This window comes from Mesorhizobium sp. B2-9-1 (genome assembly GCF_006439455.1).
In the GTDB taxonomy this organism is placed as follows: Bacteria; Pseudomonadota; Alphaproteobacteria; order Rhizobiales; family Rhizobiaceae; genus Mesorhizobium.
This window is the reverse complement of the sequence record NZ_VFTP01000020.1, coordinates 1-55,592: the sequence shown is the minus strand read 5'-3', so window position 1 is coordinate 55,592 and position 55,592 is coordinate 1. Positions and strand designations below refer to the sequence as shown.

General features: G+C 63.1%; 55 protein-coding genes, 2 tRNA genes and 1 pseudogene (1 of these 58 running past the window's edge). 15 read left to right on the top strand and 43 right to left on the bottom strand.

The window, feature by feature from the left end; all coding sequences use genetic code 11:
* The 11 genes from icmH to tssA all read right to left on the bottom strand — a co-directional run.
* On the bottom strand, positions 1-76 hold the 5' portion of the coding sequence (gene icmH, locus FJW05_RS24265) for a type IVB secretion system protein IcmH/DotU (protein WP_140636317.1). It extends 1,250 nt beyond the left edge of the window; only the first 76 of its 1,326 coding nucleotides appear in the window; the start codon lies at positions 74-76; its stop codon lies beyond the left edge, outside the window.
* Between the two features lie 4 nt (positions 77-80).
* Entirely contained in the window at positions 81-1,415 is a 1,335-nt protein-coding gene (gene tssK / locus FJW05_RS24260; protein WP_140636315.1) for a type VI secretion system baseplate subunit TssK, read from the bottom strand.
* A 36-nt stretch (positions 1,416-1,451) separates the two neighbouring features.
* On the bottom strand, positions 1,452-1,904 hold the full coding sequence (gene tssJ / locus FJW05_RS24255) for a type VI secretion system lipoprotein TssJ (protein WP_140636313.1): 453 nt from the start codon (positions 1,902-1,904) through the stop codon (positions 1,452-1,454).
* 4 nt (positions 1,905-1,908) lie between these two features.
* Positions 1,909-3,351: a type VI secretion system-associated FHA domain protein TagH gene (tagH, locus tag FJW05_RS24250; protein ID WP_140636311.1), complete on the bottom strand. Its 1,443-nt coding sequence runs from the start codon at positions 3,349-3,351 to the stop codon at positions 1,909-1,911.
* Entirely contained in the window at positions 3,351-4,415 is a 1,065-nt protein-coding gene (gene tssG / locus FJW05_RS24245; RefSeq protein ID WP_140636309.1) for a type VI secretion system baseplate subunit TssG, read from the bottom strand. The genes tagH and tssG overlap by 1 nt, the downstream gene beginning before the upstream one ends.
* Positions 4,379-6,253, bottom strand: a complete 1,875-nt coding sequence (tssF, locus tag FJW05_RS24240; protein WP_140636307.1) for a type VI secretion system baseplate subunit TssF — start codon at positions 6,251-6,253, stop codon at positions 4,379-4,381. Before tssF ends, tssG begins: the two co-directional genes overlap by 37 nt.
* Position 6,254: 1 nt before the next feature.
* Positions 6,255-7,007, bottom strand: a complete 753-nt coding sequence (gene tssE, locus FJW05_RS24235) for a type VI secretion system baseplate subunit TssE (RefSeq protein ID WP_140636305.1) — start codon at positions 7,005-7,007, stop codon at positions 6,255-6,257.
* A complete protein-coding gene (locus FJW05_RS24230; RefSeq protein WP_164772067.1) occupies positions 6,994-7,443 on the bottom strand; it encodes an Hcp family type VI secretion system effector in 450 nt (149 codons plus the stop codon). Before FJW05_RS24230 ends, tssE begins: the two co-directional genes overlap by 14 nt.
* 72 nt (positions 7,444-7,515) lie before the next feature.
* The gene (gene tssC, locus FJW05_RS24225; RefSeq protein ID WP_140636303.1) at positions 7,516-9,021 is read right to left on the bottom strand and encodes a type VI secretion system contractile sheath large subunit; all 1,506 of its coding nucleotides are present in this window, start codon (positions 9,019-9,021) and stop codon (positions 7,516-7,518) included.
* Between the two features lie 3 nt (positions 9,022-9,024).
* Positions 9,025-9,561: a type VI secretion system contractile sheath small subunit gene (tssB, locus tag FJW05_RS24220; protein ID WP_140542130.1), complete on the bottom strand. Its 537-nt coding sequence runs from the start codon at positions 9,559-9,561 to the stop codon at positions 9,025-9,027.
* A gap of 6 nt (positions 9,562-9,567) precedes the next feature.
* A complete protein-coding gene (gene tssA, locus FJW05_RS24215; protein WP_140542129.1) occupies positions 9,568-10,743 on the bottom strand; it encodes a type VI secretion system protein TssA in 1,176 nt (391 codons plus the stop codon).
* 335 nt (positions 10,744-11,078) lie between these two features.
* Here tssA and tssH point away from each other — a divergent pair, with 335 nt between their 5' ends.
* The gene (gene tssH / locus FJW05_RS24210) at positions 11,079-13,901 is read left to right on the top strand and encodes a type VI secretion system ATPase TssH (protein ID WP_140636301.1); all 2,823 of its coding nucleotides are present in this window, start codon (positions 11,079-11,081) and stop codon (positions 13,899-13,901) included.
* 82 nt (positions 13,902-13,983) lie between these two features.
* Here tssH and FJW05_RS24205 read toward each other — a convergent pair whose 3' ends face one another.
* The 6 genes and pseudogenes from FJW05_RS24205 to FJW05_RS24180 form a co-directional block, all read right to left on the bottom strand.
* Positions 13,984-14,721, bottom strand: a complete 738-nt coding sequence (locus tag FJW05_RS24205) for a ribonuclease activity regulator RraA (RefSeq protein ID WP_140636299.1) — start codon at positions 14,719-14,721, stop codon at positions 13,984-13,986.
* A gap of 24 nt (positions 14,722-14,745) precedes the next feature.
* A pseudogene (locus FJW05_RS24200) lies at positions 14,746-15,910 on the bottom strand (mandelate racemase/muconate lactonizing enzyme family protein).
* 29 nt (positions 15,911-15,939) lie between these two features.
* Positions 15,940-17,037, bottom strand: a complete 1,098-nt coding sequence (locus FJW05_RS24195; RefSeq protein ID WP_140636297.1) for an ABC transporter ATP-binding protein — start codon at positions 17,035-17,037, stop codon at positions 15,940-15,942.
* A 12-nt stretch (positions 17,038-17,049) separates the two neighbouring features.
* Positions 17,050-17,940, bottom strand: coding sequence for a carbohydrate ABC transporter permease (locus tag FJW05_RS24190; protein ID WP_140636295.1), 891 nt, complete (start codon positions 17,938-17,940; stop codon positions 17,050-17,052).
* On the bottom strand, positions 17,937-18,896 hold the full coding sequence (locus tag FJW05_RS24185) for a sugar ABC transporter permease (protein WP_140636293.1): 960 nt from the start codon (positions 18,894-18,896) through the stop codon (positions 17,937-17,939). Before FJW05_RS24185 ends, FJW05_RS24190 begins: the two co-directional genes overlap by 4 nt.
* A 77-nt stretch (positions 18,897-18,973) precedes the next feature.
* Positions 18,974-20,455, bottom strand: a complete 1,482-nt coding sequence (locus tag FJW05_RS24180; protein ID WP_140636292.1) for a sugar ABC transporter substrate-binding protein — start codon at positions 20,453-20,455, stop codon at positions 18,974-18,976.
* Positions 20,456-20,675: 220 nt separating this feature from the next.
* Here FJW05_RS24180 and FJW05_RS24175 point away from each other — a divergent pair, with 220 nt between their 5' ends.
* The 5 genes from FJW05_RS24175 to FJW05_RS24155 all read left to right on the top strand — a co-directional run bounded on the left by FJW05_RS24175 (position 20,676) and on the right by FJW05_RS24155 (position 25,654).
* Positions 20,676-21,386: a GntR family transcriptional regulator gene (locus FJW05_RS24175; protein WP_140636360.1), complete on the top strand. Its 711-nt coding sequence runs from the start codon at positions 20,676-20,678 to the stop codon at positions 21,384-21,386.
* A gap of 46 nt (positions 21,387-21,432) precedes the next feature.
* Positions 21,433-22,599, top strand: coding sequence for a mandelate racemase/muconate lactonizing enzyme family protein (locus tag FJW05_RS24170; protein WP_140636290.1), 1,167 nt, complete (start codon positions 21,433-21,435; stop codon positions 22,597-22,599).
* Positions 22,600-22,657: 58 nt separating this feature from the next.
* Positions 22,658-24,016 (top strand): mandelate racemase/muconate lactonizing enzyme family protein, encoded by a 1,359-nt coding sequence (locus FJW05_RS24165; RefSeq protein ID WP_140636288.1) that lies wholly within the window; start codon positions 22,658-22,660, stop codon positions 24,014-24,016.
* A gap of 102 nt (positions 24,017-24,118) precedes the next feature.
* On the top strand, positions 24,119-24,445 hold the full coding sequence (locus FJW05_RS24160) for an NIPSNAP family protein (RefSeq protein WP_095486584.1): 327 nt from the start codon (positions 24,119-24,121) through the stop codon (positions 24,443-24,445).
* Between the two features lie 9 nt (positions 24,446-24,454).
* Complete coding sequence (locus tag FJW05_RS24155; protein ID WP_140636286.1) at positions 24,455-25,654, top strand: mandelate racemase/muconate lactonizing enzyme family protein; 1,200 nt, start codon at positions 24,455-24,457, stop codon at positions 25,652-25,654.
* Between the two features lie 44 nt (positions 25,655-25,698).
* Here the strand turns inward: FJW05_RS24155 and FJW05_RS24150 are convergent.
* From FJW05_RS24150 to FJW05_RS24105, 10 genes are all read right to left on the bottom strand, one after another.
* Positions 25,699-25,774: transfer RNA gene (locus FJW05_RS24150), tRNA-Phe, on the bottom strand.
* 165 nt (positions 25,775-25,939) lie between these two features.
* Entirely contained in the window at positions 25,940-26,161 is a 222-nt protein-coding gene (yacG, locus tag FJW05_RS24145) for a DNA gyrase inhibitor YacG (RefSeq protein ID WP_140636284.1), read from the bottom strand.
* 13 nt (positions 26,162-26,174) lie between these two features.
* A complete protein-coding gene (locus FJW05_RS24140; protein ID WP_140636282.1) occupies positions 26,175-26,801 on the bottom strand; it encodes a Maf-like protein in 627 nt (208 codons plus the stop codon).
* Positions 26,802-26,929: 128 nt separating this feature from the next.
* The gene (gene infA, locus FJW05_RS24135) at positions 26,930-27,148 is read right to left on the bottom strand and encodes a translation initiation factor IF-1 (RefSeq protein ID WP_006200926.1); all 219 of its coding nucleotides are present in this window, start codon (positions 27,146-27,148) and stop codon (positions 26,930-26,932) included.
* A gap of 198 nt (positions 27,149-27,346) precedes the next feature.
* On the bottom strand, positions 27,347-27,796 hold the full coding sequence (locus tag FJW05_RS24130; protein ID WP_281405786.1) for a low molecular weight phosphatase family protein: 450 nt from the start codon (positions 27,794-27,796) through the stop codon (positions 27,347-27,349).
* A gap of 100 nt (positions 27,797-27,896) precedes the next feature.
* Entirely contained in the window at positions 27,897-28,382 is a 486-nt protein-coding gene (locus tag FJW05_RS24125) for a UPF0262 family protein (protein WP_095765706.1), read from the bottom strand.
* 2 nt (positions 28,383-28,384) lie between these two features.
* Entirely contained in the window at positions 28,385-29,677 is a 1,293-nt protein-coding gene (gene hisD, locus FJW05_RS24120; protein WP_140636281.1) for a histidinol dehydrogenase, read from the bottom strand.
* Positions 29,678-29,683: 6 nt separating this feature from the next.
* Positions 29,684-30,118 (bottom strand): DUF2948 family protein, encoded by a 435-nt coding sequence (locus FJW05_RS24115; protein WP_140542114.1) that lies wholly within the window; start codon positions 30,116-30,118, stop codon positions 29,684-29,686.
* Positions 30,119-30,209: 91 nt separating this feature from the next.
* The gene (gene murA, locus FJW05_RS24110) at positions 30,210-31,502 is read right to left on the bottom strand and encodes a UDP-N-acetylglucosamine 1-carboxyvinyltransferase (RefSeq protein ID WP_140636279.1); all 1,293 of its coding nucleotides are present in this window, start codon (positions 31,500-31,502) and stop codon (positions 30,210-30,212) included.
* Between the two features lie 140 nt (positions 31,503-31,642).
* On the bottom strand, positions 31,643-31,939 hold the full coding sequence (locus FJW05_RS24105; protein ID WP_140636277.1) for a hypothetical protein: 297 nt from the start codon (positions 31,937-31,939) through the stop codon (positions 31,643-31,645).
* A 224-nt stretch (positions 31,940-32,163) separates the two neighbouring features.
* Here FJW05_RS24105 and FJW05_RS24100 point away from each other — a divergent pair.
* Positions 32,164-32,238 (top strand) — tRNA-Thr (locus FJW05_RS24100).
* Between the two features lie 180 nt (positions 32,239-32,418).
* Entirely contained in the window at positions 32,419-33,576 is a 1,158-nt protein-coding gene (locus FJW05_RS24095) for an SH3 domain-containing protein (RefSeq protein ID WP_140636275.1), read from the top strand.
* A gap of 223 nt (positions 33,577-33,799) precedes the next feature.
* Here FJW05_RS24095 and FJW05_RS24090 read toward each other — a convergent pair whose 3' ends face one another.
* On the bottom strand, positions 33,800-34,546 hold the full coding sequence (locus FJW05_RS24090; RefSeq protein WP_246673621.1) for a GGDEF domain-containing protein: 747 nt from the start codon (positions 34,544-34,546) through the stop codon (positions 33,800-33,802).
* Between the two features lie 252 nt (positions 34,547-34,798).
* Positions 34,799-35,503: a thermonuclease family protein gene (locus FJW05_RS24085; RefSeq protein ID WP_246673620.1), complete on the bottom strand. Its 705-nt coding sequence runs from the start codon at positions 35,501-35,503 to the stop codon at positions 34,799-34,801.
* 206 nt (positions 35,504-35,709) lie between these two features.
* Here FJW05_RS24085 and FJW05_RS24080 point away from each other — a divergent pair, with 206 nt between their 5' ends.
* Positions 35,710-36,246 carry a hypothetical protein gene (locus FJW05_RS24080; protein WP_140636271.1) on the top strand — a complete coding sequence of 179 codons (537 nt, stop codon included), beginning with the start codon at positions 35,710-35,712 and terminating at the stop codon, positions 36,244-36,246.
* 29 nt (positions 36,247-36,275) lie between these two features.
* Here the strand turns inward: FJW05_RS24080 and FJW05_RS24075 are convergent, their stop codons facing one another.
* The 10 genes from FJW05_RS24075 to FJW05_RS24030 form a co-directional block, all read right to left on the bottom strand.
* Entirely contained in the window at positions 36,276-36,833 is a 558-nt protein-coding gene (locus tag FJW05_RS24075; RefSeq protein ID WP_140636269.1) for a hypothetical protein, read from the bottom strand.
* Complete coding sequence (locus FJW05_RS24070) at positions 36,830-37,405, bottom strand: L,D-transpeptidase (protein ID WP_140636267.1); 576 nt, start codon at positions 37,403-37,405, stop codon at positions 36,830-36,832. The genes FJW05_RS24075 and FJW05_RS24070 overlap by 4 nt, the downstream gene beginning before the upstream one ends.
* Positions 37,392-38,555, bottom strand: coding sequence for an AAA family ATPase (locus tag FJW05_RS24065; RefSeq protein ID WP_140636265.1), 1,164 nt, complete (start codon positions 38,553-38,555; stop codon positions 37,392-37,394). The genes FJW05_RS24070 and FJW05_RS24065 overlap by 14 nt, the downstream gene beginning before the upstream one ends.
* Complete coding sequence (locus FJW05_RS24060) at positions 38,552-39,187, bottom strand: TadE/TadG family type IV pilus assembly protein (RefSeq protein WP_140636263.1); 636 nt, start codon at positions 39,185-39,187, stop codon at positions 38,552-38,554. Before FJW05_RS24060 ends, FJW05_RS24065 begins: the two co-directional genes overlap by 4 nt.
* Positions 39,181-39,678 carry a TadE/TadG family type IV pilus assembly protein gene (locus tag FJW05_RS24055; RefSeq protein WP_140636261.1) on the bottom strand — a complete coding sequence of 166 codons (498 nt, stop codon included), beginning with the start codon at positions 39,676-39,678 and terminating at the stop codon, positions 39,181-39,183. Before FJW05_RS24055 ends, FJW05_RS24060 begins: the two co-directional genes overlap by 7 nt.
* 4 nt (positions 39,679-39,682) lie before the next feature.
* Positions 39,683-41,149 carry a pilus assembly protein TadG-related protein gene (locus tag FJW05_RS24050; protein WP_140636259.1) on the bottom strand — a complete coding sequence of 489 codons (1,467 nt, stop codon included), beginning with the start codon at positions 41,147-41,149 and terminating at the stop codon, positions 39,683-39,685.
* A 70-nt stretch (positions 41,150-41,219) separates the two neighbouring features.
* On the bottom strand, positions 41,220-41,504 hold the full coding sequence (locus tag FJW05_RS24045; RefSeq protein ID WP_181165056.1) for a hypothetical protein: 285 nt from the start codon (positions 41,502-41,504) through the stop codon (positions 41,220-41,222).
* Complete coding sequence (locus FJW05_RS24040) at positions 41,491-42,936, bottom strand: type II and III secretion system protein family protein (RefSeq protein ID WP_140636257.1); 1,446 nt, start codon at positions 42,934-42,936, stop codon at positions 41,491-41,493. The genes FJW05_RS24045 and FJW05_RS24040 overlap by 14 nt, the downstream gene beginning before the upstream one ends.
* 54 nt (positions 42,937-42,990) lie before the next feature.
* Positions 42,991-44,010, bottom strand: coding sequence for a Flp pilus assembly protein CpaB (cpaB, locus tag FJW05_RS24035; RefSeq protein ID WP_246673626.1), 1,020 nt, complete (start codon positions 44,008-44,010; stop codon positions 42,991-42,993).
* Positions 44,011-44,127: 117 nt separating this feature from the next.
* Complete coding sequence (locus FJW05_RS24030) at positions 44,128-44,355, bottom strand: Flp family type IVb pilin (RefSeq protein ID WP_140636253.1); 228 nt, start codon at positions 44,353-44,355, stop codon at positions 44,128-44,130.
* 496 nt (positions 44,356-44,851) lie between these two features.
* Between FJW05_RS24030 and FJW05_RS24025 the strand changes: the two genes are divergently transcribed.
* From FJW05_RS24025 to FJW05_RS24000, 6 genes are all read left to right on the top strand, one after another.
* Entirely contained in the window at positions 44,852-46,237 is a 1,386-nt protein-coding gene (locus tag FJW05_RS24025) for a CpaF family protein (RefSeq protein ID WP_140636355.1), read from the top strand.
* Entirely contained in the window at positions 46,237-47,208 is a 972-nt protein-coding gene (locus FJW05_RS24020) for a type II secretion system F family protein (protein ID WP_140636251.1), read from the top strand. Before FJW05_RS24025 ends, FJW05_RS24020 begins: the two co-directional genes overlap by 1 nt.
* Before the next feature lie 375 nt (positions 47,209-47,583).
* Positions 47,584-48,174 (top strand): type II secretion system F family protein, encoded by a 591-nt coding sequence (locus FJW05_RS27840; RefSeq protein ID WP_246673618.1) that lies wholly within the window; start codon positions 47,584-47,586, stop codon positions 48,172-48,174.
* A gap of 50 nt (positions 48,175-48,224) precedes the next feature.
* A complete protein-coding gene (locus FJW05_RS24010; protein WP_181165055.1) occupies positions 48,225-48,773 on the top strand; it encodes a tetratricopeptide repeat protein in 549 nt (182 codons plus the stop codon).
* Entirely contained in the window at positions 48,770-49,315 is a 546-nt protein-coding gene (locus tag FJW05_RS24005; protein ID WP_140636247.1) for a prepilin peptidase, read from the top strand. The genes FJW05_RS24010 and FJW05_RS24005 overlap by 4 nt, the downstream gene beginning before the upstream one ends.
* 300 nt (positions 49,316-49,615) lie before the next feature.
* Positions 49,616-50,287 (top strand): isoprenylcysteine carboxylmethyltransferase family protein, encoded by a 672-nt coding sequence (locus FJW05_RS24000; RefSeq protein ID WP_140636246.1) that lies wholly within the window; start codon positions 49,616-49,618, stop codon positions 50,285-50,287.
* 13 nt (positions 50,288-50,300) lie between these two features.
* Here the strand turns inward: FJW05_RS24000 and FJW05_RS23995 are convergent, their stop codons facing one another.
* From FJW05_RS23995 to FJW05_RS23980, 4 genes are all read right to left on the bottom strand, one after another.
* The gene (locus FJW05_RS23995) at positions 50,301-51,575 is read right to left on the bottom strand and encodes a penicillin-binding protein activator (RefSeq protein WP_140636244.1); all 1,275 of its coding nucleotides are present in this window, start codon (positions 51,573-51,575) and stop codon (positions 50,301-50,303) included.
* A gap of 102 nt (positions 51,576-51,677) precedes the next feature.
* The gene (locus tag FJW05_RS23990) at positions 51,678-52,289 is read right to left on the bottom strand and encodes a lytic transglycosylase domain-containing protein (protein WP_348639833.1); all 612 of its coding nucleotides are present in this window, start codon (positions 52,287-52,289) and stop codon (positions 51,678-51,680) included.
* Positions 52,290-52,543: 254 nt separating this feature from the next.
* Positions 52,544-52,912, bottom strand: a complete 369-nt coding sequence (locus FJW05_RS23985) for a hypothetical protein (protein ID WP_140636240.1) — start codon at positions 52,910-52,912, stop codon at positions 52,544-52,546.
* A 110-nt stretch (positions 52,913-53,022) separates the two neighbouring features.
* Positions 53,023-55,592 (bottom strand): Ig-like domain-containing protein (locus FJW05_RS23980; protein ID WP_140636238.1); only part of this gene is annotated, 2,570 nt, incomplete at its 5' end.

Below are 55,592 nucleotides of genomic sequence, written 5' to 3'. Positions count from 1 at the left end.
GGGGCGCGGCACCGGTCAGGCGGATGCGTGTACGCTCGCGATCCTCCGACAGTCCGAAAGGATCATCCCGGCTCATGGCCTCACCTGTTCACCGAATAGCAGTCGACCTGCGGCTCGCTCGGCAGGACACCGGAAACGCCGATGACGAAGCCGGGGGCGTCGAGCAGCGAGGCCCAATGCTCGCTCTTCTGATCCAACTCCAGGCACAGCCTGTCGCCGTCATACGGGATCTCGCGCGGCTGCGAATGCAGCGGCTTCAGCGGAATGCCCGGCAGGCGCGACTTCCACAGCCCTTCGAACTGGTCGGCGGATCCGACCGTCGCCTGGTTGACGAAGATCTTGCGCAGCGCGTCTTCCGAAAGCTCGGAGCCGACGCGGATGACGATGCGGCTGGCGACCAGCAGTTTCGGGTTGTCGATGCGCACCTTCCACACATTGGTCGCGTGCCGCATGACCGGCAGCGCGCGCGACTTCGGCTCGATGTAGCGCAGACTGAGGATGAGCGAACGCAAGGCGTCGGCCAGCGCCATATAGGCGGGACCCGGCGCCATGTGGTCGTAGGCCGGCAGCTCTCCGAGCCGCCGTGAGCTCGAGCCGTAGGTGGCCATCTCGCCGGCGAGGCCGGCAAGCTCAAGATAGAGCTCGGCCGGATGGAAGACATCCTGCGTCAGCATATGCGCAAGGCGCGGCCGCGCGGCGTTGGCGAGATGCAGCATCAAAAGGTCCTCGACGCTGCGGCCGGCGCCGCCCATCACCATCTTGCCATGCGCCTCGGCAATCTGGTCGAGGCCGGTGACGACCTCCTGCAGCAATTGCCGATACCAATGAACGGCGCCGGTGATCAGCGTCGGCGGCAAGAAGGCCTGGTCGAGCGAGACGCCGCCATCGGCGCGCATGCCCTTGATGTCGGCCACCGGCAGCGCCGTGTAGCCGCCGACCGATTTGCCGGGCGCCAGCAGCACCGCTTGCGGCCGGGCGATCTCGATCTCCTCCGGATCGGCGCCGCCCTGCACGGCATCGCGCACCGCAACGATCTTGCCGTGGTAGCGCGCGCCCGTCGACGCGGCATGCGCCGGGTCGAAGCCGACGCCGCCGGGCGGCTCCAGTGGCAACGCCACCAGCACCGGCCCGGCGCCGGTGTCGGCGGTGACCGGCAGCGGCTTCGGCGCGTCCATCAGCTCCGGGATGGAGAAGGGCGTACCGTCCGGGAAGATGCCCCGGGCGGACACGATCGACACCTGGCCGGCATCGAGCAGCGACTGGTCGAGCGTCAGCTGCTGGAACCCGAACGTATGGAGCTGGCCGGCCTGCAAGGCGCCGCGCACCATCCCCTCGAAGAACCGGTCCTGCTGCTGGAAGTGCTGGGTCCTCAAAAAGAGACCCTCGGACCACAGCACCCTGTTTGCGTCGCTCATGCCACTGCTCTCTGCACTGCCGTGCCTGTCTTTCCGTCAGGCGGAAATGCCGCCCTTGCCGAGGCTGACGTTGATGGTGAATTTCGACCCAGGCGATACCGACTTGGTCGTGCGCCAGTTGCGTCCGCCGGGTTCGCGGATCAGCGCGACGAAGCCGAGCGCCGTCGCGTTCGGTTCGACCGTGATGGTCTTGGCCGCCGTCTTACCCGGAGCGACCGAGATCGCGTCCGATCCGATGAGGTCGGCGCCCAGCGCCGAGCCGGCATCGCCCTGCAGCGCGAAATAATCGGCCGAGTTGAACTTGCCTGTGCTGGCAAGCCGCATCACCAGCACGGTCACCGGCCTGTCGCCGCCGCCAGGTCCCGGATTCATGCCGGCGCCACCGGTCACGTTGAGCGAGATGACGGATGGTTTCGGCGGGCCGCTCTGGCAAGCCGCAAGCAGCCCCGTCGCGCCGATGGCGACGATGAATTCACGTCTGTCGATCATGTCCCTACTCCTCTTCATATGCATCCCTGAAATCTGCGCCGATCTCGCCCAGGAAGCTCGATTCCGCGCTCTGGGCGATGTCGCGATGGCGTTTCTGGTAAAGCTCCCACAGCTTGGCATTGCGCCCGCCGGCAAGCAGATTGCCGATCGCGGAATTGGACTTGAGCTCTTCCTCGATCGTGGCCGGATCGAAGCGGTCGATCATGCGCCGCAGCGCCGCCTGCACGCCGCGCCAGGCGCGCACGTGGTGCTGCGCGAGGTCCTTCACCGCGTCGCCGATCGCCGCCTCGCCGGAGAGAAAGCCGGGGCTGCGTTCCGCGATGATGGTGACGATGACATCCTCGACCGTCGGCAGGAATTTGAGCGGGTTGACCTCGGAGGCGCCGACCATGGTCTGGGCGACACGCGCGCTGCCCTTTTCCTCGGCGCGCTTGCGCAGGAGCTGCATCAGGCCGTCGAGCATCAGCCTGTATTCGCGCCCGAACTTCTCCATTTCGGCGATCGCGTCGCGTCCGGGAAAGTCGGCCTCCTCGACGCCGATGCCGCGCAGGAACGCGGCGCGCAACGCCATGTCGCTGGGCGCCGGTTGCGTCGGACGCGACGGTTTGGAAGCGGGACGCGGCGGCGCAGCGGGTTCGGCCCGCACCGGCGTCTCCCATGGGCGGGCGGCCTGCGGCTTCTCGGCGGCCTTTTCGACGCGGCCAGCTGGATCGGCACTGTTGCCGGAAGCGGGCATCGCGGCTGGCCCGAAGCTGAAATCGTCGAAGCCGGACGGTTTCGCCGCGGGTTCGGGCATATCGCTGCGCAACGGCATGTTGCCGAAGCCGAACGGATCCGACCTGCCGACGGCAGGCTCGTCGTTCGAGGCCGGCGTCGCCACCGGATCGAGGCTGAACGGGTCGTCGAAGGCGGGCGAGCTGCGCTGATTGGAAGCGCGATCGTAAGCCCCCGGCACAGGCTGCTCGAACGGATCGGGCAATCCGGCCGGGCGCGGCCGCTGCGGCTTTTCCTCGACCTTGGCCGAGAAGAAGCCGTCGCCGCCGATGCTGGCTGGCGTCCGCGATTGTGGCGACGGCCATGCCGGCGCGGCATTGGCGATCGGCGCCTGGCCGATCGAGGTGTGGCCGGCGCTGGGTTGAACCTCGACATGGAGCACATAGTCGCCCATGCGCAGCCGCATGCCGCTTTGCAGGCGCGTCGACCTGCCGGTGCCGAGCGGGCTGTCGGAATCGTCGATGAACAATCCGCTGCTCGACGTGTCGGTGACGTAATAGCCGTCGCGGCCGCCGCTGATCTTGCAATGCGCGCGCGAGACGAACATGTCCGGATCGTCGATCTGCCAACCGGCATCGGCGCTGCGGCCGATCACCAGTTCGCCCTCGTCCAGCCGGGCCTGCCTGACCGCCTGCGAGCGCGGGCCTTGTTCCAGGGTCAGCAGCAGGCTCATCAGGCTGCCTCCGCCATGTCCGGCCGCCAGCCGACGATGGTGCGCAGCCTGAGATCGTCGGCGTCGCCCTTTTCGGCAGGGCGCGAAAGCCAGGAGGTCCGGCCGAGCTGGATGGTTCCCATTTTCGGCGAAGGCACGGCGTCGCGCGCGAGCACGATGCGCAGATCGACGTCAAGCGCTTCGCCGATCATGTCGCGCACTGCCTTCTTCAACAGGCCAAGGCGCCGTTCTCCGGGCAGGAACGATTTGAAGTCGTCGAGGCTCAGCGGGCCGACGCGCAATTCGATCCGGCTCTGTCGGCTGAAGACGCGCGGGCCGATCGTTGCGCCGCCGCCGAGCGCCGCATAGGCCTTGCCGACGCGGCTCTGCAGCGCCGCCGGAATGGTGATCCAGGCGGCGACGAATTCCTTTATCTCAACCGGCACCTTGAAGGCGGTGGCCAGAAAAAGCGTCAGCCGCTCCGCGCCGTCGACCTGGTTGGCCAGCGACCCGGCCTGGCGCAGCCGCACCGTATCGAGCTCGGGATCCTGCGTGCCGGGAAGGCCGATGCCGGCCATGGCTTCGAGCATGGCGCGCACGCGCCCGCCGACCGAACGTTCGATCTGCACCGCCGGATGCGCATCGGCCCAGGCGCGGTAGTAGAGCGCGATCATGCGATGCTGCAGGATGTTGACAAAATCGACGAAGGTCGTGTCGCTGGTCTGCTCGGCGTCGGCGCCGGTGAACCAGCGCTGCGACAGCCGGTCGAGCACCCAGCGCGTCAGATGCAGCGGCATCGGCCCTTCCGGCCCGAGCAGGCCAAGATTGGCGACGGTCACCCGCGCCGGCACCTTTTCGCTAGCATCCTGGAATTTGATCACGTCCCTGGCCGAGAAGCTCAGCCGCACATGCTGGCCGAGCCTTGCCGGCTCGCGGTCGGCGGTTCCGGAATGACCGAACAGTCCGCGCCGCTGCTCCAGACGGCGCAGCAGCTCGAAGAAGTCGAAGCTCTCCGACAGCGCGTCGGCTTCGGCTGGGGCCGGCTGCGCTAGATCAGGTAGCGATTGCCGGGCGTCATCGGCCATGGCACATCCTCCTGCTTCTGCAGCAGCCGCGTACGCGTCCGCACGAAACCGTTTATCCCGGCGTGGCGGGCAAACAGCCGCGCAAGCAGGGCTGAAAGCAGCAGCGTGCTTTGCCCCGCCAGCACCGACTGGTCGACATGCAGCGTGACTTCGGTGCCGCGACCGAAACACATCGGTCCGTCGATCTTGAGCCGCTCGATCACCGGGCGCGAGTCGATGCGGGTGATCGAATGCACGTTGCGGGCAAGGCTAGGATCGCCGCGATCAGCATAGAGGTCGAGCAAGGCATGCAGCGGATCGACGCCGCGGCCTTCCTTGGCGAGGCTGAGGAAATTGAGCGAGAGCTGCGCCACCAGCCGCCAGGCGAGATTGTCGGCGCGGGATTCGCCTTCGGCACCGGCCGGCAGCGCCGCCGGGATCGCCGGCTGCGGCGGCCGCAGCGCGCCGAGCAGCCGCACTGCTTCCACCGGGTCGGCGGTCTCCAGCGTCAGCGACGGCGTATCGTCCAGGATCGGCAGGTCGCGGTTGGTACAGAGCGCCATCACGTCGAGTCGCTTGAGCGCCCGGTTGGGCACGCTTCCCGTCGGGCGCGAGACCGCGATAAAGACGTCGTCGCCCGTGTAGGAGGTGCGGGTCAGGCCGTCGCGCCGCTCATCCTCAGTGGGCCGCCGCGGGCGCCGCTCGGTCGAATAGACCCAGCCGCTGCCGCGGTTCTGCCCCAGGCTGAACAATTCAGGAATGATTGCCTCGCTGCCTTCCGCGTCGGCATCTTCCACGCGGGTGACCCGGAATATCTCGAAGTCGCGCGCCCGCGTGCGGTCGGCGTGCAGCACCTGGCGCGTCCGGCGCGGATCGATCTCGATGACGTTGCACTCGCGTTCGAACAGATTGATGATCGGCGTTGCGAACAGCTCGAAATCGGCCACCGCCACATCGGCGAGCTCCGGCACCGGACGTCGGAACAGGAAGATGATCTCCATTCCCCCGTCGCATTTGCGCACCACCGGCTGCAGGCCGGCGACGCGCACATAGTGGAAGCGCTCGGGGATCATGAAATATTCGCGCAGCAGCCGGTATCCCTCGAAGGTCGGCCGCGTGCGCGGCATCAGCGCTTCATCGTCGTGGATCCCGACCATTTCTGGCTCGTGCAGCGCGGTGAGCGGATTGGTCTTGCCTTCCGCCCGCGCGCCGACGGCCGAACAGGCGCCGAAGATCGCGTCGAAGATGAGCGGCGCCTTGGCGCGCCCGGCGAAATAGAGATCGAGGCGGTCGAGCGACAATTCACCGAGCTTGCCCTTTCCGGTCCGGGTAAGCGCGATGCGGAACGCCGCTTCGCCGCGCACGCCGCCGACCGGCGCGATGCCGGCGGCGGCCAGCGCGCTGCGGTCTTGGAAATAGCTGACCGAATTGATCGCGATCGGCCACAACGTGACCTCTTGCGCGGTGGTGAAGGTCGAGCGCGTCGAGAGCCCAGGATGCAGGCCGGAAACCAGCCGCGTGCCGCGCGCCACGGCATGGCCGGCGATCATCGACTGCACCTGCTGTCCAGGTTTCAGCACGGCCATCGCCGTCGCCGGCGCCGGCGTCACAAGGTCGGGATAGAGCACGTCGAGCACGGCGCGCGTGAAGCGCGAACGCTCCGCGTCGACCTTGAGCCGCGTGCGTGCCGCCAGGAAGGCCACGCCGTCGAGCAGCCGTTCGACATAGGGGTCCGGGCAGGGGACGGTGTCGAGGGAAAGATTGCGGGCCACCGCCGGATGCATGTCGGCGAATTCCGCGGCCAGCGCGCGGATATGGGTCAGTTCCTCTTCGTAATACTCCACGAAGACCCGATCCATCTCAGGTCTCCCGGAATTCGGTTCGCGCCAGGCCGTTGTCGAGATTGATCGTGGTGCGCAGCCGCATGCGTTCCGGCGTCGGCGTCATGATCAGCACCGCGTCGATCTCGATCTTGAGACCGACGGTCTTGTCGCCGAGCGTGACATTCACGGTCGTCGCGCTTTCCCTGAGACGCGGCTCGAAGGTGGCCAGCACCGCGCGGATCTCGCGCGCTAAAGTATCGCGGTCGAAATCCCGCGACGAACGGCCCGAAAAGGACGGCACGCCGTAATTGACGACGCTGCGGCGCACTTCCGGAAAGTCGGCGAGCGGCGGCAATTCGTCCAAAGGCTGTTCATGCTCGGCATCGGAAAGCATCGGGACGGACTCGAAACGCTCGGTGTTGAACAGGGCCTCGATGTCGCGCCGGACCGCTTCCCTGAGCACGCGCGCCGACACCACTACGCCGCGGCTTTCGATCTCGGTGCGGTGCTCGGTCTGGAAGACCAGCCTGTGCAGTCGCCGCTTCTGCTCGGATGTCAACTCGGCATCGGCATCAATGGCGCGCGCGCTGCCGGCAAGAAGAGCCTCGACGCGCTCGGCGCCGAGTTCTTCGTCCAGCAGGCGGCGCAGCCCGTCGATTTCCGACGTCAGCCCGGGCAGATCGTTGACGAGGCGGTCCCAGAGGGAGGGCTGGACCGCCTCGCGTTTTGCCCGCGAGCTGCCCGCGAGCTGCGCTTTCGAGCCAGGCCGCTTGGCCTCACTTGCCGACATAGACGTCCATTTCGATCTCGTCGTCCTTGTCGTAGACGAATTTGATCTTCTTGTAGGCGAAGCTGACTTCTTCCTCGATCAGGTCCGCCTCGTCGCGGGCCTGCCGCATGTCGTATTCCATGATCGAGGCGTCGGTGAGCGTGACCACCAGATAGTCGCTGGTCTCGCCGTCGATGGTGCGGCGCGCCGAAAACACCACCTCGTCGAGCGCCTTGTTCTCGAACAGCGCCTTTTTCAGGTAGGGCGACGACTTGTCGTAATGCTTGAAGAATTTGATCATTCCCATCGACACGCGGCCGCGCCGCGACAGCGAATTGGGGTCGTAAGGCGCGATCATCTTGTAGTCGACGCCATGAATCTCGATTTCGTCTTCATGGCCGTCGCGCTTGCTAGGGCCCTTGATGTCCGGGACTTTCAGGAAGCCGTCGATCTTCATCGAAGGCGCATCGGTTCTTTCTGGCATTGTCTTTCTCCACCGCTACGAAACAAGATGACTTTGCTTGCGATTTCAGCCCTTCACTGACGGCAATTCCGACACCAGCCGGAGCGAGGCATTGATGCCTTCCAGCTGGTAGTGCGGACGCAGGTAGAAACGGGCATTGTAGTAACCGGGCCGGCCCTCGACGCTGTCGACCTGGACCTCGGCCGCAGCGAGCGGGCGCTTGGCGCGCGCCTTGTCGTCGGCGAAGGCTGGATTGGCCAGCACGTACCGGTTGATCCATTCGGTCAACCAGATCTGCATGTCGGTGCGTTCCTTGAACGAGCCGATCTTGTCGCGCGCGATCGCCTTCAGGTAATGCGCGAAGCGCGACACCGGGAAGAGGTAGGGCAGGTTGGCGCTCAGCCGTTCGTTCGACTGGGCGTCGGGGTCGACCAGGCGCCCGGCGCGCGTCTCGTCGTCCTGCAGCGAATGAGCGCCGATGAAGGCCGCCAGGTCGGTATTCTTGCGGTGCAGGATCGGCATCAGGCCGAGCTTGGCCAGTTCCGCCTCGCGCCGGTCGTCGATGGCGACCTCGGTCGGGCATTTCATTGCGATCGAGCCGTCGTCTGTCGGGAAGGCGTGCACCGGCAGGTTGAGCACCGTGCCGCCGTTCTCGACGCCGCGGATCTGCGTGCCCCAGCCATAGAGCTTGTGGCTGCGGTTGATGTTGACGCCCATCGGAAAGGCGGCATTCATCCAGACATATTTGTTGTGGTCGCCGCCCACCTCTTCCTCGAAGGTGAAGCCTTTCACCGGAACGGTTTCGGAGCCGTAGGGCAGGCGTGCCAGCACGCGCGGCATGGTGAGCCCGATATAGCGGGCGTCCTCGCTCTCGCGCAGCGACTGCCATGAGGCATAGGCCGGGTTGTTCACGATCATCTGCAGGTCTTGCGGGTTCGGCAGTTCCTGCCAGCTGTCCATGCGGAACAGCCGCGGCGAGGCGGCGGCGATGAACGGCGTGTGCGCGGACGCGCACACGCCGGAGATGTTGCGCAGCAGGCCGACGTCGCGCGGGTGGTTCGAGAACTCGTAGGCGCCGATGATGCAGCCGATCGGCTCGCCGCCCAGCATCGAATACTCGTCCGTGTAGACTTTCTTGAAGATCGGGCTCTGGTCCCACATCTGGCCTTCATAATCCTCGAGCGTGTCGGCCAGCTGCTCCTTGGAGATGTTCATCACCCGGATCTTCAGCTTGGTATCGGTCTCGGTGTTGTTGATCAGGTACCAGAGACCGCGCCACGTGCCTTCCATCTCGCGCACTTCCGGCGCATGCAGGATCTCGTTGACCTGCGTCGTCAGCATCTTGTCGATGCCGGCGATCAGCGACTTGATCGACTTGATCGCATTGGAAGAGATGGTTGTGGTCTCGGAGCGCGACTGTGCGGCCAAAGCCAGGTTGCGCACCAGTTGCTGCAGCTTCTCGCTGTCGTCCTTCTTGACCTTGAAGTCCTTTTCCAGAAGTCCGCTGAATTCGCCAAGATCTATGGCTTCCGCCTCGGCGGTGGCGGCTGCGGTCTTTTGCTGTTCGGCCATGACTTACTCCTCGCCCTTGCCGTCATCCATCGCCTGGCTGGCGATCTTGCTCAGCAGCGGCTCGTTGTTCAAAAGCTGCGCGATGCGCTTCTCCGCGTCGACCCGGCCGTCCATGAAGCCGAGCAGCTCCTCGAGCTGACGGCGCATCTTCAGGATCTCGGCCAGTTGCGGGACTTGCTCGGCGATCTTGTCCGGCGCGAAATCCCCCATCTTGGAGAAGGTGAGATCGACCATGAGTTCTTCATCCCGCTCCTGGCCCTCGGCCTGCGGCAGGGTGTTCTTCACCCGCGCCTTCACGCGCGGCCCCATCGCCTCCATGAATTTCGGGAAGCGATTGGCGTCGGTTTCGACGAAGTTGCGGTCAAGCACCGACTTCGACGCTTCCTTGGTCTGCGAAGCGCCCGCAAGGTCGGCCATCACGGCCATGACGAACGGCAGTTCGATCGTCGTCGGGCTGCCGTACGTTTCGACGTCGTAGGCGATCTGCACGCGCGGCGCGCGGTTTCTTTCGATGACCTTCGCTTTGCTCTCTGCTGGCATGCTTTTCTACCTTTCATCCTTCTGGGCCGGCTTCTTGGGATCGGGAACGCCGGCAAGCAGCCGGAACTCCTTCAGCCCCGACGGGGCGAGATCTTCCATCAGTTCCACGAAATCCATGTGCACCATCCGGCGCACGCGCCGCGCCAGATGCGGAATGGGGCTGGATGGTTCGGTGCGGTCGTAGAAGGCGACCACGAGGTCGAGGCATTTGACGACCTCGTCACGCGAGTTGATCCGGTCCGGCAGACCGGCGCCCGCGTCCACAGGGCTTGCCACACTTGCCATCGTCTCGGCTCCATGACCGTTGCGGGCGGGCATTGCTGGTTCCGCCGCCGCCTGCGGAGCGGCCTTCGCGGCGCCATTCGCCGTGGCGCCGGCACCGGAATTCCGCTCCAGCGTCGTCAGCAAACGCTGCAGGAACTTCTTCAATTCCGGGACCGTGGCGCCATGGCCGTCGATGCGGGCATTGAGCGCGGCGTCCACCGCGTCGAGGGCGGCGATCGCGGCCCGCGCGTCGGCGAGCAGCGACGTCATCACATCCGCTGCTTGATCGATTTGCGCCGCGCATCCGGTCCGCACGCGGTTCAACAGCTGATTGTGGGCGCTCGTCAGCGCCGCCTTTTCGGCGGTCCCAAGGCCGGAGGCTGCTTCCTGGAGCATGACGCGTTCGTCGAGCGCAGCCTGTTCGAGGTCCCGGCCGCTGATCGGTCCGATCGCGCGCGGGGAGAAGAAGGCCATCTGCCTGAGGTTCGCCAGCAAGCCTTCCTGGCCGTTCTGCAGATCGAGCAGCGCGTTGATGCGCCGCAAGGCAGCATCGCGCGGCGGCGCGTTCGCCCGTAATGCCGGATGCATCGTGTCCCAATGCTGGTCGAACGTCTTGGCGATCAACGTCAGGCCCTGGGCGAGGCCGGCCAGCCCTTCCTCGTTGGCCAAGGCCCGCGTGACGATAACCAGCAGGCGCAGGTCCCGGCCGCGGGCGCGCAACTCTTCGGCCCTTTCGAGCACCGCCGCCCAGTCGACCGGACTGGATTGCGAAGTGGGCTTGCTGTTGCCGTCATGGACAACTTTGAGCTGAGGCTCGGCCAGGCGCTCCAGCTCATGAAAGGCCGGGTCGTTGCGCAAGTCCTCTCCCGACGGATTCTCACCGTTCAGAGGATTCAGCCAGAGTGCGAGATCAATCACACCAACCCCCAGCCAGCGGCCCTGAGACCCCTATGTGACGTAACGTTATCACCGGCCTCATGCGACGACAATTGAGCAACTGCGCAAAAACTAACGGAAGCTAAACGCCACCGTTTTTTCTTCGGCCAAACCCATTGCGCGATTGCCGGACCCGGTATGTGAAATGGCTCGCATAGCCTGAAGAGCAATCGTGTTTGTTGGCCACGAGTTTGCAAGGCTTGTGTAACCGGGCGGTGCCGCCCGGATGGATTCAAAAAACCTTATCCGGCATGCGGCTTTGTCAAGCAGCCGCTTATATGGCAGGGTACGGTCGGCAGGTTGCGGGAGCAGGTTCGATGGAACAGCGCCGGTCATCGCAGAGCTTCAAGCGTAAGGAACTGGTCGCCAAGCTGAACGCCACCGGGGTGCGCGCCTTCAAGGCCGCGGCCGACACGGCCAAGCTGCGCGGCAATCCTTATGTCGAGCTTGTCCATTTCATCCAGCAACTGGTGCTGTCGGAGCGCTCGGATGTACAGATGATCGTCGCCGACGCCGGACTCGATGCCAGCCGGCTGACGGCCGACATGACCCGTGCCATCGACAAGCTGCCCTACGGCGCCACCTCGGTGGAGGAATTTTCCGACCACATCTTCCACGCCATCCAGGAAGGATGGAATCTTGCGACGCTGGAGTTCGGCGTCGAGGAAGTGCGCAGCGCCCATATCCTGCTTGCCTGCCTGAAGACGCCGGTGCTGGAGGGCCTGGTCTCCAAGATCAGCGCCGAATTCGACAAGATCGACGCCGATGGGGTCATCTCCCGCTTCGCCGATGTCACCGAAGGCTCGCTCGAGGCCGGCTCACCGCCCGCCGAGCGCGCTGCCGAGACACCGATGAAGCGCGGTCCGGGCGGAGATTCGGCGCTGGCGAAATACGCCACCGACCTCACCCAGCGCGCCCGCGACGGCAAGATCGACCCTGTCGTCGGCCGCGACCCGGAAATCAGGCAGATCGTCGATATCCTGATGCGCCGTCGGCAAAACAACCCGATCCTGACTGGCGAGGCCGGCGTCGGCAAGACCGCGGTCGTCGAGGGTTTTGCGCTGCGCATCGCCCAGGGCGACGTGCCGCCGACACTGCAGAATGTCAGCGTGCGCATGCTCGATGTCGGGCTGATGCAGGCCGGCGCCAGCGTCAAGGGCGAATTCGAGAAGCGGCTGAAGGCGGTCATCGACGAGGTCCAGGCCTCAGAGGTGCCGATCATCCTGTTCATCGACGAGGCGCATACGCTGATCGGCGCTGGCGGCGCGGCCGGGACCGGCGATGCCGCCAATCTCTTGAAACCGGCATTGGCGCGCGGCGAGCTTCGCACCATCGCGGCCACGACCTGGGCTGAGTACAAGCAGCATATCGAGAAGGACCCGGCGCTCACCCGCCGTTTCCAGGTGGTCAAGATCGACGAGCCGTCGGAAGCGGTGGCCGTGCTGATGCTGCGCGGCGTCGCCGGCGTGCTGGAGCAGCACCACAAGGTGCAGATCCTGGACGAGGCGATCGAGGCGGCGGTCTCGCTGTCGCACCGCTACATCCCGGCTAGGCAATTGCCGGACAAGGCGGTCAGCCTGCTCGATACCGCCTGCGCGCGCGTCGCGGTTTCGCAGCATGCGACGCCGGCCGAGGTCGAGGACATCCTGCGCCGCCGCCAGGCGCTGGAGGTCGAGAGCGGCATCATCGGCCGCGAGGCCGCGATCGGCATCGACGTCGCCGACCGGCAGGCCCGTGTCGACGCCGGGCTGGCGGAAACCGCGACCGCTTTGGCCGCTGCCCAGGCGCGCTGGGACCGGGAAAAGGCCTTGGTGGCCGAGATACTCGACCTGCGCGCAAAATTGCGCGGCGAGGGCGTGCCGCTCGATGCGGCGCCGGACGAAGGGGCCGCTGCGGAGGCAGAGAGCGCGGAGGGCGCGGCGAAGGCGCCAGAGCAAAGGGCTCCCGAGAGCAAGATTGGCGACGGCAAGGCTGCCGAGACCAAGAAGGCCGAGGCCACGAACGCCAAGGCTGCGAAGGCCGAAGCAGTGTCCGCCGAGCCGGCGGACGAAGCCGCTGCCAACCTGGCGCGGCTGCGCGAACTGATGGCCGAGCTTGCCGCGGCGCAGGGGGAGACACCGCTCATCCTGCCCTCGGTCGACCGCAATGCGGTCGCCGCCGTGGTACAGGACTGGACCGGCATCCCGACCGGACGCATGCTGTCCAGCCAGACAGAAAAGGCGCTCAGGCTCGCCGCGACCCTGTCCGAGCGCGTGGTCGGTCAGGATCACGCCATGGAGATGATCGCCAGGCGTGTGCAGACCAGCCGCGCCGGGCTCGGCGCGCCGGAAAAACCGGTCGGCGTGTTCCTGCTTTGCGGCCCCTCCGGCGTCGGCAAGACCGAGACCGCGCTGGCGCTTGCCGAGACGCTCTATGGCGGCGAACAGAACCTGATCTCGATCAACATGTCGGAGTTCCAGGAAGCGCATACGGTCTCGACGCTCAAGGGCGCGCCGCCCGGCTATGTCGGCTACGGCAAGGGCGGCATCCTGACCGAGGCGGTGCGCAGGAAACCCTATTCGGTGATCCTGCTCGACGAGGTCGAGAAGGCGCATCCCGACGTGCACGAGATATTCTTCCAGGTCTTCGACAAGGGCATGATGGACGACAGCGAAGGCCGCCGCATCGACTTCAAGAACACGCTGATCCTGCTCACCTCGAATGTCGGATCCGACGTCATCATGGATCGCACGAAGAACGGCACGGTGCGCACCGGCATCGACGATCTCGACACCGCGCTGCGCGCCCCGCTGCTGAAGGTCTTCCCGGCCGCCTTCCTCGGCCGCGTCGTCACGATACCCTATTACCCGTTGTCGGATTCCATGATCGAGGCGATCGCCCGGCATCAGTTCGGCAAGATCGCCAAGCGCCTCAAGGACACCAATGACGCCGAGCTGGTGATCGGCGATGGCGTCATGGACCTGGTCAAGGCGCGCTGCACGGAGATCGAGTCCGGCGGCCGCATGATCGACGCCATCCTCACCAACACGCTGCTGCCGGAACTCAGCCGCGGCGTGCTCAACCGCTCGCTCGAGGGCAAGAAGATGGCGAAAGTCATCGTCGGCGCGTCGGCGGAAGGATTTACCTACTCGTTCGAATAGGCCTTCATGGCGAGGGAAGCCGCCGTTGCGTGACCGGATGGTCGATGCCTCGCGCCGCCGGGCTGGGAGCCTGCTTGCCAACTTAAAGGCGTCTTGTTCTGCGCCACTCCTCATACTCTGCGCGGGCATCGTCGTGCAGCGGATAGTAGCGTTGCAAGGGAGCGCCCTGCATCAGCTTCTCCCGTGAAAACTCTTCCCAATCGTGATGCTTCTGGGCCTCTTCGATGACCTTGGCGGCCATTGCGACGGGAACCACGACCGCGCCGTCATCGTCGGCGACGATGATGTCGCCGGGGATCACCGTGACGCCGCCGCAGGCAATCGGAACATTGACCGCGTTGGGATAGATGCTGGTCTGCACGTGATAGTTTGGCGTCCAGCCGCGCAGCCATAGCGGCAGATCGAGCTTTTCGACATTGGGCCGATCGCGCATGCATCCATCGATGACGATGCCCGCGCCGCCTCTGCCCTTGAAATAGGTGGACATCATATCGCCGAAGACGCCCGAGCTCATGTCGCCGCGGGCGTCGACCACGACCACGTCGCCTTCCTGCGCATGGTAGAGCACATGCCGGTGCAGTTGCGTCTCGGGATCGGTATATTCTCCCTCGTCGAACAGGTCCGGCCGTTGCGGCAGGAATTGCAGCGTCAGCGCCGGCCCGACGATCGACTTGCCATGGTTCTGTGCCACCGGGCCGACCATGTGCGGACTGCGGAAGCCCATATGGCCGAGCGTGCCGGCAACCGTCGCGGCGCCGATCTCTTTCAGCGCGTCGATCAGGTCCTTGGGCGGACGCGTGATGTCGGGAATATGCGTCATTGTCGAACTCCGGATGAGTTGGAACTACCAGTTGGTGACGGAACCGTCGCGGCGTCTGAGATGCGGCGCTTCCCAGAAGCGGAAACTCTGCGCCTTGATCGCCTCCTCGTTGACCTCGACGCCGAGCCCCCGGCAATTCGCCGACCGGATAATCGGTCCCGTCGAGCCGTGGTTGCACTGGGAAGAAGTCGGAATTGTCGAAGCCCAGCTTCCTTTCGGGCGCCCTGGTCTCGAGCCAGGCGAAGTTGGGCACGGCGGCGGCCAGATGCACGGTCGCGGCGGTGCACACCGGACCGAGCGGGTTGTGCGGCATCAGGTCCACATAATGCGCCTCGCTCCAGCCCGCGACCTTCATCGCCTCGGTGAGCCCGCCGACATTGCAGACATCGAGCCGGTTGAACTGATGAATGCCGCGCTCGATATAGGGCAGGAACTGCCACTTGCTGGCAAATTCCTCGCCGATGGCAAAGGGGATGTCGGTCATCCTGCGCAGGGACTCGTAGGCCTCCGGCGTCTCGTCGCGTATCGGCTCCTCGAGGAAATCGAGCACGCCGCGGCCGAGTTTGTTGCAGAAGCTCGCGGCCTCCGCCACCGACAGCCGATGATGATAGTCGATGCCGAGCACCACGTCCTCGCCCAGCGCCTCGCGCGCCTTGTTCAGCATGCTCGCCGTGGCGCCTATCGACTCGCGCGGCTCGAAGATGTCCTTGCTGTTTTGGCCGGAGGGAAAGAAGCGGATCGCCTGCCATCCCTGCGCGCGCAACTCATGGGCGCGTTCGATGGCAGCATCGCCCGCGGCTTCGTCTCCGGTCGAGGCGAAGGTGGGGATGCGTTCCCGCTGCTTGCCGCCGAGCAGTTCGTAGACCGGCACTCCCAGCGCCTTGCCCTTGATATCATGAAGGGCGATGTCGATGGCGGAAATCGCCGCCTGCAGAACCCGCCCACCCTCGAAATACTGGCTGCGATAAAGCTCCTGCCAGATCCGGCCGATCTGCATGGCGTCGCGGCCGACGAGGAACTCGCGATAATGCTCGACGGCGCCGGCCACGGCCTTCTCGCGGCCGCTCAGTCCGCTCTCGCCCCAGCCGAAGATGCCCTGGTCGGTCTCGACCTTGACAAGCATCTGGTTGCGCGTTCCCACCCACACTGGGTAGGGCTTGATCGCGGTGATCTTAAGTTTCGTCGTCATTCGCGCCACGTCCACACGCATCCACCGCGTCAATCGGCCCTGAGGGCCATTTCGGTTTCGCTGTCGAACAGATGCATCCGCTCCTGGTCGAACTCGAGCCAGATCCGCTCGTCGGGCGCGACGGCAATGCTCGGCGGCACGCTGACATTGACGATGGCGCCGGACAGGAACGCCTGAACGAAAGTCACGTCTCCGGTCGGTTCCACCGTATAGGTCTTGGCCGGAATGCTGCCCGGCACCGCACTCTTGTGCAGCTTGATCGTCGAATGTCGCGCGCCGAGCACGACTTTCCGGGTCGTTGCTGTCGCGACCTTCCGCGCATTGGGCGGCGACAGCTCAAGGCTCCAGCCCTCCGCGCTGGTCAACACCGTGCCGCCGTTCGCCGTCGATGCCTCGAGCGGAATAAGGCTCATCGCCGGGCTGCCCACGAAGCTCGCGACGAACATGTTCACGGGATGGGCGAAAACCTGCGCCGGCGAATCATATTGCTGCAGATAGCCGCCGTTCATCACCGCCATCCTGTCCGCCATAGTCACGGCCTCGAGCTGGTCGTGCGTCACATAGATGATCGTCGCCTTCAGGTCCTGATGGAACCGCTTTATCTCGGACCGCATCTGAACGCGCAGTTTTGCGTCGAGATTGGAGAGAGGTTCGTCCATCAGGAACACCGCGGGATCTCGAACGAGGGCACGGCCCAAGGCCACGCGCTGCTGCTGACCACCCGAAAGTTCGCGCGGCTTGCGATCGAGCAACTGCGTCATATCGAGCACGCGCGCCGCTTCCCTGACCTTCTTGTCGATCTCGTCCTTGGGCAGCCTGCGCATCTGCAGCGGGAAGGCCAGGTTCTTGTAGACCGATTTCTGCGGGTAGAGCGCATAGTTCTGGAACACCATCGCGATGTCCCGGTCCTTGGGATCTAGGTGGTTGACCACGCGGTCCCCGATGACGATGTCGCCCGATGTTACCGAGGTCAGACCCGCGACGAGATTGAGCGTGGTTGTCTTGCCGCAGCCCGAAGGGCCGACGAGAGCGACGAACTCGCCGTCGTTGACCGTCAGCGAGACGTCGTTGACAGCTTTGAAGCCGCCATAGGTCTTGACGAGATCTTTGAGGACCACGTGGGCCATCGGCAGCGACTCCTAGTGCTTGACCGCGCCTTCCGTCAGGGCGCGTACGAAGTATCGTTGCAGGACAAGAAACAGCACGACGACGGGCACGCTCATCATGAAGCTTGCCGCCATCAGGCCCGGGAAGTCCGTCGTATTTTCCGAGAAGAAGCGCTGGATGCCGACCGGCAGGGTCAACTGTTCGTTCTTGGAGAGAAAGGTGTAGGCGTAGATGTACTCGTTCCAGGCGCCGATGAAGGAATAGATCGCGGTGGCGATGATCCCCGGCGTCGAGAGCGGCATCACGATCAGGATGAAGGCCTGGAACCGTGTAGCGCCGTCGATGCGCGCCGCCTGCTCGAGCTGCACCGGGATGTTGTCGTAAAAGCCCTTGAGCAACCAGATCGCCAGCGGCAGGCCGAAAGTCAGATAGGTGAGGATGAGCGAACCATGCGTGTTCACCAGCCCGAGCGCACGCATCAGGATGAACAGCGGCACGAGAAAGATCACCGCCGGGAACATGTTTCGGAGCAGCACCGCGAAGAACAGGAAGTTCCGGCCGGGGAAGGTGAAGCGCGAAAACGCGTAGGCCGCGGGAACTGCCACGATCACCGAAAGGATGGTCGTGGCAGTGGAAACGTACAGGCTGTTCCAGAAGAAGCGCAGGAAATCCTGGCCGACGCTGTTCTGCGGATCGAGCAGCTTCTGGTAGCTGGCAAGGGTAGGCTGGTCCGGCCACCATTGCGGCGGAAATTGCATCGCGGCGAAGCCGGACTTGATCGAGGTCAGCAGCATCCAGATCATCGGCAAGGCGGTGTAAAGCAGCATGAACACCAGGAATATGCGCCCGCCCCACCGCCATCCGTCGATCCGCATCCGGCGACGGGTCTGGCCTCGAGGGGCCGTCTCGGCAATCGTGCTCATGCGCTGCCATCCTTCCGCTCGTTGCCGCTCAGCGCACGGACATAGAAATAGCCGAGTGTCATCAGGATAAAGAACAGCAGCACCGAATAGGCCGACGCCACGCCCCAGCGCTGCCGGCCGAAGGCAAGCTCATAAATGTGGGTGATCCAGATATGCGACGCGTTGGACGGCCCGCCTCCGGTCATGATCCATGGGATGATGAAGGAGTTGAAGTTGGCTACCGCGAGCAGCAGGATCGTCACCGTCGAGACGTTTCTCAAATGCGGGAAGGTGACGTGCCAAAAGCGCTGCCATGCATTGGCCCCGTCGACCGTCGCGGCGCGCAGCAACTGGTCGGGAACCGTCTGCAGGCCGGCCATCATCATGATCATGGCAAACGGAAACTCGCGCCAGATATTGACGACGATCAGGGAGGGCAGCACCGTGCTGACGTTGTCGATGAAATTCGGCGGCCCTCCGGCCAATCCGAGGCCAACCAGAACCGCGCCGATGACCCCGAAATCCGAATGGTAGATCCACTTCCAGATATAGGAAGCGGCGACCGCGCTGATGACCCAGGGAATGATCAGGATGGCGCGCAGGATACCGCGGCCGACAAAGTCACGGTGGAGCGCCAGCGCGGCGCAAAAGCCAAGGACGAAGGAAAGGAAAGTGGAGGCCGCTGTCCAGATAAGCGTATTCCAGGTGACCTTCCAGAACACCTCGCTTGTGAGGATGGCCGTGTAGTTGTTGACGCCGACGAAGATCTTGTCGCGGAGCTGCAGGCCGGGCGGGGTGTTAAAGAAGGACAGCTCGATTGTGTAGTAGATCGGATAGGCGATGACGATGAGCATCACGGCGATCGCGGGAAGCACATACGCGTAGTCGGCGCGATGCTCCCAGACACTGCGGAGCAAGCCGGACCCGGCGGGTTGCAATCTGCGGCGAGCCTCGGCCTTGCCGGTCGCGATCGTCACTGTAGCGCGCCCTTGTTCTTGGGGAAGTATCGGCTGCGCTCGCGGCGCAGCCGATCGGATCGTCGGTCAGGCCCGCATTAGAGCCCGCCTCCCATCAGGTCTTTCACCTTCTTGGCCGCGTCGTCCGCCGCCTGGTCGACGGTCATCGCTCCGGTCAGGGCATTCTGCAGCATGTCCGGGACGATGATGTTCATGATTTCGGGCGACTGCGGCAGCGCCGGGAACGGGATGCCGTATGGCAGCATCGAGGTCGTGACGTCGAGGAACTTGATGTTGTCCAGACGTTCCTTCATCCATTTTGTCTTGAAGCCGTTGAGGTTGCCTGGGTTTGATCCGGCATAGGCCATCTTCAGCGACCATTCCGGGCTCGTCCACATGCAGATGATGGCCTTTGCGGCCGGCTCGTCCACCTTGCCCCCCTCGACATATTCGGGCTTCAGGATGTGGATGTTCGAGCCGCCGAACACGACGGCGCGCTTGCCGTCGGGGCCGGTCGGAATCAGGCCGTAGCGCATGTTGTCGATGACGGTCTGTGCCTTGTCCTTGTCGGTGCCCGTCGCCTTCTTCTGCAGGTCGAGCATGACGTTGTAGTCGGACGGATGCGAGATCATCATGCCGAGCTGGCCAGCGAGAAACAGGGGCTGGTTGTCGGCCTGCTGGTTGGTGAGCGCCGAGACCGGAACCGATTTGTCGCGAACATACATGTCGTAGGAGGCTTGCAGCGCCGCCTTGCTCTGCGGGCTGTCGAGCTCGATCTGCTTGTAGGTGGGGTTGGCGGTGGCCTCGTCGAAGACGCCGCCGCCATAGGCCCACAACTGCGGCATGAAGCGGTAAGGCGTGTTGCCGGCATTCTTGCGCGCCACCAGGCCGTAGCCGGCAATGCCGAGCTTGTCGTGGATCTGCTTGGAATATTTGACGACATCGTCCCAGGTTGCCGGGGGCTTGTTCGGATCGAGGCCCGCGCGCTTGAAGATGTCGGCGTTCCAGATGAACGCCATCGTCTCGTTGTTGGTCGGAATGCCGTAGGTCACGCCGTCCCAGGTGACGGCCTTCATGGCGCCGGGCCAGAAGTCCTCGGTCGAATACCCCACATCCTCAGGCTTGAGCGGCTGCAGATAGCCCTTCGAGGCGAACTCGGTGCCGCCCAGGATTTGCAGGCGGACCGCCATTGGCGCTGCGTTGCCGAGCAGCGCCGTGCGGAACTTGTCGAGAAGGTCGTTGTAGGTGAGGGCTTGTTCCTCGAGCTGGATGTTCGGATAGGTCTTGCGGAAGGTTGCGAAGAAATCCTTGTAGTATTGGCGCAAAAGGTCCGGGTCGCCCTCGAACACGCCCTGATACCAGAAGGTCAGTCGTCCCTTGTAGTCGAGCGGGGTGACCTTGGCGCAATCGCCCGCAGTGTCAAAATCCTGCGTGCCCGCAATGGAGCGCACATATTCCGGCGACCACTTGCTCAGGTTGACCGGCGGCGCGCCCAGCGCCGGCGCGGCCATCAACGATGCCATTAACGCAGTGGAGACAGTGCCGCGCAGGACGGCACCGCCGAGCGTAATCCTCGTCATAGGTATCCTCCAGGTTTCTCTCCCGTGCCGCTCTGCGTCGAGGCAAGCGGTCGTTGCTCGTTCGATCGCGGGATATTTGCCGGTTCTAATGTATCCCTTCGACGACTTTGTACGTTTTCAGATCACAGATTATCTGTCAACGCGAAGAATCGTACATTGTTTTATCGAAACAGAGCGTGATATAGGGCGCAGGGTGTATTCACTTGGGGGGAGATGGGCCTTGGCCGAGACAAGCGATTTCAAAGCGGTGCCACCTGCGGGAATTGACCCCATCGGGGCTTCCAGCGAGGGCGCCTCGCTTTATGAACTGATTAGGGATGACATCATCGAGGGACGGCTAGCCGCCAACGAACGGCTTGTGGTCGCCGATCTCGCCCGGCGTCACGGCACCTCGACCAACCCGGTGCGCGAGGCCCTGCAATTGTTGCGCGGAGAGGGCTTTGTCATCTTCAGCCCCAATCGCGGGGCGCGCGTGCGACCCATAGATCAGGACTTTGTCCGGGATATCTACGAGATCGGCGTCCTGATCGAACCCGCCCTGACGCGATGGTTCGTGAACATGGCCACCGACGAGGATATCGCCGAGCTCGAACGTCTCCAGGACCTGATCGAGGAGAACAATTTTGCCGACACGTTCAGGCACAGCGAACTCGATACCGCCTTCCACACCGTGATGTACCAGCGGCATTATAACCGCCATGCGGCCGAGCTCTGGTGGAAGCACCGCGAGGTGCTGAGGGCGGTCAGCCGGCGGTTCAATTTCACGCTTGCCAGACGCGCCGCGATCATCCGCGAGCACCGCGAACTCATCGCGCATGTAAAGGCCGGAGAAGCCGACAAGGCAGCCGAGCTCATCTCCCGCCATGTCGAGGGTTCCGGCCGACATGTGCTCGAACACATGCGCGCGCGCATTGCGGCTCGAGCCGGATAGCCGATCGGCAACATCATCCTGGCCACTTCAAAAAAGGGTAGTTGAGATGAAAATCACCAGCATTCGGCCATGGCTGATCAAGTCCGACGCGTCCTATTGGGGCGAGTATCTGTTCGTCGAAGTGACGACCGACGAGGGGGTGAGCGGCTGGGGGGAGATCACCACGACGACAAAGCTCGCCAACCGCGCTCTCTGCACGATCCTGCGCCAGATCGGGATAGCCGTGGCAGGCGAGGATCCGTCGCGCATCGAGCATCTGTGGCACAAGATTTTCCGCAGCTTCACCTATATGGGCAGCCGCGGCGCCGCCGTCGAATGCGTCAGCGCCATCGACATCGCCCTTTGGGACATCCGCGGCAAAGTCCTCGGCAAGCCGATCTACGAGCTGCTGGGCGGACCGGTACGCGATGAAGTCGCGCTTTACACTCATCCCAACCAGGCCAAATTCACCAGCAAGGAAACCGTGATCCGCGAAATTCGCGACATTGTCGAGTCCGGGCACACCGGGCTCAAGTTCGACCCTTTTCCCCATCAAGGCCCCAGTTTCGATGGTCTGGCCCGCGAAAGCCGTGACGGCTACCTCGATGGCGGCATGACCCGCAAGGACGAGCGCGAGGCCGCCGAACTGACGGCCCTGATCCGCGAAACGGCGGGCCCCGATGTCGACATCCTGATCGATGCGCATGGGCGCTTCGATGTTCCAACCGCCATTCGCCTCTGCCGCAGCCTCGAAGAAGCGGGCCAGATCGATTGGTTCGAGGAGCCCTGTCCGCCCGAGAGCCTCAATGCTCTCAAACAGGTGCGCGACAAGGTCAGCGCCGCCATCTCGTGGGGCGAGCGCGGCCATACGAAGTGGGATTTCGTGCCGGTGCTCGAGGGTAAGCTCGCCGACTACATCATGCCGGACGTCACCTGGACCGGCGGCATTACCGAGCTCAAGAAGATTTCCGCCCTGTGCGAAGCCTATTACGTGCCGGTCTCGCCCCATGACGCCGCCGGACCGATCAACGTGGTCGCGGGGGCGCAGGTGATGATGACGGTTCCCAACTTCTACAAGCTCGAAACCTCGGAGTGGGACCTCTCCAAATACGATCACCTCATCGACAGACCGCTCGACGTTTCGAACGGCAACCTCAGGCTGACGTCGAAGCCGGGTCTCGGTGTCGATATGAATCGCGACTACCTGCAGGCCCACGAGATCGAGTTGGGCTAGCAACGACCTGCGCGGGCCAGGCGAGGGGCATAACCAGCGACGAGAACGAGGATAAGTCATGCCAAAGACGGGTGCAGCCGACGAGGCCCTCAATTGGGTGAACACGAATTCCAAGCCGTCCGAACTCCGCATCACCGATATGCGGGTGGCCGAGATCGTCGGTGCGCCGTTCACTTCGGCGCTGCTCAAGATCTATACCAACCAGGGCATCGTCGGGCTTGGCGAGGTGCGCGATGGCGCCAGCGCCACTTATGCGCTGATGTTGAAGAGCCGGCTGCTCGGCGAGAATCCCTGCGATGTCGACCGCCTGTTCCGCCGCATCAAACAGTTCGGCGGCCACGGGCGGCAAGGCGGCGGCGTGTCGGCGGTCGAGATCGCGCTATGGGATCTCGCCGGCAAGGCCTATGGCGTGCCGATCTACCAGATGCTGGGCGGCAAATTTCGCGATCAGGTGCGCGTCTATTGCGATACCGACGCGGAGAAGCCGAGCGGTGCCGAAACCGGCAAGCGCCTCAAGGCGCGCATGGATCGCGGCTTCACCTTCCTCAAGATGGATCTCGGCTTGATGCAGATCGCCCATATTCCGGGCGCTGTGACATCGCCCGCCGGCGCGCTCGAAGGGTTTCACGCCAATCCGCGCGGCCGCGGCGGCACGCTCGAGGAGCGGAAGGCTCGCAACCTTGCCTATGACGCGCAGAACGTGCAGCACCCGTTCACAGGTCTGCATTTCACCGAGAAGGGCATCGACCTTCTCGAGCGGTACATCCACGAGGTTCGCGAGGTCATCGGCTACGAGATCCCTTTGGCCATCGACCATGTCGGCCACATCTCATTGCAGGACGGCATACGCCTGTCGCGCCGCATCGAGAAATACGTCCCTGCCTGGCTGGAGGACGTGATCCCCTGGCAGTACACCGAGCAATACCGGCAGCTGCAGCAAGCGACCTCGGTGCCGATCTGCACCGGCGAGGACATCTACCTGAAGGAAGGTTTCGAGCCTCTGCTCGCGAGCGGCGGTCTCTCCGTCGTCCATCCGGACCTGCTCACCAGCGGCGGCATCCTCGAGACCAAGAAGATCGGCGACATGGCGCAGGACCACGGCGTCGCCATGGCCATCCACATGGCCGAAAGCCCGATCGCTGCGATGGCCGCTGCACATGTCGCGGCCGCGACCGAGAACTTCTTGGCGCTCGAATATCATTCCGCCGATGTCGACTGGTGGGACGATATCGTCACCGGCCTGCCCAAACCGCTGGTGAAGGACGGCTTCATCACGGTTCCGGACAGACCGGGCCTGGGGATCGACGACGTCGTCGACGAGGTGATCGCGCAGCATCTGCAGCCCGGTGTCACGGGGATATGGCAATCCACCGAGCATTGGGACAATGAATATAGCTGGGACCGGACCTGGAGTTAGCCAGGCCGCCCGCCCTCATTCCCCCCGGTTCACAGGGCCAACGACCGACCATTCGTGTCGACCTCTCGCAAGGGAGAGGTGAAGAAGGAAACGGACGAAACCATGATCTACGAACTGCGGATCTATGACTGCCTGCCGGGCAGGCTGCCGGCTTTGCTCAAGCGCTTTTCCGACCAAACGCTGGCCATCTGGGAGAGGCATGGCATCCGCCAAGCCGGGTTTTTCACCACGGCGATCGGCGAAAACAGCAATCGCCTCACCTATTTCCTCGCCTGGGAATCGCTGGCCGAGCGTGAGGCGAAATGGGCGGCTTTCGTCACCGATCCGGCATGGCACAGGGCCCGGGACGAGTCTGAGCGCGACGGGCAGATCATTGCCAATATCAGCAGCCAACTGCTCACGCCGACAGCTTTCTCGTCTGTGAAATAGGACTGCGCCATGAAGATCACCGACCTGCGCTGCGCCGTCATCGGCCAGCACCCCATCGTGCGCATCGTGACCGACGAAGGTCTTTACGGCCTTGGCGAAGTCGAGTTCACCAAGACCTACCTCAAGCCCTTTGTTCTGCATTTCCGCGAGGCGCTGATCGGCGAGGATCCGACCGACGTCGAGCGGGTGATGCTGAAGATCCGCCAGCGCGGCTCGTTCAAGCCCTACGGGGCGGCGGTAAGCGCGATCGAGCATGCGCTGTGGGACATTGCCGGCAAGGCCGCGGGCGTGCCGGTCTATAAGCTGCTTGGCGGCAAGGTGCGCGACAAGGTGCGCGTCTATAACGGCTCGATCCGCCGCAAGCGCACCGGCGACCGACCGGAGAACTACGCCGCCGACGTCAAATGGATGATGGAGCAGCCGCAGAACTTCTTCATGGTCAAGCAGGGCATCTCGTTCCACTCCAATATGAAGGACAGCGTCGAGGGCTTTCACTACGGCGTGACGCAGAAGAAGGCCGGCTATCACGGCGCCATGGATCAGGGGGTTATCAGCGAGCGCGGCTTCAACCATATGCTCGACTGCGTGATCGCGATGAAGGAGGCGCTGGGCGACAAGGTCAGCCTGGCGCTCGACTGCGGCCCGGGCTGGATGCTGCCCGATGCCATCAGGTTCGCCCGCGCGGTCGAGAAGTACAATTTGATGTGGCTCGAGGACATGCTGACCGGCGACTATGTGCCGTGGGTCAATCCGCAGGCCTATCGGGAGCTGACCACCTCCACCTCGACGCCGATCCATACCGGCGAGCAGATCTACCTGCGGCACAATTTCAAGGAGCTGATCGAGACGCAGGCGGTGCGCGTCATCGGCCCGGATCCGGCCGATATAGGCGGTATCGCCGAGCTCAAATGGGTGGCGGAGCACGCCTACATGCATTCCATCCTGATGGCGCCGCACGGCACCGCCAACGGCCTGCTCGGCCTCGGCGCGCTGATCAATGTCTGCGCCACCTTGCCCGCTAACTACATTGCCTTCGAATATCCGAGCGCGTCCGATCCCTGGTGGGAAGACATCGTCATCGGCCTGCCGCCGCAGATCGTGAAGGACAGCATGGTGGACCTGCTGGAAGCGCCGGGACTGGGACTCGATATCGATGCCGAGGCGGCCAGGAAATATCTCAGGGAAGAGGATGCGGGTTTCTTCGACTGAGCGTAGAGGCTTCGGCGAAGGGGAATATCGGGAGAATGAGGGGATGGTGCCCAGAGGCGGATTCGAACCACCGACACGCGGATTTTCAGTCCGCTGCTCTACCAACTGAGCTATCTGGGCCTGTGCCGGCTAACGGGATGCGCCCGCCGGGTTTCACGAAGGCGCCAGGCGGCGCCCCTTGAAAGCGCGTGGGTTATAGCACGGGAATCTTGCCTGTCCAGCGCCTAGGTGTTGATTTCGTCAGGAAAGAAAAATCGCTGGAAAACGACCGGTCGCCGGCTGCGCTCACGGCTCGTCCTTGGGCGTCGGGCCCGGCTTCGGGCTGTCGTCTTCTTCCTCTTCGCCGTCGCGGCCGGGGATGATATAGGCGCCCTTCAGCCAGCGGTTGAGGTCGATGTCCTTGCAGCGCGCCGAGCAGAACGGATAATGCTCGCGCGCCGACGGCTTGCCGCATTCGGGGCAGGGCCGTTTCGGCCTCAGCGGCGTTACCTTGTCGCCCGAGCTCATGTGCAGACTATGCTCATGAGCGCGCGGCGTGCCAGTGCTGGTGCGCCTTGAAGCCTTCGCCGGAAAGCAGCGCCACGCTCTCGTAGAGCGGCAGGCCGACCACATTGGTGTAGGAGCCGACCAGCTTGACGACGAACGAGCCGGCCAGGCCCTGCACCGCATAGCCGCCGGCCTTGCCCCGCCACTCGCCCGACGCGACATAGGCGTCGATCTCCTCGCGCGGCAGCCGCTTGAAGCGCACCCTTGTCTCCACCAGCCGCTGGCGCAGCTTGCCGCCGGGCGTGATCAGGCAGATGCCGGAATAGACCCGGTGCGAGCGGCCGGAAAGCAGGCCGAGGCAATTGACGGCGTCGTCGATCGTCTCGGCCTTGGGCAGGATGCGCCGTCCGACCGCCACCACCGTGTCGGCGGCGAGGATGAAAGCAGGCGCATAGTCCTCCTCGCTCTTCAGCGAGGCCAGCGCCTTCTCGGCCTTGTCCTTGGAAAGGCGCTTGGCCAGCGAGCGCGGATGCTCGGCGCGCAGCGGCGTCTCGTCGACATCGGCGGGCAGCACCCGGTCCGGCTCGATGCCGGCCTGCTGCAAGAGTTCGATGCGGCGCGGCGAACCAGACGCAAGCACCAGCTTCTGCAGAATGCTCATGGGAGCATGATGCCGAAAAGTGTGAAGCGGTTTTCGGACGACATCATGCTCCACTCCCTGGTTTGGAGCCGGATGATTTCAGGTCGAACAGACCTGAAATCATCCGGCTCTGGGTTCGCGCCGGACTGTTACTTGAAACGGTAGGTGATGCGGCCCTTGGTCAGGTCATAGGGCGTCATCTCGACCAGGACCTTGTCGCCGGTCAGCACGCGAATGCGGTTCTTGCGCATGCGGCCGGCCGTGTGGGCGATGATTTCGTGTTCGTTTTCGAGCTTCACCCGGAACATCGCATTGGGCAGCAGTTCGGTGACCACACCTGGAAACTCGAGGACTTCTTCCTTCGGCATTCGATACCTTTGCTTGGATGGCGGTTCCGGCGGCTAGAGCATGATGCCGAAAAGTGTCAAGCGGTTTTCGGGCGACATCGTGCTCTAGTTCTTTGATCCGGAGTCGGATGATTTCCGGCCGAACCGACCGGAAATCATCCGACTCCGGCCGGAATTTGCGGCGGAACCTATATGATAATCGCCCGCTTGTGAACATGCTTAATCGGCCGCGTTTTTTGCCGCAGGAAGCAGAAAACGTCGGCTTATGCGGGCTTTCAGCCGCTCGCGCACATCGCGATAGGCGGCCATGATGTGCTCCCGCGTGCCGCCTGTGTCGGTCGGGTCGGGCATCGGCCAGTATTCGACCTCGACGGCGAGCGAACGGGTGAGCTCGAGCGCCGCATGATGCGCCTCCGGCGCCAGCGTTATGATCAGGTCGAAATAATCGTCCTCCATATCCGCCAGCGTCCTGGGTTGGCGCTCGCCAAGCGACAGGCCTTCTTCGGCGAGCACTGCATCGACGAACGGGTCGCGCTCGCCGGCGCGCACGCCGGCCGAAGCGACGAAGGTGGTGGCGGGAAGCATGCGGCGCGCCATTTGTTCCGCGATCGGCGAGCGCACGGCGTTCATGCCGCACAAAAACAGGATTGAATGCGGCAGCGCGGCCACTAGAGCATGATCCCAAAAAGTGGGAACCGGTTTTTGGAAAAGATCATGCTCCAACAAAGAACTGGATCAGGATGGTATTTCAACGAAACATGATCCTGATCTAGCCCCGCCAGTGCAGCACGCAGACCAGCGTGAACAGCCGGCGCGCCGTGTCGAAGTCGATCTCGATCTTGCCGGCTAGCCGGTCCATCAGGGTCTGCGAGCCCTCATTGTGCAGGCCGCGCCGGCCCATGTCGATCGCCTCGATATGGCTCGGCGTCGAGGAGCGGATGGCTTCGTAGTAGCTTTCGCAGATCAGGTAGTAGTCCTTGACGATGCGCCTCAGCGGCGTCAGCGACAGGATGTGGGTGACCACCTCGGCGCCGTTCTCGCGGCTGACGCCGAAGACCAGGCGGGACTCGGCCAGTGAAAGCTTAAGCTTGTAAGGACCCGCGCCGTCATCATTGACCGGCCGAAAACGGTTCTCCTCGATGAGGTCGAAGATCGCCACGGCCCGCTCGTGCTCTACGTCGGGCGTCGAACGCCCGATCGATTCGTCGAGCTCGACGTCGATCAGCCTGTCGCGGGTCTGGTCGCGGCCGGACATCGTTACATGTTCAACCTGATCGCGACGGAGCGGGCATGGGCATCGAGCCCTTCGGCCTTGGCGAGCGCGATCGCGGCGGGCGCCAGCGCCTTGAGCTGCTCCGGGCCGAGCTTCAGGATCGAGCTGCGCTTGACGAAATCGAGCACGGACAGACCCGACGAGAAACGCGCCGACCGCGCCGTCGGCAAGACGTGGTTGGAGCCGCCGACATAATCGCCAATGACCTCCGGCGTATGGCGGCCGATAAACACGGCGCCCGCGTTGCGCATCCTGGAAAGGAATGCCTCGGCGTCGTCGAAGGCGAGCTCGACATGCTCGGCCGCGATCCTGTCGACCAGGGGCAGCGAGGCCTCGAGCGTCGGCACCAGGATCACCGCGCCGAAATCGCGCCAGCTGGCCCCGGCCGTCTCGCCGCGCGGCAGCACCTTGAGCTGGCGCTCGACCGCCTGCTCGACCGCCTTGCCGAATTCCGGATCGTCGGTGATCAGGATCGATTGCGCCGAAACATCATGCTCGGCCTGCGCCAAAAGGTCGGCCGCGATCCAGTCCGGATCGTTGTCGGCGTCAGCCACCACCAGCACTTCCGACGGCCCGGCGATCATGTCGATGCCGACCGTGCCGAACACCTGGCGCTTCGCCGCCGCGACATAGGCATTGCCTGGACCGACGATCTTGGCGACCGGCCTGATCGTCTCGGTGCCATAGGCGAGCGCTGCAACGGCCTGCGCGCCGCCGACGCGGTAGATCTCCGAAACGCCGGCAAGGTCGGCCGCCACCAGCACCAGCGGATTGATGACGCCGCCCGAGGCCGGCACGACGATGACGATGCGCTCGACGCCGGCGACCCTGGCCGGCACGGCGTTCATCAGCACCGAGCTTGGATAGCTCGCCGTGCCGCCCGGCACGTAAAGGCCGACGGCTTCGATCGCCGTCCAGCGCGAGCCGAGCTCGACGCCGGCGGCATCCGTATAGCGATCGTCCTTCGGCTTCTGCCGCTCGTGATGCGAGCGGATGCGGTCGCGCGCGAATTTGAGCGCCTCGACGGTCGCCGGATCGGCCGCTTCATAGGCCTTGGCGATGTCGTCCTTCGACACCGCGATGCCGAGCGTGTTGAGATCGGCTTTGTCGAACTTCAGCGTGTAATCGACAAGCGCCTTGTCGCCTTCGGCGCGCACGCGGGCGATGATGTCGCGCACCACGGCCTCGACATCGGCCGACACCTCGCGCTTGGTGGTGAGAAAGGCCGAAAAACGCTGTTCGAAATCGGCGTCCTGCTGTCGGAGCGTTATCGCCATCGCGCTTCAGCCTCTGTGCAGGGGGCGCGAGGTGGCTTCCCAGGAGCCGCCGATATCGGCAAGCCTGGCCTCGATGCATTCGACGTCGAGCATAATGGTGCCGCCGCCCGAAAAGATCAGCTCGACGATCCCGGCCGGCTTGCTGATGGCGATGAAGCTGACCGCCAGCAGCGACAGCACCTCCGCCGGTTTGCCGCGCGCAATGCCGCTGGTCTTGGCGCCGAGCACGCGATCGAAATGCAAGACGCTCTGGCGCCGTTCATTGTGCTGGCGGAACAAGCCGGATTTCGCTTCCCAGACGAAGCGGTTCATGGTCAGCACGAAGCGCTTGGCCGCCGGCAGATATTCGAGGTCGGAGACCTTCATCACGGCGTCCTGGACATGCGCCGAGACGATGCTCAGATCCTGGTCGTCGAGCGCGATGAGCTTGAGAGCTGCCATGCGGAATGCGCACCTGAACGTTGACAATTCAACGTTCTGTTATGCGGTCTTTCCGCTCGGCGCAACCGCTGGGAAAGAATGCTGCCAAGCGTCAGCCCGAAATGCGCTCGATCACCGCGCCACAGCCGGAGAGCTTCTCTTCCAGCCGCTCGAAGCCGCGGTCGAGGTGATAGACACGGTTGACCGTGGTTTCGCCTTCGGCGGCAAGGCCGGCGATGACCAGCGACACCGAGGCGCGCAGGTCGGTCGCCATGACGGGCGCGCCCTTCAGCCTGGCGACGCCGTCGACGATCGCCGTCTGGCCGGAAAGGGTGATGTGGGCGCCCAGCCGTGCGAGCTCCTGCACATGCATGAAGCGGTTCTCGAAGATCGTTTCGGTGATGCGCGACTTGCCCTTGGCCATCGTCATCAGGCCCATGAACTGCGCCTGCAGGTCGGTCGGGAAGGCGGGGAAGGGGGCGGTGGTCACGTCGACCGGCGCAATGCCTGAGCCATTGCGCTTGACGCGGATGCCCTCATTGGTCGGCGTGATCTCGGCGCCGGTCTCGACAAGCACGTCGAGCGCGGTCTGCAACAGGTCTGGACGGGCGCCGGCGAGCATCACGTCGCCGCCGGTCATGGCCACCGCCATGGCATAGGTGCCGGTCTCGATGCGGTCGGGGATGACGCGCACGCGCGCCCCCGACAGCACCTCGACGCCGTGGATGGTGATGGTCGAGGTGCCGGCGCCATGGATCTTGGCGCCCATGGCGATCAGGCATTCGGCGAGATTGACGATTTCCGGCTCGCAGGCGGCGTTCTCCAGCACCGTCTCGCCCTTGGCGAGCGAGGCCGCCATCATCAGCACATGGGTGGCGCCGACCGAGACCTTCGGGAACACGTAGCGATTGCCGATCAGGCGGCCGTTCCTGGTCTTGGCCATGACATAGCCATTGTCGACGTCGAGCTCGGCGCCGAGAACCTGCAGGCCCTCGAGGAACAGGTCGACCGGGCGCGTGCCGATGGCGCAGCCGCCGGGCAGCGACACCTTGGCCTCGCCCATGCGGGCAAGCAACGGCCCGATCACCCAGAAGGAAGCGCGCATCTTCGACACCAGCTCGTAAGGCGCGGTGGTGTCGACGATGTTGCGGGCCGAAAAATTGATGGTGCGCGAATAGCCTTCCTGCTGCTTTTCGCGCCGGCCGTTGACGGAATAATCGACGCCGTGATTGCCGAGGATGCGGATCAGCTGCTCGACATCGGCCAGATGCGGCACGTTTTCCAGCGTCAGCGTGTCGTCGGTCAGCAGCGAGGCGATCATCAGCGGCAATGCCGCGTTCTTGGCGCCCGAGATCGGAATGGTGCCGGCAAGCTGATTGCCGCCGACAATTCTGATGCGATCCATGAGAAAACGTCCCCTCGGCCCGAACAGGCCGCTTCAATCGGTTGAGTGTGCCCGGCTTAGACTATTGGCCGGCTTGGTTCAAGAAATAGGATTTTTCTCAAAACCGGACCGACTGTGGCCGGCCAGTATGGCTGATTTGGTCAGTCCTTGTGCATTTTTCCAGCAGCCGGCAACCCTTCCGGCCGATCGTCGGGATCGCCGGCGCGCTGTTCGTCAGCGTCGCGGGCGCGCTGCTTGTTAGCGTCGCGGGCGCGTTGTTCGTCAGCGTCGCGGGCGCGCTGCTTGTCAGCGTCGTGGGCGCTCTGGTCGGCGGCGTCGCCAACCCGTCGCGAACGCGCCTGCATCTTGCGCTTCTGCAGATTGGCGCGCAGCGCCTCGGCCAGCCGGTCCTTGCGCTCGCCGCCGCCTTTTTTCGGTGGATTTGCCTTGTCGTCCATCGTCCATTCCTGGCCGGCGGTCAGCCGGTCGCGATTCCGCAATGGCTAGCATTTTCGCGCGGCCATGTCATGAAAGCGGGCCGAGGGCCGGGTTTCATCCTGTGGATCAGCCGCGCATGCCGCCGCAACCCGCATAATTGCCGGTGGGAATCACATGCGACGCTTTGGGTTTTTCTTGGCCTTGCGCTTACCGGTTCGATATGGCAGAAGCGCCGCCATCGCAGGCTGCGGTAGCTCAGTGGTAGAGCACTCCCTTGGTAAGGGAGAGGTCGAGAGTTCAATCCTCTCTCGCAGCACCAGCCCATCCCGTTGAATTTGCTGAAGCTCTTGAGAGCCAAAGGTCTGCGTCCGTCTTTCGCGCCGATTTCAAAACATGGCTAGCGTCAAAGTCCGCGCCGAAATTCATTATTTTCGCAACAAGGATTCGACAACTTCGGCGCGCCAACGCTAGACTTCGGTCCGGGGTGGTGCTCGGGGCCATGTTTCGCGTTTTCTCAATTCTGATTGTGCTGTGTCTTGCGACGGCATTTTCCGGTGCTTCGTCCGCTCGCGCCGGGTTGCAGTTCGAGTCCCGGCAGACTGACGGCGGGCTCCACTACATTTTGGTGTCGGGGGATTTTGCCTACCAAGATGACCTGTCGGTCTTTGAGACCCTGGTGCGCTCCAGCGCCGCGACGGCAGTTACATTTCATTCCCCAGGCGGCAACATTCAGAAGGCTATGGACCTGGGCCGGCTCATTCGAAGGTTGGGCTTGGGGACGGCGCAGTTTAGAGCCTCTGAGTGCGAGTCCGCTTGCTCGTTGGCCTTCCTGGGGGGCGTGATACGCTTTGCCGAGGCTGGCTCAATTGGCGTCCACAAGTCATCGTTTCAGGGCGACGTTCCCTTCAGCACTCAGGAAGCAGTCTCCGCCGTCCAGCAAATCACTGCCGACGTCATTACCTACATGATCGAAATGGGTGTGGACCCGGCACTGCTGCAGCTCTCGCTCCAATACGACAGCAACGACATCCGCTATCTCTCCATGAGCGAGATGGCGAAGTACAAGGTCGTCACTTTCACCGCTGGCGCGGGCCAAGCAACAGTTGCAAATGCGCCGCCGTCCCCTCAGCCCGCATCGCCAACCGCGATCTCCGCACCGCCACCTCCAGCCAATCCATCGCTGGCGATTCCTGAGGCTCATTCTGGTCGGATAGGGCATCCGAAGGGCTCTGCGCCACTCAAGGCATTACCGGAGGGAAAGTCAACTAATGTGGCAGTGCTGAGGAATGGGAGCCAGGTGGCGATCGTGGGTAGCAGCGGCCGCTGGTACCGAGTCCAGGCAGGCAATCAGATCGGCTACATGCACGACACCTGGATTCACGTAGATCAATACGATAGCGGCCCGTTTGGACGACGCCACATCCAGGTCAAGAGCTTCGACAACTACGCCGAGGCAGAGGCCTATGTCCGAACCTCCTCCATACCCCTTTCCGCCTATCTTGCCACCAACGGGTGGTTCGCGATCACCCTGGACAACACCTACGACGAGCCGATGGCCAGCACTTTGGTCAGTGAGATGAAGGCGCGGGGTGCAATACCCGATGACGCCTACCCTACCTTCGGTAACACCTACGTTCGCAAGGTGTGCTGCCAGTAGGCACCGCCAATCACTCGGAGTCCAAGGGACAGGTTCTACAATCCGAGCATCAAGGACTCGGGAAACGGCGGCAAGTTCGGCTGTTTGGATAAGCGGTGCCAGAGTTCTAAGCTGCCGAAGAAAATATTAGCAGCTGTTTTTATTGAATTAGCTGAAGTTCAATCCTCTCGCAGCACCAGCTTTCCGAAACATCCTGGTGGGCGTGTCGGGCGATCACGCCGGCTCAGTTGGTGACATGCGACAACCGCAGGCCGGCTTCGTCCGGGTTCTCGACCATGCCTTCCTCCGCGAAGCGGAACATGTCCTCGAAATCCAGCTCGCGCTCGAAAATGACGCCGCCGACTTTGATCGCGAGCACGTCCTTGTCGCCTTTCGGCGCGAAATAGATCTCGCCGACCGTGCCGCGAATGCGCTCGCCGACGTCCTTGGCGTCCCCTTCGCTCGCGCCCGGCAGGAAGACGCCGAACATCGAGGTTCCGATCCGGCCGATCAGATCGTCCTTGCGCACCGCGGATCGGATGGCCGATGCGATCAGCCGCAAGGCCTCGTCGCCCCATTCGAGACCGAAGCGCAGGTTGATCGATGCCAGATGTTCCGGGTGGATGACCAGAAAAGCGCCGGAGCGCGGGCCGACCGGCCTCTGCGCCCTCCTGTCGACCATCGAGGTGAACACCTTGCCGTTCAGGCAGCCGGTCAGCTGGTCATAGGTGCCGGACCTCGTGAGTTCCTGCCGGTAACGGCGGATCTCCACCTGTTGCCAGCCGAGCAGGGCAAACAACGGCAGACCGATGACGATCGGCACGATGATTGCCGTAATGGCCCCGCGGCCGAATGGCGTGAAGCTGTCGCTGAAAAGCAGCAGGTAGTTCAAGCCGAGCGAAAGCGCGACGCAGGCGGCGGTGCCAGGCACGGCCAGCCAGATAAGGTGCTGCCACGTGTGAACCGGCGCGGTCGGTGTTCTCGTGGTCAAGGGCCAATCTCCTGTTCGATGCATCGGCTTACAGGAGGTCCGTTACGATTTCGGTGTCAGGGAAGCGTACAATTTTATGCAAGTCGCCATCTTCTCCATGCCAAGGTCCGGCACACCGGCGGCCGCGGTCCACGGCTGACGACCTGCAGGTCGTCAGCCCAGTCCAGGTTTTAGAAGTGCTGAACCGCCCTGACCATTCTGCTTTCACGCAAGTGCGCGAGGGAACCGGCCACCGGCTTTCGCGCAGCAGCGCTATTGCGGTGGGCCGAAAATGCCCATCCGGGCGGTCCTCGCCACCACCTCCGCCTTGCCGTAAATGCCGCTGCGAGCGGCCATCGCCCAGCCGTTGGAAACCAGCCAGGCGCCGACATCCTGCGTGCCGAGCGCACAGGGCGCGGCGATGGCGAAACGGTCGGCGTCCGGCGGCAGGAGGCATTTCAGCGCTCGCCCGCGCAGCCAGGCGTTGAAGGCGGCCCGCGCCCGCTGGCCGCAGGGCCAGGCGGTGTCGTCGAACATGCAGGTCCTGTCGGGGCCTATGTCGACCGTCCCGCTGATGGCGACGGTGCGTCCCATGGCTTCGACGACCGCCGAGGAGGCCGCGACGGGACGGAAAAGCAGCGTCTCGCGCCAATCCTGCGGCATCGGCGTCTGCGGCCGCGGCGCAAGTCCGAGTTCGCCAAGCGGAGGACGCGGCTCGATGCGCTCGATCCCGGATGGGTCGAGCGGCGGCGGCGCAATGAGGTCCTCGGCGATCTTGCGCGCCGGCCGGCCTGGCCGCGCGTCATGGATCGGGCCATGGAAGGCCGGCTTCAGGTCGCCGGCGTCCTGAACCGGTGCGATCGAAGCGGGCGGCAGCAGCCGGCCACCCTCGACGATCAGCATCATGCCTGCGAGCAAACCGAGACCGCCGAGCGCGGACGCCAGCAGCGAGCGGCCGGGCGGCTTCGCCTGGCTCACGCGCGGGCCCCCGCGGGATCGTGCCGGTTGCCGGCGGCGCTTCCCGAGCCCGACCCGTTAGCTCCTGTCGACATGGCGCAACCCCAGACCGCTGAATCGGACCACACATTAGATGTGAGCGACATTCCTTGAAAAGCAAGGCGTTGCGTTAAGTCTCGCGCAACCAATGCGGCCTAGAATCGGTCATCGGATGTCGAGGGGATGACATGATGCGCAAGCCGATGCTGCTTTTCGCCTTTCCGGCCCTGGTGCTCATTCTGCTGGCGGCGGAACGAGCGGCGGCAATGCTTCTCGGCTTCTATCCGGCGAGCCCCGCTGCGTGGCACGCATGGCTCGAGCTGCGGCCGTTCTCGACCATGTTCTGGCAGCAGGTGCACGTCTATCTCGGTGGATCGATGGCGCTCGATGCGGCCGTTATCGTCCTGGCGGCAGGCGGCTGCTGGATGGCCAGCCGCTCAAAATGGTCCGGCGGCTTCTTCCTCGCCAATCATGCCGCAATCATTTTCGCCGGGTTCATGATGGCGCTGAGCAGCCACGCGGAAACGGCGAGCACTATCGCCGCCTTCGTCACGCCCCGTGGTCTTCAGTTCTCGGTGATGGTCGACCTCAGCCTGCAGAATTGCCTGGTGCTGTGCCTCGGTCTCGCGGCATGCGCCTACTGCCATGTCGCCTTTCTGCGCGAGGCAAAGCTGCGTGCCGAAGCCCGCTCTGTCCGCATGCTCTCGCTGCAGCGCGATCTGTAACCTGCCGGCTCAGGCGAAAACCCGCCTGCTCAGTTGATCTTCTTGTAATAGACCTTGCCGTCGGGCTGCTGGATGCGCTGGTAGGACGGGTTGGGCCCCGGAGGCGCGACCTTGCGCTTGAACGCGGGCTGTCCGTCTCCGGCGCCAGCGTCTCCGTCGGCCGCGGACGCATCCGCCACCGTGGTGTTGTCGAGCAGGGCCGGCTCGGCCGCGCCGGGCGCCGGCTCGCTGGCGGCGACGGGCTGGCCTTGCTCAAGCTTGGCGATATTGCCGTTGATCCGGCCGAAATTCGCCTGCAACTGATGGTCCAGCGTCTCGAACCGGCTCTGGAAACCGTTATTGACGGTGTCGATGCGCGCGCCGATCCGCTGCTCGAACTGGCCGAGCTGTTCCAGCCGCGCCTCCATCGTCTTGAGATCGTTGACGCCGCGATAGAGATAGACCGCGGCCGTCACGTTGACGACGGTGACGAGCAACGCACCCACCGCCACGACGCCGATCAGCCTGGCCCGGCTGGGCTTTCCCGGAGCGGCTTCCCTGTGACCGAGTTCGATTGCCGGGACGTCCGGCTCGCTGATCATCGTCATTCAACCACCACCTTTGCGCCCACCGCGACGCGTTTGAAGAGATCGATCACATCGGTGTTCGTCAGCCGGAAGCATCCGGACGTGCCGTCGAAACCGACGCCCTTGGGATCGTTGGTGCCATGGATGCGATAGAGCGTGTCGCGCCCGTCGCGCGACAGATAAAGCGCCCTGGCGCCGAGCGGATTGTAGGGACCGGCCGGCACCATCGCCGGCAGTTCCGGCCGACGCGCGCGCATTTCCCTGGGCGGGCGCCATTCCGGCCATTCGGTCTTGGAAGCGATTTTGACCGTTCCGGTCCAGCCGAAGCCGTCGCGGCCGACGCTGATCTGGTAGCGCAGCGCCTGGCCCTGGCCAGTCACCAGATAGAGCGCCTTCTCGTTTTTGCGGATGACGATCGTGCCGGGCTGCTCGCCGGTCTCGAAGGCGACCGCCTTGCGCAGGCTAGGCCCCATGGCGGGCAGCGGCGGCAGTCCTGAGCCGGCTTGCGCCAAATCGCAGGCCGACACCAGCACCATGCCTGCCAGGCAGGCGCTGGCCAGATGCGCGGCGGTGAATCGGCTAGCGCTGGGCATTGTCCAGCCGCTCCTTGAACATGCGTTTCAGGTCCTTGTTGAAACGCGCGCGTCCGTCCACCTCGGAAGGCAGGATGGCGCGATTCAGCGCGTCGGCCAGGAGCGCGTTGTCCAGCGCCAGCGACTTGATGTGCGGCGCCTTGAAGATCTTCTCCAGCTCGCTGCGCGAGAAGTGGTTGCCGAACCATTTGCGCTTGTGCTTGTTGGCGACCAGCGTGATGCTGACCTTGTTGCCGCGCAATTCGCGGATCTTCTTGTAGAGCCGCTTGCCTTGTCTCAGCGAAGCGACGTTGAGCTCGAAGACGATGAAGATCTCGTCGCTCGTGCGCAGCACCGAATCGTGCCACGGCGTCTCGATGTTGGGCAGGTCGATGACGATGTCGTCGAAGCGGTAGGCGACGAGGTCGAGCAGCCTGAAGACGAAGTCGGAACCGCGCGGCTCGAACGGCAATTGCGGCCGCTCGAAGGAATAGAGCGTGAGGCCGGAGGGCCGCGACAATTTGATGACGTCCATCAGCTCGACGTCGAGCCGGTCCGGCTGGCCGATGATGCCGGAAAGGTCGAACTGGTTGAACTGGTTGAGATAGGCGCCGCAATTGGCGCTCTGGAAATCGAGGTCGACGAGGCAGGTCGAGGCCGCCCGCTCGGCCGATTTCGAGGCCAGATACTCGGCCGCCGAGATCGCCAGCGTGGTCGCGCCGGCGCCGCCGCTGGCGGCAATGAAGGTGATGATGCGGCTCTTGGTGCCCTGGCTGCCGGTGTCGTGGAAGGTGACGGCGTTGAGCAGCTCCTTGGCGTCGAGCGGCTTGTGCAGCCAGTCGGACGCGTTCATGCGCACCAGAACGCGCGTCTGCTCGGAGGTGAGCTCGTCGGAGATCGCAATCAGCGGCACCGACGCCCAGGCCGCGCGCGCCTCGACGATTGCCGGATTGCCGAGCAGCTCGCCATTGGCCAGATCGAGGATGATGATGCCGGGCCGGCTGTCGACAGGCGGCCCCTTCAGGAACTCTGCCGCATCCGAGACCTTCACGTCATAGATCGCCAGCGCGTCGAGCCGCGTGGTGACATCGCGCTTGAAATTCGCATCGCCGGAAAACAGCGCCACCTGCTTGCGTTTTGTGGGGAGGACTCTGGTGTCGATGGCGTTCATGGGAACGTACTCTTCATGTCTTCGCCCGTGACCGTGCTCAACATCGAGGGCATGGTGATGTTGGAAAATCCGAGCAATCCGCTCAGGAAAAAGAACTGGAATTGATGATTGACGATGCTGACCGTGATGGTCGGGACGGGACCGTTGGGGCGGGTCCAGTACCCCAAGCCGGAAGCCTGATACTGAATCTGCACCTCGGACTTAACCAGCAACGGCAGGAATGTCTGCATTCCAGGTTGGCTAGCGTTGCCACTGAAAATAAAGTCGAAGGCGGCCTGACTCGCGGTGAGGTCCTGGCACGTAGCCCCGGTTCCGCAGGTGCACGAGGCCGTCCCCGCCGCGCTAGCGGTGCAGACATAGTTGTACGTGTTGGCTGGAACTGCCTTGCCGACGTCCAGCGAGTCGCTGGGCGTTTTTGCCTCCAGTGAAAGTCCGCTGGCGACCGGGCTGGAAATCTGCGCGAGCCTTGCGCCGGCTTGCACCGCCTTGTTGGCGGCATTCCATTGGTAGAAGGCATAGCCGAAGTCGACGAAGCCGAGCAGGAGTGTCAACAGCAACGGCATGGCGATGGCCATCTCGACCATCGTCGAGCCGGACTCGCTTGCCCAAAATTTAGGTCGCAGCCTCACCATCCGAAGACGCGCTCCTGATGGGAAACCGTGAGGGCGAGCTGACCGCTAAAACCAAGATACGACCACAATCCGAGATCAGGGTATGGATACGACGTGCTGACCTGCGCGACAATGACGTTGGCGGTGCTGCTAAGGTAAAGTTCGGTACCGGTAGCGGTATCGATCGCCTGAGTAGATGTCTTGGTGATTTCTACTTGTTCTGGAAGCCATCCATTCACTCGAGCGACGGTGCCGTCGATGGCCCCATTGGCCGCAAGCTTTTGTGCCAATGGTTTGCAAGTATCCCAATCGCTGCTGCAGCGCGCCATGTAGCGGGCAGCATCCTTGACGCCGGCGTCGAGGAGCATGCGTGTGTTCAGGATGTTCCCGAACTCAAAGACGCCCGCCGACAGCAGCAGCACGAAGGGCGTCACGATAGCCATCTCGACCAGCGCGGCGCCCTCGTCGTCGCTATTGAAACGCTGAATGATTTGTTTGAGCGCGACCAGCATGGCTTCACCGATACAGTTGCGCTTCGTTGCGCTGGAGTTTCTTCAACGTGCCCTGACCGACCGAAGTGCTGATGTCCTCGAATTCAGCATATATATTGGCGTCTGGTGGCCCTCCCGCCGGTTCCGTGACGAACATGCTGGCGAAAGCTTGCACCGGCAATGTCTGGTTGCCGCCTTTGACGTTGTTGTTAACGCAGTCGACAATCGCAACGTAAAGGAGCCGCCGGTCGGCGCCCTGGGTCGTCGTGTTGCACTCTGGGGCAGTCTTCTCCTGCCCGCTTTTCAGCGTCGGATTGTTGATCTCGTATCTGTAGACGCAGTACCGGCTGGGGTTTGCGCCGCACGCAGTCAGCACCTCGGAAGTGCTCGCATTGCCGTGATTGACACTCCAATAACCGGAGAAGTTCCAAAGGCCGTTGCCAGGCACTCCGGCCTGTGTGCAGCAGCCGGTGTCATGTGGGAGCGCCATGTATTTGCTGGCCTGATTGCTGTCCGGCGCGGCATAGGAGCAACTCTTCTTACCGGCATTCGATACAGCCATGCCTTTGCGGACATTAGGCGCTGGCGGGTTGACGGTGGGATCGGTCTTGTAGGGCCCGCTGTTGTCGTAAAGGTCGAAGCGGGTGTTGATGCCGGCATCGACGGGCGGAATGTTGCCTGGACGCGTTGTAACTCCGTTTTGGCTGTAGCAAGCTGGCGGATTGGTCACGGCGAACATTTCGGTAAGAGTCGCCGTGGACTTGTCTCCCTCCGGGGAAGACAGGAACCCGTAATTGCCGGGAAGATATTGGGCATTGTTTCCGCCGGTCTGCTCTTTGAGCAGGATCATCGGCTTACTCGTTCCCGAAACAGCCGTCTGCAGCGCGCCGAGAGAGGTGTAAGGATTGCAGATGAACATCGGCGTGAACTGACACAACGCGTTGGTGAAGCCGGCCACAGCTTCCGCGCCGACATTGAAGCTGTCGACCGAACTGCCTGAAACGTAAGAAACCGGGAACATAGCTGTGAAGCTCTCCGGTTGAGCCGTCACCTGGATGAACTTGCTTGCACCTGCCGATGCCGCATAGTTGGCCGAAGTGATCGGGTCGGAGTCGTTTGCAGGGATGCTTGCAAGGAAGCACCAGGAAATCTGGCCCCTTGAACGGCACGCGGAATAGGTTGGATTGACCGTGGTGCTGCCCGTACTTGGCAACGTCACGACACCTGCATCGGCGAATATGGTGTCGTTGGAAACCAAATTCGCGAGGGCCCTCTCTGCTCGCGTCCAGGCATCCGAATTGCCGTCCAGTTCCGCTGCCCCTGCAAGCGCGAGCGCGTCGACGCCTTTTTGCAGATCGCTGTGCAATCCGTTGGCGCGGCTCATGTCGATCGCCAAAACGGCGAAGCCGACAAGCACCGGCAGCATGATGGCGACAAGGATCATCGCTATGCCGCGCTGATCGTCCCAGAATTCACGAATGGTCCTCAACATGATCTTACTCTCTGTTCCATTCGTGCCAGGCGTCCTCGCTCGCCTGACGAACCGCATCCTTCTGCTTAATTCACTGCGTACCTGCCGGTCCGGCACTGACCGTCGTCCCAGTCGCGGGCGCCGACGCCGGATATTTGTATTTCTGCACGACAGCGACGGACCGCGCGCCGTCGCCTTCGATCTTGGTATTGTTGGAAGCCGGGTTATACGGATCGACCGTCTGCAGCAGCTGATTGGCTTTCTGCGAGTCGCCGGAAGCCAGCGTCATCGTGTCGTAATTGTGCAGATAATCGGCCGCGCAGCCCGCAAGCAGGCTGGTGCCGAGAAGCATGAGCAGGAGCTTACTTCTTGACATAGACCAGCTTGTCCTTCGATTTCACATCCAGCATGTGGCCGTAGGGGCCGGTGACGCCTTCGCCATGCTCGTACATGCGGATCATGTCCTTGTTGACTTCGAGCTGGCCGAGCAGCATGAGCTCCGGATCGTTGGCGGGCTTGGTCTTGTCGAAAGGCGTCGCCAGTTGCTCGCCGGGCCTCACAGGCCGCACCAGATGCGGCGTCACGATGACGACCAGTTCTGTCTCTTCCTTCTGCGTGCTCGAATTGTGGAACAGCGCGCCGACGATCGGCACCTGGCCGAGCCAGGGCACCTGATCTTGCTGTATCGTGTTCTTGCTGGAAAGCAGGCCGCCGACCGCGAAGCTCTGGCCGTCACGCAGGTCGACCACCGTCGACAGCTTGCGGTTGGTGAAGATCGGATCGCCTGCAGCGGTGAAGCCGGTCAGGTCGCTCACTTCCGGCGCCAGCTTGATGTGGATCTTGCCGTCGTCCAGCACCACCGGCGTGAAGTTCAGATTGACGCCGAACTGCTTGAACACGATCTCCACTTCACCTTGCGCATTGACGCTGCGCACCGGCACCTCGCCGCCGGCATTGAAGCTGGCCGTCTCGCCAGAGACAGTAGTCAGGTTCGGTTCGGCCAACGTGCGCACGACGCCCTTGGCCTCCAATGCCTCAATGATCAGGTCGACTTTGATGTTGCTGTCGATGATACGGGTAATCAGCGCCGCGAAAGGGTTGGTATTGGAGAGAAGGCCCGTGACCAGATCGCCCGCGCCTAGTTCGGCCCCATCTTTATCTATGGTGCCGATGCCGGTCCCGACCCTGGTAGTGCCCCTGCTATTCGTACTCCTGAACGAGACACCGAGATCGCGGCCGGCGTTGCGCTTCGCCTCGAGGATGCGCACCGACAGATTGACCTGCTCGCTGTCGTCAATGGTGACGGCATTGATGATGGAGTCGGGACCGTATTGCTGCGTGACTTCCACGATGGATGCCAACGTCGCGGCGTCCTTGACATGGCCGCTCAGGCGAACCTTGCCGTTGATCGAACCGATCTCGATCCGCGCCTTCGGCGCCACCTGGCGAATGGCTACCGCCATGTCGCTGACATCCTGGCCGACCTCGATCTGGATGGCGCCCAGCGAGCGCTTGTCCTCGGAGAACAGGTTGACTGTGGTGGTGCCGACAGTCTTGCCGATGATGTAGAGCGTCTTGTCGGTCATCGGTTGCGCATCGGCGATCTTCTCGTCGCCGACCACGATGTCGCCCAGGGTGGCGTTCACCTGGATCGTGGCGGATTGGGAAACGGGCACGAACACGCGATGAAGCGACGGGCTCGACACGTCGATGAAGCGGTCCGCCGCCGCAGCCGGATGGACGGAGATCGCCGATACGCCCAACACGGATAGCGCGGCCGCCGCTATCCTCACCCAAAACCCCTTCATTCCCCGTCTCCCCGCTTGCTGCCCCAAGGGCAGCCTCCGCCGCGCCGACCCTCGTCAGTCTTGTCGCGGCACTTCATACGACTCCAGCTTGATACCACGGAACACCCCGATCGTCGCCAGCTTCGGCGGTTCCGGCTGCACGTATTTGATCACTTCCTTCACCTCCTGCGCGACCTGTGGCGCCGAGGTCACGACAGGCACGGGCTTGGCCTTGCTCAACTGGTCGACCTGGCTGCCAACGCGCTCCACCGCCCTGGCCAATCCATCGATCTTATCGTCGGCCCGCTTGCGCTCTTCGGCAGCCGCGGCTTCCTCAGCCGCCTTCTTGTCGAGCTCGGCCTGCCGTTTGGCGACATCGTCCGGCGTGTCGCCGGTCAGATCCGCCAGCGTGATCCTTTCGTTCATCTCGCCCTTGCTGCCGGCAGCCTGACGCAAAGCCAGGGACAACTGGCCAGCACCTGCGGCCAATGTGAGCTTCTGTGCATCTTTCGTGCTCACTTCCACAGTCACCGCCTTGACGACAGTCGGATTGTCCTTGGTCGCATCCGCAACCTGGTCGACGGCAAGCACCTTGACGCTCTGCAGCAACACGTCGACGAAACTCTTGTCGGCACCGTCACTGTCGCGAACCGATCGGGTCAGCAGTACGTCGACACGGTCGCCGGGAAAGACGAAGCCGGCCACGCCGAGCACGTCGTTGACCCTGATGGAAACGGCTTTCATGCCCTCGTCAAGCACCGCCGATAGGGTTGCGCGCTGGCCCGGGCCGGTGATCTTGGCAGCGAGAACAGGTTCGTTTGCGCTGATGGACTGCAGCGCCTGGCGCGCACCGTTGCCGGCCATAGCTTCCTTGACCGTCTTGAACGCGCCTGCCGGCATCGCTCCGGCCGGCCATGCAATTTCGCGCAATTTGTCGGCGCTCAGCGCGTCGCCGAATTTCAGCGGCACCGCAGCGACTACGACCGTGCTTGCCTGCACGCCGTTCGATTGCGCCATTGCGCTGCGCTGGTTTGCCAGCCAGATGTTGGCGAGAACGACCGCCAGCACGCCGAACACGCCGGCGAGCACGATCATGATGAGTGTATTGGCGCGCATTTTCCCACCCCAAAATCGCCCCCCATGGGCGATGCTAGTCTCTCATGGCGCGAACCCTGGGCCGGGATCGAGCGATCCGGCCCAGGGAATTCTTGATTACGTCGGAACAGCGCAAGTGCCGGTGCCAGTGCCGGCAGCGTTGGTGCCATGGTTATTGAGATGGACGCAGAGACCAGCGAACTGATCGCCAACCCATCCGGCGATCACGACCACAACAGCGATCGTGGCAGCGGCGATGAGACCTAGCAGAATAGAATATTCGACCATGGCAGCGCCGTTTTCGTCGTCGCGGAACTGCCGGGCCATCGTCATGAGCTTCTTCATGCCAATTTCTCCCTTTGGAGGTTTGAACCCGACGAGACAGAGCTAAGGATGAACCCCATACCCAAGCATCCCCCGTCACGTTCAATCCTAGGTCCCTCGAAAAAGCCGAGTCAAACGGATTAACGGAAGCTTAACCTTTCAATACTGGCAAGGACGCTCTTTCATTTTCGACAACAGCTTGATTCGCTTGGCTTTTCAAGCGGTCTTAACCATTCATTCACAATTTCGCCGCGCCCACGCCGCACCCTTGTCACATTAGAAATCATATATAATTCAATATATCTAAGAACTTAGCAGACATTGGTCGGCCTGCGGGTGACAAAGGTCGTAGGACCTTGGTCGGTGAAATGCGGAGCAGGAAAAATAAAACGATTTCTTGAAGTCTATTTTTTAACTATGTTGCAAGTATACATCCCTTATTGCCTGTATGCCGCTTGCTCCCCTCGTGGTTAACGCTTAGTTTCGATCCAGGGGAAATCGCGGGGGCTTGAGCGGAATGCTGGGTCGCTTCATCAAAGGACCGAATGAGCAAAGTGCGCCGCAGACGGCGCCCGTGGTTGCGGCTGCAAACGGAACAGTTGCGATGTCCACGGCGGATGGGGAACCGCAAGGCGGCGATTTCCTCACGCTGAAGGTCGAGCTGCACCGGCACCTGATCGATCGCTTCAACCTGACTGCGCTTGAAAATGCATCCAAGGACGAGATCCTTAACGAGATCCGGCCGATCGTGCGCGAGTTCGTGCGCGGCCGGAATGTGCCCTTGAATGCTCGCGAGCTCGATCAACTCACTAGCGACACGGCGGATGAGATGCTTGGCCTTGGTCCGATCGAGCCGCTGCTCAAGGACGATTCCATTACCGACATCATGATCAACACGCATGAGCGGGTCTTCATAGAGCGTCGCGGCATGATCGAGCAGACCGCGATCCGTTTTCGCGACGAGGCGCATCTGCTGCGCATCATCAACAAGATCGTCTCGGCCATTGGTCGCCGGGTCGATGAATCGTCGCCGATGGCGGATGCGCGCCTGGAGGATGGCTCGCGCGTCAACATCGCCGTGCGGCCGGTTTCGGTCGATGGCCCGCTTGTATCGATACGCAAATTCTCCAAGAATCCCTATTCGCTGGAACGCCTGATGGCGTTCAATTCGATCCGCCAGCCGATGATCGATCTGCTGCGCATCGCCGTGCAGGCGCGCAAGTCGATCCTGGTTTCGGGCGGCACCGGCAGCGGCAAGACCACGCTGCTCAACGCGCTGTCGAGCCACATCCCATCGAAGGAGCGCCTGGTCACCATCGAGGATGCTGCGGAGCTGCAACTGCAGCAGCCCCATGTCGGCCGGTTGGAAACGCGTCCGCCCAATGTCGAGGGCAAGGGCGAGATCCGCCAGCGTGAGCTGGTGAAGAATGCGCTGCGTATGCGGCCCGACCGCATCATCGTCGGCGAGGTGCGTGGCGAGGAAGCCTTCGACATGCTGCAGGCCATGAACACCGGCCATGAAGGCTCGATGACCACCATCCACGCCAACACCCCGCGCGACGCCATTTCGCGCCTGGAGCAGATGGTCGGCATGGCCGGCATGCCGATGACGCATGAATCCATCCGTGCGCAGATTGCATCGGCCATCGACATCATCGTGCAGACGCAGCGGCTTGCGGACGGCGGCCGGCGGGTCGTCTCCATCGCGGAAATCACCGGCATGGAAGGCAACATCGTCCAGTTGCAGGAAATCTACCACTATGTCAGGCGCGATGTTGCCGCCGATGGAGCAATCATAGGCGATTTCCGCGCCACCGGCGTGCGTCCGCGCTTTGCCCCTGAGGCCGCCACGCTCGGCCTGCACTTCGCCAAGGACGCCTTCAATCCGCAGGTACCTATGTGATGCTGACGGGACAGGCGCTGCTTTACTTCATCTACGCGGTCGCGGCGGCCTCCGTCATTCTTGCCGGCGAAGCCTTCTATCTATCGCTCGCCGGTCGGCGGTCACGTACCATGGCGATCAACCACAGGCTGCGCCGCTTGGCCGACGAGGCTCCTGCCGAAAAGACCTTGCAAAATTTGCTGCGCGAACGCGGCCTGACCGATTCAGGGGACTTCATCTCCGGCTTTGTCTGGCTGAACCGGCTTTATACCCAGTCCGGCATTACCGGAAGCCCGCTGACTTTCGCGTCGAGCTTTCTTCTTGCAGGCCTGGTATTGGCCTTGCTGCTTTCGTTCCTTATCCGATTGGCTGCTCCGGCTGACTTCATCATCTTTCTGCTTGTTGCCTTCGCGCTGCCGCTGCTCGTTCTGCGGCGAGCCCGCGGGAAGAGAATACAGAAATTCGCCAAGCAATTGCCCGACGCTCTCGACATGATTGTCCGTTCATTGCGTGCCGGCCATCCCGCCACTGTTGCAATAGGCTTGGTCGCCCGTGAAATGCCGGATCCCCTGGGAACGGAATTTGGCATCGTCGCCGACGAAATCACCTTTGGGCTGAGCATCGAGCAGGCGATAAGGAAGCTGTCGGAACGTGTAGGCTTCGAGGGACTGCACCTGCTGTCGGTATCGCTGGCGATCCAGGCCAAGACAGGCGGCAACCTCACCGAGATTCTTGCCAATCTCTCATCGGTGCTTCGCGAGCGGCAAAAGCTACGAATGAAGATCAGGGCGCTGTCGGCCGAAGGTCGCGTTTCGGCATGGATCATCTCGTTGTTTCCGGTTGTGATGTTCCTGGTCCTGCAACTGATAGCGCCGTCATACTACGGAAAAGTCTGGGGCGATCCGATGATATTGCCCGTATTCCTGATCTTCGGGATCTGGGCGCTTCTCGGTGACTTCATCATGTACCGCATGGTCACTTTCGATTTCTAGGAGTGAGCTATAAACCTGCTTTCCAACACCAATGACCTGACGTTTCTGGTCTCCCTCGCCGTCTTCGCGGCGGCTGTGGCGCTATTCCTGTTCGCCGCATTGGTGTTCTTGCCGGCATTGCAGACGCGGAGGCTGGTCACCGATAGCCTGTTAGGCGACAGTGTTGTCGACCGTCGCTCGATATTGGGACAGGACCGCCTTGCCAAGATCTCGGCGCAAAAGCCGGTCGATGCCTATTTCAAGTCGATCGAAAAGGAACGCAAGGAGCCGAACGCGCTGGAGGCAAAGCTCTTTCGTGCCGGCTTTTATCAATCCAGCGCGCCTCTGATCTATACGCTTTGCCGGCTGGGCGCCGTCTGCATAGGCTTCCTGGCCATGTATGCGCTTCTCTCGCGCGTGCTGCCATCGCGGCTGCCTGAGTTCTTGCCCTTTGCTGGGTCAGCCTTGTTTGGCCTGGCCTGCATCGTCATTCCCAGCATCATGCTCGACCGCTTCGAGAACGCACAGAAGCGGGTTTACCGTCGCTCCTTTCCCGATTTCATGGACATGATGATCACTTGCGCCGATGCCGGCATGAGCCTGGAAGCGGCAGTCGAGCGCGTCAGCCAGGAAATGGCCGGCACGCACAAATGGCTAGGCATCCAGCTTACGATCATGAATCTGCAGCTGCGCGCCGGCAAGCCGCTGCGCGAAGCGCTGCGCGAGCTTGCCGATCGCATCGGTCTCGAAGAGGCAAGAGCGCTGGCCGTGCTGTTTCGGCAGTCGGAAGAACTTGGCACCAGTCTCACCGAAGCATTGCGGGTTTACAGCGCCGAGATGCGCGATCAGCGGATTTTTCATGCGGAAGAGCGCGCTAATTCCTTGCCGGTTAAAATGATGATCCCGCTGGGGCTCTGCATCTTTCCAGTGGTGATGTTGGTGATCATGTTGCCGGTCATCATTCGCATGAGAGGCATTTTCTTCTAAGTCGTCGTATGATTAGGTTCTAAACAGAGTCGGGGATCCTAGGGGACAAAATGACAGGCCCAATACGCCTCGCCGCCGCAGCCAGTGTGCTGCTTATCCTGCTCGCCGGTTGCCAGTCGACCGATAGCACGGGCGTCGTGCGCACCAATGAGCCCGCCAAGGGCGACTATACCGCCTTTGGAGATACCTTCGACGGACTGAAAACGATCAGTGACGTCGACTACTATGCGTCGGACCAGGCGGTCACCGAGGCCAAGACCCAGTTCCGTTCCGAAAATTACGGCAATGCCGGCGCCCTGTTCTACAAGGCCACAAGGCTGGCGCCCAATGACGGTGTCGCCTGGCTGGGCCTTGCCGCCTCCTGCGACCGTATCCGCCGCTTCGACCTTGCCGACCTCGCCTATGGCCGCGCCTACCGGCTGCTCGGCGCGACGCCGGAATATTACAACAATGTCGGCTATTCCTACCTGCTGCGCGGCAAGCTGCAGGATGCGCGCAGCAATTTCCTGAAGGCCTATGAACTGGCGCCGAACGATCCGACGGTTGCCAACAATCTGAAGCTTCTGTCGTCCAGCGTGCGCAACATAGAGCGGTCATGAGCCTTTTGCTTGCCGCGTCGCTTGTGTTCAAGGCGCTGGCCATCCTATTGCTGGCGCGAATCGCCTGGACCGATTTCACGACGCAGAAGATAGCCAACCGAGCCGTGCTGCTGCTGCTCTGCCTCGGGCTCGGCGCGCTGCAATTCCAGGCGCTGCAAACTCACTCGTGGCTGGAAATGGGCATCAGCGCGTTTGGCGGCGTCGCGCTATTCCTTGCGCTGTTTCCGTTCTGGCTCTTGCGCAAGATCGGCGCCGGCGATGTCAAGCTGATGAGCGTCACGCCGTTTCTGATCGGCGGCGGCAATCTCGCGGTGTTTTCCGTGTTCCTGCTGGTCTTCGCCGTCGCCACGGCGGCACTGGTCAAGAATCCCTTCCTGCTGCCGGCAGGGGTGTTCCGCCACTATGTCCAGCATATGGATCGCAAGGGCGTCGTGCCGTTCGGCGTGCCGATCTCGGCAGCCGCGATCTGCGCGATAGCCTTGCAGATGTATCATGCGGTGGTGGTGGCAACAAGTTCCGGGGTCTTGGAACAGCTTAACTAAATCACGCTTGGCGGCTTTGCTGTACGAAGCGCGGGCCATCCGGCAGCGTTCACAGGCAACGTCAACCAAAATGCAAACGTCGCGCTGTGCGGATTAAGCGCGATCAGCGTGAAGACCGAAATGGTCGCCGTCATCGGAGCCAGGAAGCGAAGTAGCGGAAGCGTGTTCTGCATTCGCCGAGGATAGGCTGGACAGGTTAATTAGACGTGCATGTGGAGGGCCGTTAACTTTCTGGAAACCATTTCCTTGTCTCGGCGATGAAGTGCTGCTTGAATGGCGTCTTGGGGAGGGGCGACAGAAATGTTAAATGAGGATTTCTTTGGGCGTATCGCCATCACTGTCGTCATGACGTTCTTGGCGACGTCTAGCGCGATTCCGTTGTTCCTTTATTTCCAGCACGACACTTCGGCCATCACGCTGGCAGTCGTAACTCAACTAACATCGACAGTGTTTCTGTTGCTGCAACTGGTCATGACGATCAGCCGGCTTCCGGCGCAGGCAACTGCGCGGGGAATCGAACCGAGGATCACTTCGGTGGCCGGAACCTTCCTGATACTGGTGGCAATGGTTCTGACACGTCCGGTGGAAAGTGGGGCTGTGCAAGTGACCGCACTTTGCTTAATTTTCGTTGGCACGTCGAGTTCGATTTTCTGTCTTAATTGGCTCGGCCGGTCTTTTTCTCTCATGGCTACGGCTCGCCGCCTGGTTACCACCGGTCCATATTCCGTTGTCCGCCATCCGCTCTACATCTGTGAGGCAGTATTTGTTGTCGGGATGATCGTTTCGCATTTTTCAGTGCTGATGGTCGCATTGGGCATACTGCAGTTCTCGTTGCAGTACCGTCGTGCCATGAACGAAGAAGCGATCCTGCGGCAGACCTTTCCCGAATATGATGAATATGCCCGGCGGGTGCCAATGCTGTTGCCGCGATTATTTTCTGCCCCCCAGGCGGCACCTTCCCGAGATAGCTGACCCGCAGCCCCCCTCAAAACCCCGACGTCGACTTCTCCACCAGCTTCAGCTTACCCTTCTCCACCTTGAAAAACGGCATCGACCTTTGGCTCGAGCCGTCAGCGCGGAAGCGGAACAGGCCGGTCGAGCCGCGGAAGCCGCTGGCGTTTTCCAGCACCTGCTTGCTGAAGCCGTTAGGGCCGGCGGAGCTCGCGATGCCCGCGCTCAGCGCCACCACGTCGTAGGCATAGGCCACGTTGACGTCCGGCTGGTAGTTGTAGGTCGCCTTGAAGCGGTCGGCGATCGGGCCGGTCTCGCTCTGGTCGAGCGTCGCGATATAGGCGCCTTCGTAGAGCGGATCCATCGGGCGCTCGAGCCAGCGGTCGGTGCCGATCAGCGTCACCGCCTTGCCCGGAATGCCTTTGGCCTTCAGCGCCGCGAGCACGGCGACAGGGCTGCCGTCGCCGCAGGCGACGACCACGGCGTCGGGCGCCTCGACCAGCGAGCCCATGTCGGACACCACCTTGGCGCCGCCGTCGCTCGCCGAATAGGGCAGCGTCACCGCAAGCGTGGCGCCATAGATGCTGAGCGCGTTGGCTACCCGGGATTCAATCGGGCTCGAATCCGCGCCCGAAGGCACCAGCAGCACGAATTTCCTGGCGCCCTTGGCGGCGACCGCCGCCGCGCCCGCCGCGGCGCTATCGGCTTCGCCGAGCCGCACCGAATAGACGCCGGGGCCACCGGCGAAATTGTCGGCCAGCGCCAGCACCGGCGGCCGCTTGGAGCCGGAGAGCTTGGCAAGGTGCTGCGCGGCTGCAAGCTCGGATGGCCCGATGACGACCTTGACCGGGCCCGACGTGATCGCCTTCACCGCGAGGTCCTTGGCGTAGCCGCTGTCGCCGCGCGTGTCCTCGATCGTCAGCGTCAGAAGCTTGTCGCCGAGATCGGCCATCGCGAGCCGCGCGCCGTCATACATTTTCCGGCCGTTCTCGCCCGCGCTCCCGGGCGCCGAAAGCGGCAGCAGCATGGCCACCTTGGTCGGCCCCGTGCCGAGCGTCAGCTGAGCCTTGGCGGCGGCGGCCGAGGCCGGACCGGCCGATGTCGCGCTGGCCAAGGCCGGACTAGCCGAACTCTGGCCGCTTGCCTGCTGGGCGGGCGCCGCGGGCGCGCCCGCCTGGCCGGCGGGTGCCGCTATCGCCGACGGATCGAGCACGTCCGACGCGCCGCTCTTCGACTGGCAACCGCACAGCGTCGCGACGAGCCCGAGAGCGAGAGCCAACAGATGCGGATCGTGCCGCTCACATTTCATTTGATGCTTCCATCCCATCTGCCGCCAGTATTCGCCCTGGTCTGCCTTCACTTCTCTTAACGTTTGCCTGCCCGGCCGTCCCGTGATTCTTGCGTCATGGCTTTAGCCGTCGAAGAGCCGCGCTCTCAGCGCCTGTATCGTCCTCGACTGCGCCGGGCTGCGATAGTCGGCGCATTTCATGTAGCGCGGCCCCGGCACGAACGATCGGCGCACGCAGACGCGTTTCTCCCGGCCGGCGGCGAAGAAGCCGATCGTCCAGACGTCGGAGAATCCGATCGTCGCCACCGGCAGCGGCCCGGCCGCGTCGAGCCCTTCCCGTGCCAGGATCGCGCGTGCGCGCCGGCAGTAGTCGACAGAGCGGACCGAGAAGCGGGTTTCCCCGTGCCCGGCCCGGTATTTCATCACGGTGGTGCAAAGATCGCCCGCGGCGAGCCTGTTTGCCTGCGCCAGATATCTGACGCCGAGCGCGATGTTGGTGGCCGGCTCGCCAAGTTCGTCGAGCGAGCCGCGAAAGCCGAGCATCCGCGCCGTTGCCGGCATGACCTGCATCAGGCCGACCTCGCCGTCGGCGCCGCGCACGCCGGGATCGAAGCCGCTTTCGATCTCCATCACCGCACGCGCCAGCACCGGCTCGAGGCCGTAGAGCGACGCCTGGCAGGTGGCGAATGCCTTGAATGTCGCGCGCGTCCGCTCGGGCGCCGCGTCGCAGCGCACGGGCTGCGCCCGTTGCGGCTGCGGTCGTTCCAGCCAGTTGGCGTGGGCAGGTGTTTGCCCCAGGCCGAGCAAGGCGACCGCCAGGGCAATTCCAGGAAAACTGCGCAGCGGTTTTCCGCTCGCAGTTGCGTCAAGACATAGAGATGGACCGTTTCGCCGTTTCCGTGAAACGGCGGACCGGCCCAGCGCGATCGCCTTCGCCGGTTCTCCGTCGGCCACCATCGCCGCCAGCCGGCGTCCGCTTGCCCGTCAGCTCAGTGCATGTACTCGACCATGCGGTCGTGGAAGCACTCGCATTTGTTGAGCGTGTCTTCGTCCTTGTAGTTCGTCTTGAGGTAGCCATAGGCCATGCCGCAGGCGACCTTGGCTTCCGAGGCCCAGACGAAGGCGGGGCGCGACGAGTTGATCCATTCCGGGCTGTTGGCGACGGCGACCGATTCGTCCATCAGCTTCACAACATGGTCCTTGAGCTCGACCATGTTGTCGGTCAGCACCAGGTCCGACGTGCCCACAGTGCGGCAATAATTCACCGCCGGCTCGCCGATGATATCGGCGGCGAACCCCGTCGACCCGGCCACCAACAGCGCCGCGGCCGAAGCCAGCAATCTTACGGAATGTCTCATGTAAGCCCCTCTCCGAATTGCGAATTCACGCGTTGCTGATGTTTAGCATGGAAGCGTGGCGGCGCGCCACGCCCCTGAGCCAAGTTTGCGTCATCCAGACGACCGTACCGTCAAGTCACGGTTTCCGTGTGAGTGTGGGCGTGATCGTAGAGGATGGTAATCGCGGAATTGACGCCTACGCCCGTCAGCGATGCCACTTCGACCATATTGCCGCCGGCAGCGGTACCGTTGTCATCGACCATCACGTGAGCCGCGTTGTTCGAGAAGGTAACATTGACCGCAGCGCCCGTCTGCCCATCCGACGTAGGCGCGTTGGCGCCGAGGGATTGGAGCAGATCGGACAGGTCGATGACGTCCTGCCCCGGCGTATAGTCTGCGATGACATCGGCCACATGGAGTGTGAGCTTGGACGCATCGATCACAAACGTATCGTTGCCTGCGCCGCCGGTCAGGTGGTTTAGCCCCGACCCGCCGATGAGGATGTCGTTGCCGGCGCCACCGTCCAGGTTGTCGTTGCCGGCGCCGCCGATGAGCGTATCGTTGCCGTTATTGCCGTTGATCGTGTCGTTGCCGGCTCCGCCGTACAATGCATTCGCGGAGCCGTCGCCATTTAGAATGTCATCGTAGTTGGACCCGATGATGTTGGGCAGGAGGGATGTCGACGTGTAGGCGTGGCCCGTGACGTCCGTCGAGTGGTCTGCGGTCCCCGTTCCGGTCAGCGTGATGCCGATCGAACTTGCCGCGGCATCATTGTCTCCGTCCACGAGCTGGACCGGAAGGCTGAAGCTGACAGGATCGCTGGATTGAACGGCCGCGCCGAACCCGGTAATGGCGAAGTCGGTTCCGGTGACGGGTTGATGGTTCTGAGGATTGAGCGGAGAAATATTCGTGAGTTCCAGGCTGGTGTAGCCGTCGGCGGTGAACGTCGCGATGGAAGTTTGTTTGTCGAGCACGCCTGTTACGTGGGCCTCGTAGTGAGTTCCGAGGGCATCCGCCACACTGACGAATTGAACAGTGTAAGTCCTGTCCGCAAGTCCGCCGCCCGGAGTGCCGACCAAAATCGGCGTTGCCGCAGTACCAATATCCGCAAAATTAACGATCTGCGTTTGCCCGTCATACGTAATGGCGATTGATGTGACCGAATCGTAGTGGCCATCGCCGACGACATTACTGCCGTCGGTGCCCGAATAGTTCGAGCCGAGACCGTTGTAGTCGTCGCGGGCTACAATATTGAGGACCGAATTGGCCGTTCCGTCGCCAAAGGTGAAGTTGGAACCGTTGGCCACATAATGGTTGTCAAACACCTGGCCGCCAGCATTGCTCGTGGCTCCGGTCAGATCCTGGACGAAGTCGACCCTGATGCCTTCGCCTGAGCCGACATTCTGTCCGGCGAAGCCGCCGCCGACGCCAAACGAATTCGCGTTCCCGTTGATCGTCGAACCGGTACCAAGGGGAGTGAAAAGCACATCCCTCGAGTCATCGTTGACCGGATTACTTTGCTGCCCTGTAGGTACAAAGCCGGCCCAAGGGCTGTTTCCGCCGTAGAATGCATATGACCCATTGGTGAAGGTGACCTGCGACAGGCTGTCGACCGTCCCGCTCATGTTCACGGAATAGGTGGACTGCGATGGGTCGAGGGTGACCGTGAACACAATCGTGTTGCCTACCACTCCCTCCAGGGTCTGCCCGTCGACCAGATGGTAAGTAATGGCCTGACCGCCCGACGTCAGGCCGCTGTCCGCGCCGTCGGACACCGCGAACCGCACCGTGCCTGCGCCGTCCGCTCCGTAGTTGTTCGATACCATTTGGTCTGCATCGAGGAAGAGTGTCGCCGAATGCCCCGCTCCGTTCGCCAGCACTGCATAGTCCGGCGAGACCGCTGTCGGCACGTCGTCGACGACGTCGATCTTGACCGTGCCGGTCACCGTGTTGCCGTTGGCGTCCTTCGCCGTATAGGTAAAGCTCTCCGCGCCCGTCAGTGTGTTGGCGCCCTGCACCGCGCCGCTGTCGAAGGGCGAGGTCAGCGTGTAGGTCCAGGCGCCGTTCGCCTGCAGCTGGAACACGCCATGCGCCGTCGTCTGGCTGATCGGCGTGTAGGTGATGCCGGTGCCCGTCACGGCGAGCTGGCCGGTCACTGTCTCGGTCGTGCTCGATGGGTTTGAGCCGGTCGCTGTGCCGGCGGCAAGGTCCGCGCCATCCTTCGTCAGGTCGAGCGCCGCCTCGTTGACAGTCTTGCTCTGATTGTCGGCGGTCAGCGTCACGTTGTTGACGGTGATGTCCAGCGTCACCGTCGAGGTGTCGCCGTCGCCGTCGGTGATGGTGTAGACGAAGTGATCGACCGCATTGGCGGTGACCGAGTTGGGATTTGCCGTATAGGTGTAGGAGCCGTTGGCGTTGAGGACCAGCGTGCCGTATTGGCCCGCGATCCCGCTGCCGCCGATATTGCCGCTCACCGGGTTCGAGACGTTCGAACCGGTGGCCACGCCCGTCACCGCGCCGGTGGCGGCATAGCCGTCCGCGCCGGACACGTCGTTCGACAGCACGCCGTTGACGGCAGTCACCTGCAGCAACGCACCTTCCGTGATGCTGTTGGTATCGGCATGCGCTGTCGGCACGTCGTCGACGACGTCGATCTTGACCGTGCCGGTCACCGTGTTGCCGTTGGCGTCCTTCGCCGTAT

What these genes read in the sequence shown, in the direction of transcription:
- FJW05_RS24230 (WP_164772067.1), bottom strand. Translation starts at nt 7,443, where the DNA reads ATGAAGATCGACGGCTTCCTGAAAGTCCCGGACATCAAGGGCCCTAGC.
- FJW05_RS24190 (WP_140636295.1), bottom strand. Translation starts at nt 17,940, where the DNA reads ATGAGCACGATTGCCGAGACGGCCCCTCGAGGCCAGACCCGTCGCCGG.
- FJW05_RS24030 (WP_140636253.1), bottom strand. Translation starts at nt 44,355, where the DNA reads ATGAAGAAGCTCATGACGATGGCCCGGCAGTTCCGCGACGACGAAAAC.
- FJW05_RS24170 (WP_140636290.1), top strand. Translation starts at nt 21,433, where the DNA reads ATGAAAATCACCAGCATTCGGCCATGGCTGATCAAGTCCGACGCGTCC.
- FJW05_RS24195 (WP_140636297.1), bottom strand. Translation starts at nt 17,037, where the DNA reads ATGGCCCACGTGGTCCTCAAAGATCTCGTCAAGACCTATGGCGGCTTC.
- tssB (WP_140542130.1), bottom strand. Translation starts at nt 9,561, where the DNA reads ATGCCAGCAGAGAGCAAAGCGAAGGTCATCGAAAGAAACCGCGCGCCG.
- tssJ (WP_140636313.1), bottom strand. Translation starts at nt 1,904, where the DNA reads ATGATCGACAGACGTGAATTCATCGTCGCCATCGGCGCGACGGGGCTG.
- tagH (WP_140636311.1), bottom strand. Translation starts at nt 3,351, where the DNA reads ATGAGCCTGCTGCTGACCCTGGAACAAGGCCCGCGCTCGCAGGCGGTC.
- FJW05_RS27840 (WP_246673618.1), top strand. Translation starts at nt 47,584, where the DNA reads ATGTATGCGCTTCTCTCGCGCGTGCTGCCATCGCGGCTGCCTGAGTTC.
- yacG (WP_140636284.1), bottom strand. Translation starts at nt 26,161, where the DNA reads ATGAGCTCGGGCGACAAGGTAACGCCGCTGAGGCCGAAACGGCCCTGC.
- FJW05_RS24165 (WP_140636288.1), top strand. Translation starts at nt 22,658, where the DNA reads ATGCCAAAGACGGGTGCAGCCGACGAGGCCCTCAATTGGGTGAACACG.
- infA (WP_006200926.1), bottom strand. Translation starts at nt 27,148, where the DNA reads ATGCCGAAGGAAGAAGTCCTCGAGTTTCCAGGTGTGGTCACCGAACTG.
- tssH (WP_140636301.1), top strand. Translation starts at nt 11,079, where the DNA reads ATGGAACAGCGCCGGTCATCGCAGAGCTTCAAGCGTAAGGAACTGGTC.
- FJW05_RS24205 (WP_140636299.1), bottom strand. Translation starts at nt 14,721, where the DNA reads ATGACGCATATTCCCGACATCACGCGTCCGCCCAAGGACCTGATCGAC.
- FJW05_RS24070 (WP_140636267.1), bottom strand. Translation starts at nt 37,405, where the DNA reads ATGCCCAGCGCTAGCCGATTCACCGCCGCGCATCTGGCCAGCGCCTGC.
- FJW05_RS23985 (WP_140636240.1), bottom strand. Translation starts at nt 52,912, where the DNA reads ATGAGACATTCCGTAAGATTGCTGGCTTCGGCCGCGGCGCTGTTGGTG.
- tssK (WP_140636315.1), bottom strand. Translation starts at nt 1,415, where the DNA reads ATGAGCGACGCAAACAGGGTGCTGTGGTCCGAGGGTCTCTTTTTGAGG.
- cpaB (WP_246673626.1), bottom strand. Translation starts at nt 44,010, where the DNA reads ATGATCGTGCTCGCCGGCGTGTTCGGCGTGCTGGCGGTCGTTCTCGCC.
- FJW05_RS24060 (WP_140636263.1), bottom strand. Translation starts at nt 39,187, where the DNA reads ATGGTGAGGCTGCGACCTAAATTTTGGGCAAGCGAGTCCGGCTCGACG.
- FJW05_RS24025 (WP_140636355.1), top strand. Translation starts at nt 44,852, where the DNA reads ATGCTGGGTCGCTTCATCAAAGGACCGAATGAGCAAAGTGCGCCGCAG.
- tssC (WP_140636303.1), bottom strand. Translation starts at nt 9,021, where the DNA reads ATGGCCGAACAGCAAAAGACCGCAGCCGCCACCGCCGAGGCGGAAGCC.
- FJW05_RS24040 (WP_140636257.1), bottom strand. Translation starts at nt 42,936, where the DNA reads ATGAAGGGGTTTTGGGTGAGGATAGCGGCGGCCGCGCTATCCGTGTTG.
- FJW05_RS24160 (WP_095486584.1), top strand. Translation starts at nt 24,119, where the DNA reads ATGATCTACGAACTGCGGATCTATGACTGCCTGCCGGGCAGGCTGCCG.
- tssG (WP_140636309.1), bottom strand. Translation starts at nt 4,415, where the DNA reads ATGGCCGATGACGCCCGGCAATCGCTACCTGATCTAGCGCAGCCGGCC.
- FJW05_RS24125 (WP_095765706.1), bottom strand. Translation starts at nt 28,382, where the DNA reads ATGTCCGGCCGCGACCAGACCCGCGACAGGCTGATCGACGTCGAGCTC.
- FJW05_RS24065 (WP_140636265.1), bottom strand. Translation starts at nt 38,555, where the DNA reads ATGAACGCCATCGACACCAGAGTCCTCCCCACAAAACGCAAGCAGGTG.
- FJW05_RS24140 (WP_140636282.1), bottom strand. Translation starts at nt 26,801, where the DNA reads ATGAGCATTCTGCAGAAGCTGGTGCTTGCGTCTGGTTCGCCGCGCCGC.
- murA (WP_140636279.1), bottom strand. Translation starts at nt 31,502, where the DNA reads ATGGATCGCATCAGAATTGTCGGCGGCAATCAGCTTGCCGGCACCATT.
- FJW05_RS24020 (WP_140636251.1), top strand. Translation starts at nt 46,237, where the DNA reads ATGCTGACGGGACAGGCGCTGCTTTACTTCATCTACGCGGTCGCGGCG.
- FJW05_RS24105 (WP_140636277.1), bottom strand. Translation starts at nt 31,939, where the DNA reads ATGGACGACAAGGCAAATCCACCGAAAAAAGGCGGCGGCGAGCGCAAG.
- FJW05_RS24155 (WP_140636286.1), top strand. Translation starts at nt 24,455, where the DNA reads ATGAAGATCACCGACCTGCGCTGCGCCGTCATCGGCCAGCACCCCATC.
- tssF (WP_140636307.1), bottom strand. Translation starts at nt 6,253, where the DNA reads ATGGATCGGGTCTTCGTGGAGTATTACGAAGAGGAACTGACCCATATC.
- FJW05_RS24055 (WP_140636261.1), bottom strand. Translation starts at nt 39,678, where the DNA reads ATGCTGGTCGCGCTCAAACAAATCATTCAGCGTTTCAATAGCGACGAC.
- FJW05_RS24000 (WP_140636246.1), top strand. Translation starts at nt 49,616, where the DNA reads ATGTTAAATGAGGATTTCTTTGGGCGTATCGCCATCACTGTCGTCATG.
- FJW05_RS24075 (WP_140636269.1), bottom strand. Translation starts at nt 36,833, where the DNA reads ATGACGATGATCAGCGAGCCGGACGTCCCGGCAATCGAACTCGGTCAC.
- tssE (WP_140636305.1), bottom strand. Translation starts at nt 7,007, where the DNA reads ATGTCGGCAAGTGAGGCCAAGCGGCCTGGCTCGAAAGCGCAGCTCGCG.
- FJW05_RS24050 (WP_140636259.1), bottom strand. Translation starts at nt 41,149, where the DNA reads ATGTTGAGGACCATTCGTGAATTCTGGGACGATCAGCGCGGCATAGCG.
- FJW05_RS24010 (WP_181165055.1), top strand. Translation starts at nt 48,225, where the DNA reads ATGACAGGCCCAATACGCCTCGCCGCCGCAGCCAGTGTGCTGCTTATC.
- FJW05_RS23995 (WP_140636244.1), bottom strand. Translation starts at nt 51,575, where the DNA reads ATGAAATGTGAGCGGCACGATCCGCATCTGTTGGCTCTCGCTCTCGGG.
- FJW05_RS24005 (WP_140636247.1), top strand. Translation starts at nt 48,770, where the DNA reads ATGAGCCTTTTGCTTGCCGCGTCGCTTGTGTTCAAGGCGCTGGCCATC.
- FJW05_RS24095 (WP_140636275.1), top strand. Translation starts at nt 32,419, where the DNA reads ATGTTTCGCGTTTTCTCAATTCTGATTGTGCTGTGTCTTGCGACGGCA.
- FJW05_RS24115 (WP_140542114.1), bottom strand. Translation starts at nt 30,118, where the DNA reads ATGGCAGCTCTCAAGCTCATCGCGCTCGACGACCAGGATCTGAGCATC.
- FJW05_RS24045 (WP_181165056.1), bottom strand. Translation starts at nt 41,504, where the DNA reads ATGTCAAGAAGTAAGCTCCTGCTCATGCTTCTCGGCACCAGCCTGCTT.
- FJW05_RS24080 (WP_140636271.1), top strand. Translation starts at nt 35,710, where the DNA reads ATGATGCGCAAGCCGATGCTGCTTTTCGCCTTTCCGGCCCTGGTGCTC.
- hisD (WP_140636281.1), bottom strand. Translation starts at nt 29,677, where the DNA reads ATGGCGATAACGCTCCGACAGCAGGACGCCGATTTCGAACAGCGTTTT.
- FJW05_RS24180 (WP_140636292.1), bottom strand. Translation starts at nt 20,455, where the DNA reads ATGACGAGGATTACGCTCGGCGGTGCCGTCCTGCGCGGCACTGTCTCC.